This window comes from Bacteroides sp. 3_1_13, from assembly GCF_001185845.1.
In the GTDB taxonomy this organism is placed as follows: domain Bacteria; phylum Bacteroidota; class Bacteroidia; order Bacteroidales; family Bacteroidaceae; genus Bacteroides; species Bacteroides xylanisolvens.
Genome location: NZ_KQ236955.1, coordinates 1,606,077 through 1,663,747 on the forward strand (window position 1 = coordinate 1,606,077; position 57,671 = coordinate 1,663,747).

The 57,671-nt window shown below is 40.7% G+C and carries 36 protein-coding genes and 2 pseudogenes (2 of these 38 cut by a window edge); 30 read left to right on the top strand and 8 right to left on the bottom strand.

The genetic code is table 11. The annotated features are described in order from the left end of the window. The 14 genes and pseudogenes from HMPREF9009_RS05765 to HMPREF9009_RS05830 all read left to right on the top strand — a co-directional run. Positions 1 to 3,415, top strand: partial view of a TonB-dependent receptor gene (locus HMPREF9009_RS05765; protein ID WP_049702268.1) — the 3' portion only. Its footprint begins 17 nt before the window's first position; the window shows 3,415 of its 3,432 coding nt (coding positions 18-3,432); the start codon falls outside the window, past its left edge; its stop codon occupies positions 3,413 to 3,415. Between the two features lie 11 nt (positions 3,416 to 3,426). Continuing rightward, complete coding sequence (locus tag HMPREF9009_RS05770; protein WP_004322390.1) at positions 3,427 to 5,346, top strand: RagB/SusD family nutrient uptake outer membrane protein; 1,920 nt, start codon at positions 3,427 to 3,429, stop codon at positions 5,344 to 5,346. A 23-nt stretch (positions 5,347 to 5,369) separates the two neighbouring features. Beyond that, the gene (locus HMPREF9009_RS05775; protein WP_032811971.1) at positions 5,370 to 6,692 is read left to right on the top strand and encodes a glycoside hydrolase family 76 protein; all 1,323 of its coding nucleotides are present in this window, start codon (positions 5,370 to 5,372) and stop codon (positions 6,690 to 6,692) included. A 25-nt stretch (positions 6,693 to 6,717) separates the two neighbouring features. After that, on the top strand, positions 6,718 to 7,860 hold the full coding sequence (locus HMPREF9009_RS05780; RefSeq protein ID WP_004322386.1) for a DUF4972 domain-containing protein: 1,143 nt from the start codon (positions 6,718 to 6,720) through the stop codon (positions 7,858 to 7,860). A gap of 22 nt (positions 7,861 to 7,882) precedes the next feature. After that, on the top strand, positions 7,883 to 9,349 hold the full coding sequence (locus HMPREF9009_RS05785) for a DUF4972 domain-containing protein (protein ID WP_049702269.1): 1,467 nt from the start codon (positions 7,883 to 7,885) through the stop codon (positions 9,347 to 9,349). Between the two features lie 232 nt (positions 9,350 to 9,581). After that, the gene (locus HMPREF9009_RS05790) at positions 9,582 to 10,841 is read left to right on the top strand and encodes a glycoside hydrolase family 76 protein (RefSeq protein WP_049701687.1); all 1,260 of its coding nucleotides are present in this window, start codon (positions 9,582 to 9,584) and stop codon (positions 10,839 to 10,841) included. A 55-nt stretch (positions 10,842 to 10,896) separates the two neighbouring features. Further along, positions 10,897 to 13,374: a glutaminase domain-containing protein gene (locus tag HMPREF9009_RS05795; protein WP_008024234.1), complete on the top strand. Its 2,478-nt coding sequence runs from the start codon at positions 10,897 to 10,899 to the stop codon at positions 13,372 to 13,374. A gap of 12 nt (positions 13,375 to 13,386) precedes the next feature. Beyond that, positions 13,387 to 15,669 carry a GH92 family glycosyl hydrolase gene (locus tag HMPREF9009_RS05800; protein WP_008024238.1) on the top strand — a complete coding sequence of 761 codons (2,283 nt, stop codon included), beginning with the start codon at positions 13,387 to 13,389 and terminating at the stop codon, positions 15,667 to 15,669. A gap of 113 nt (positions 15,670 to 15,782) precedes the next feature. Next, positions 15,783 to 17,144, top strand: a pseudogene (locus tag HMPREF9009_RS05805) (glycoside hydrolase family 125 protein); the annotation flags it as partial. Positions 17,145 to 17,288: 144 nt separating this feature from the next. Then, positions 17,289 to 18,419, top strand: coding sequence for an aldose epimerase family protein (locus tag HMPREF9009_RS05810; protein WP_004299540.1), 1,131 nt, complete (start codon positions 17,289 to 17,291; stop codon positions 18,417 to 18,419). A gap of 214 nt (positions 18,420 to 18,633) precedes the next feature. After that, on the top strand, positions 18,634 to 20,028 hold the full coding sequence (locus HMPREF9009_RS05815; protein WP_049701688.1) for a retropepsin-like aspartic protease: 1,395 nt from the start codon (positions 18,634 to 18,636) through the stop codon (positions 20,026 to 20,028). A 302-nt stretch (positions 20,029 to 20,330) separates the two neighbouring features. Continuing rightward, the gene (locus HMPREF9009_RS05820) at positions 20,331 to 21,545 is read left to right on the top strand and encodes a retropepsin-like aspartic protease (protein WP_232305845.1); all 1,215 of its coding nucleotides are present in this window, start codon (positions 20,331 to 20,333) and stop codon (positions 21,543 to 21,545) included. Between the two features lie 37 nt (positions 21,546 to 21,582). Next, positions 21,583 to 23,637, top strand: a complete 2,055-nt coding sequence (locus tag HMPREF9009_RS05825) for a beta-L-arabinofuranosidase domain-containing protein (protein WP_049701689.1) — start codon at positions 21,583 to 21,585, stop codon at positions 23,635 to 23,637. A 26-nt stretch (positions 23,638 to 23,663) separates the two neighbouring features. Next, on the top strand, positions 23,664 to 24,752 hold the full coding sequence (locus HMPREF9009_RS05830; protein WP_008024250.1) for an acyltransferase: 1,089 nt from the start codon (positions 23,664 to 23,666) through the stop codon (positions 24,750 to 24,752). A 182-nt stretch (positions 24,753 to 24,934) separates the two neighbouring features. On the opposite strand, the gene HMPREF9009_RS05835 is transcribed toward HMPREF9009_RS05830, so the two are convergent. Both HMPREF9009_RS05835 and HMPREF9009_RS05840 read right to left on the bottom strand, forming a co-directional pair. Then, the gene (locus HMPREF9009_RS05835; protein WP_049701690.1) at positions 24,935 to 26,278 is read right to left on the bottom strand and encodes a VapE domain-containing protein; all 1,344 of its coding nucleotides are present in this window, start codon (positions 26,276 to 26,278) and stop codon (positions 24,935 to 24,937) included. 313 nt (positions 26,279 to 26,591) lie between these two features. Next, entirely contained in the window at positions 26,592 to 27,884 is a 1,293-nt protein-coding gene (locus tag HMPREF9009_RS05840) for an ISAs1 family transposase (RefSeq protein WP_049701351.1), read from the bottom strand. Between the two features lie 319 nt (positions 27,885 to 28,203). Here HMPREF9009_RS05840 and HMPREF9009_RS05845 point away from each other — a divergent pair, with 319 nt between their 5' ends. Beyond that, positions 28,204 to 28,839, top strand: a complete 636-nt coding sequence (locus tag HMPREF9009_RS05845) for an HU family DNA-binding protein (RefSeq protein ID WP_049701691.1) — start codon at positions 28,204 to 28,206, stop codon at positions 28,837 to 28,839. A 239-nt stretch (positions 28,840 to 29,078) separates the two neighbouring features. Here the strand turns inward: HMPREF9009_RS05845 and HMPREF9009_RS05850 are convergent, their stop codons facing one another. Next, positions 29,079 to 29,546 carry a hypothetical protein gene (locus HMPREF9009_RS05850; protein WP_004299546.1) on the bottom strand — a complete coding sequence of 156 codons (468 nt, stop codon included), beginning with the start codon at positions 29,544 to 29,546 and terminating at the stop codon, positions 29,079 to 29,081. Positions 29,547 to 29,883: 337 nt separating this feature from the next. On the opposite strand from HMPREF9009_RS05850, the gene HMPREF9009_RS05855 reads away from it, so the two are divergent. Next, positions 29,884 to 30,903 carry a DUF2059 domain-containing protein gene (locus HMPREF9009_RS05855; protein ID WP_049701692.1) on the top strand — a complete coding sequence of 340 codons (1,020 nt, stop codon included), beginning with the start codon at positions 29,884 to 29,886 and terminating at the stop codon, positions 30,901 to 30,903. Positions 30,904 to 30,986: 83 nt separating this feature from the next. Next, positions 30,987 to 32,180, top strand: coding sequence for a TlpA disulfide reductase family protein (locus tag HMPREF9009_RS05860; RefSeq protein WP_008024258.1), 1,194 nt, complete (start codon positions 30,987 to 30,989; stop codon positions 32,178 to 32,180). A gap of 125 nt (positions 32,181 to 32,305) precedes the next feature. Here HMPREF9009_RS05860 and HMPREF9009_RS05865 read toward each other — a convergent pair whose 3' ends face one another. Next, entirely contained in the window at positions 32,306 to 33,373 is a 1,068-nt protein-coding gene (locus tag HMPREF9009_RS05865) for a M20 family metallo-hydrolase (protein ID WP_008024260.1), read from the bottom strand. A gap of 109 nt (positions 33,374 to 33,482) precedes the next feature. On the opposite strand from HMPREF9009_RS05865, the gene HMPREF9009_RS05870 reads away from it, so the two are divergent. Further along, the gene (locus tag HMPREF9009_RS05870) at positions 33,483 to 35,297 is read left to right on the top strand and encodes an AMP-dependent synthetase/ligase (protein WP_008024263.1); all 1,815 of its coding nucleotides are present in this window, start codon (positions 33,483 to 33,485) and stop codon (positions 35,295 to 35,297) included. A gap of 245 nt (positions 35,298 to 35,542) precedes the next feature. On the opposite strand, the pseudogene HMPREF9009_RS05875 reads toward HMPREF9009_RS05870, so the two are convergent. After that, positions 35,543 to 35,869, bottom strand: a pseudogene (locus HMPREF9009_RS05875) (insulinase family protein); the annotation flags it as partial. Between the two features lie 271 nt (positions 35,870 to 36,140). On the opposite strand from HMPREF9009_RS05875, the gene prfB reads away from it, so the two are divergent. From prfB to HMPREF9009_RS05900, 5 genes are all read left to right on the top strand, one after another. Beyond that, positions 36,141 to 37,257, top strand: a protein-coding gene (gene prfB / locus HMPREF9009_RS05880) for a peptide chain release factor 2 (RefSeq protein WP_117683141.1) whose coding sequence is annotated in 2 segments (ribosomal slippage) — positions 36,141 to 36,203 and positions 36,205 to 37,257 — 1,116 coding nt in all. Because the reading frame shifts where the segments join, the coding sequence is not laid out codon by codon here. An 84-nt stretch (positions 37,258 to 37,341) separates the two neighbouring features. Beyond that, complete coding sequence (locus HMPREF9009_RS26305; protein WP_049701693.1) at positions 37,342 to 37,476, top strand: hypothetical protein; 135 nt, start codon at positions 37,342 to 37,344, stop codon at positions 37,474 to 37,476. Between the two features lie 235 nt (positions 37,477 to 37,711). Continuing rightward, positions 37,712 to 38,764 (top strand): porin, encoded by a 1,053-nt coding sequence (locus tag HMPREF9009_RS05890; protein ID WP_049701694.1) that lies wholly within the window; start codon positions 37,712 to 37,714, stop codon positions 38,762 to 38,764. A 118-nt stretch (positions 38,765 to 38,882) separates the two neighbouring features. Next, positions 38,883 to 39,350 carry a CYTH domain-containing protein gene (locus HMPREF9009_RS05895; RefSeq protein WP_004305204.1) on the top strand — a complete coding sequence of 156 codons (468 nt, stop codon included), beginning with the start codon at positions 38,883 to 38,885 and terminating at the stop codon, positions 39,348 to 39,350. A gap of 58 nt (positions 39,351 to 39,408) precedes the next feature. Beyond that, a complete protein-coding gene (locus tag HMPREF9009_RS05900) occupies positions 39,409 to 40,701 on the top strand; it encodes an MgtC/SapB family protein (RefSeq protein WP_049702270.1) in 1,293 nt (430 codons plus the stop codon). 219 nt (positions 40,702 to 40,920) lie between these two features. Here HMPREF9009_RS05900 and HMPREF9009_RS05905 read toward each other — a convergent pair whose 3' ends face one another. Together HMPREF9009_RS05905 and HMPREF9009_RS05910 are read right to left on the bottom strand one after the other, a co-directional pair. Further along, positions 40,921 to 42,078 carry a DNA/RNA non-specific endonuclease gene (locus tag HMPREF9009_RS05905; RefSeq protein WP_004313869.1) on the bottom strand — a complete coding sequence of 386 codons (1,158 nt, stop codon included), beginning with the start codon at positions 42,076 to 42,078 and terminating at the stop codon, positions 40,921 to 40,923. Beyond that, positions 42,075 to 43,100, bottom strand: coding sequence for an endonuclease/exonuclease/phosphatase family protein (locus HMPREF9009_RS05910; protein ID WP_049701695.1), 1,026 nt, complete (start codon positions 43,098 to 43,100; stop codon positions 42,075 to 42,077). The genes HMPREF9009_RS05905 and HMPREF9009_RS05910 overlap by 4 nt, the downstream gene beginning before the upstream one ends. A 200-nt stretch (positions 43,101 to 43,300) precedes the next feature. Between HMPREF9009_RS05910 and HMPREF9009_RS05915 the strand changes: the two genes are divergently transcribed. The 4 genes from HMPREF9009_RS05915 (at position 43,301) to HMPREF9009_RS05930 (ending at position 49,790) form a co-directional block, all read left to right on the top strand. Next, positions 43,301 to 45,829, top strand: coding sequence for a TonB-dependent receptor (locus HMPREF9009_RS05915; protein WP_049701696.1), 2,529 nt, complete (start codon positions 43,301 to 43,303; stop codon positions 45,827 to 45,829). Positions 45,830 to 45,876: 47 nt separating this feature from the next. Then, positions 45,877 to 46,719, top strand: a complete 843-nt coding sequence (locus HMPREF9009_RS05920; RefSeq protein WP_004313872.1) for a DUF5689 domain-containing protein — start codon at positions 45,877 to 45,879, stop codon at positions 46,717 to 46,719. A gap of 20 nt (positions 46,720 to 46,739) precedes the next feature. Further along, complete coding sequence (locus tag HMPREF9009_RS25895) at positions 46,740 to 48,854, top strand: choice-of-anchor J domain-containing protein (RefSeq protein WP_178286101.1); 2,115 nt, start codon at positions 46,740 to 46,742, stop codon at positions 48,852 to 48,854. A gap of 90 nt (positions 48,855 to 48,944) precedes the next feature. Then, positions 48,945 to 49,790 carry a DNA/RNA non-specific endonuclease gene (locus HMPREF9009_RS05930; RefSeq protein WP_049701697.1) on the top strand — a complete coding sequence of 282 codons (846 nt, stop codon included), beginning with the start codon at positions 48,945 to 48,947 and terminating at the stop codon, positions 49,788 to 49,790. A gap of 47 nt (positions 49,791 to 49,837) precedes the next feature. Here the strand turns inward: HMPREF9009_RS05930 and HMPREF9009_RS05935 are convergent, their stop codons facing one another. Beyond that, entirely contained in the window at positions 49,838 to 51,391 is a 1,554-nt protein-coding gene (locus HMPREF9009_RS05935; protein ID WP_049701698.1) for an ATP-binding protein, read from the bottom strand. Between the two features lie 190 nt (positions 51,392 to 51,581). Here HMPREF9009_RS05935 and HMPREF9009_RS05940 point away from each other — a divergent pair, with 190 nt between their 5' ends. From HMPREF9009_RS05940 to HMPREF9009_RS05950, 3 genes are all read left to right on the top strand, one after another. Continuing rightward, positions 51,582 to 53,156: an ATP-binding protein gene (locus HMPREF9009_RS05940; protein ID WP_004313876.1), complete on the top strand. Its 1,575-nt coding sequence runs from the start codon at positions 51,582 to 51,584 to the stop codon at positions 53,154 to 53,156. Positions 53,157 to 55,095: 1,939 nt separating this feature from the next. Next, positions 55,096 to 55,545, top strand: a complete 450-nt coding sequence (locus tag HMPREF9009_RS05945) for a hypothetical protein (protein WP_049701699.1) — start codon at positions 55,096 to 55,098, stop codon at positions 55,543 to 55,545. Between the two features lie 301 nt (positions 55,546 to 55,846). Further along, positions 55,847 to 57,671: the 5' portion of an outer membrane beta-barrel family protein gene (locus tag HMPREF9009_RS05950; protein WP_049701700.1), read on the top strand. It continues 737 nt past the right edge of the window; 1,825 of the gene's 2,562 nt are visible here — the first part of the coding sequence; the start codon lies at positions 55,847 to 55,849; its stop codon lies off the right edge, out of view.

Consider the following 57,671-nt stretch of genomic DNA (forward strand, 5'->3'; position numbering starts at 1 on the left):
AGAACGAAAGAGTAAGGTTCTCGGGCTATTCCTGTGCTTTTTACTTCTCGGAATAGACTACTCTTTCGCAAGTTACAACAATTATTCTCAATTTAAGACTCTTTCGGTCAGCATGAGTAACTCGACGTTGAGAGAAGTGCTTAAAACAATAGAGAAAAGTAGTCAATTTGTTTTCTTCTATTTAGATGACGCTGTCAACTTAGAACGTAAGGTATCTATCGACAGTAAGAATAAAAATATAGAAGAAATCCTTTCTGAACTTTTCGAAGGTACTTCGTGTACTTATCGGATCTCTGACAGGCAAATATTTATTTCCGGAAAAGCCCCTGCTTCAACCGAACAGCAACAGAATAAGCGGAAAATATCCGGACGTGTCACTGATATAAAAGGAGAGCCGCTTATTGGGGTGAACGTCACTGTGGATGGAGATGCAAACGGTTCGATTACAAATATGGATGGTTTGTATGAGATATTCGTAACCAAGAAGAGCGTAGTGCTTAAGTTTACCTATATCGGGTTTAAAACTTCTGAAATACGAACCAATGCCTCGACCAACATTTATGATGTCACCTTGGAAGAACAGGTCAACGAATTGGAAGAGACTGTTATTGTGGGTTATGGTACCCAGCGTAAAATAAGTAATATCGGTGCACAGTCTTCCATGAAGATGGAAGATATTAAGACGCCTTCTGCCAGTTTGACAACTACATTGGCGGGACGTCTGGCGGGTGTTGTGGCTGTACAACGTACAGGAGAACCGGGAAAAGATGCTGCTGATATCTGGATTCGTGGTATTTCCACTCCCAACACTTCTTCTCCGCTGGTATTGGTGGATGGAGTGGAACGTTCGTTCAATGACATCGATCCGGAAGATATTGAATCGTTGACAACGCTGAAAGATGCATCAGCAACAGCTGTGTATGGTGTACGTGGTGCCAATGGCGTAATTTTGATTAAAACCAAACCGGGAAAGGTAGGAAAACCGACAGTGAGCGCGGATTATTATGAATCGTTTACCCGTTTTACGAAGATGGTCGATTTGGCAGACGGTATCACTTATATGAATGCAGCCAACGAGGCAATGCGTAATGACGGTATTGCTACGAAATATACAGAAGATCAAATACGTAACACGATTGCCGGCAAGGATCCTTATCTATACCCGAATGTGGATTGGTTGAAAGAAATCTTTAATGATTGGGGACATAATCGTCGTGTGAATGTAAATGTACGCGGTGGTAGCGAGAAAGTCGCTTATTATGCATCAGTCAGCTATTTTAATGAGACAGGTATGACGGTGACTGATAAGAATATCAACACCTATGACTCCAAAATGAAATATAGCCGTTATAACTTTACTACCAATTTGAATATCGATGTAACTCCTACTACTAAGGTCGAGATCGGTGCGCAAGGTTATCTGGGAGAAGGAAATTATCCGGCCATCTCTTCTGCCGATTTGTATAATGCGGCAATGTCTATCTCACCGGTTGAATATCCGAAGATGTTCTTTGTTAACGGAGAAGCCTATGTACCGGGAACTTCAACCAATAACAACTTTAACAACCCTTATTCGCAGGCTACACGTCGTGGCTATGACAACCTGACGAAAAATCAGATTTACTCTAATTTGCGCGTCACACAGAATTTGGATATGCTCACGAAAGGACTGAAACTGACTGCTATGTATGCATTCGACGTATACAATGAGATACATGTACATCAGGACCGTGCGGAGTCTACCTACAACTTCCTGGACACTAGTGTTCCTTACGATATGAATGGGCAGCCTATTTTGCAACGTATTTATGAAGGAAGTAACGTGTTAAGCTATAAACAGGAAACGAGTGGTAACAAAAAGACCTATTTGGAGGCTTCCTTGAACTATGACCGGACATTCAACGACGATCATCGTGTCAGTGCGTTATTCCTGTTCAATCAGCAATCCAAACTATTATATCCGAAAGGAACACTGGAAGATGCGATTCCGTATCGTATGATGGGTATTGCCGGTCGTGCCACTTATTCATGGAAAGACCGTTACTTCGCAGAGTTCAACATCGGTTATAACGGTGCCGAGAATTTTTCGCCCAAACATCGTTTCGGAACTTTCCCTGCATTTGGTGTAGGATGGGTTGTTTCAAATGAGAAATTCTGGCAACCTCTGTCGAAGGCAGTTTCTTTCTTGAAGATACGTTATACGGATGGTAAAGTGGGTAATAGCGAAGTTTCCGACCGTCGTTTCATGTATCTGGATCAGATGAAAGAGAATGGAGACTATGGCTATAAATTCGGACCGAATGGAACTAAGTGGGCCGGTTATGAAACAGTGAATATGGCTGTTGACCTGATCTGGGAAGAATCTCGCAAACAAGACTTGGGTATTGACCTTAAGCTATTTAATGACGACCTGTCTATTGTGTTCGACTTGTTTAAGGAACGTCGTGAAAACATTCTGTTGAAGCGTGAACATTCTATGCCTTCATTCTTGGGGTACAACACATCTGCTCCTTACGGAAACATCGGTATCATAGAAAATAAGGGATTTGACGGAACAATCGAATATAACAAGCGTATCAATAAAGACTGGGTAATTGCGCTTCGGGGTAATGTCACCTTTAATAAGGATAAATGGATTCAGGGAGAATTGCCGGAACAGAAATACGAATGGATGAACCAATATGGACGTAACATCAATGGAGCGAAAGGGTATGTTGCCGAGGGACTGTTCACTCAGGCTGAAATAGATGATATGGCACGTTGGGAATCTTTGTCGGCTGCCAATAAAGCCATTACTCCCAAACCGTTTGCTTCACAGTTTGGAACAGTGAAAGCCGGAGATATCAAATACAAGGACTTGAACAATGACGGTCAGATTGATGCGTACGACCAGACTTACATTTCTCGTGGAGATGTGCCGACAACTGTCTATGGTTTCGGATTTACAGTAGGCTGGAAAGACTTGTCTGTGGGCATGATGTTTCAGGGCGTAGCGGGAGCCGAACGTGTATTGAACGGTAGCAGTATTAATCCGTTTAATGGCGGTGGTGGTAGCGGTAACCTCTACTCTAACATTGACGACCGTTGGACAGAGGAAAATCCGGATCAGAATGCCTTTTATCCGCGTTTGTCTTATGGAAGCGAAACAACCAGTAGCATTAATAACTTCCAGAAAAGTACCTGGTGGGTGCGTAACATGAACTTCCTGCGTCTGAAGACATTGCAGCTCTCTTATAATCTGCCGAAACCCTGGGTGAATAAAGTTCATCTGAAGAATGCGGCTGTATATGTAATGGGAACTAACCTGTTCACTTTGAGTCGCTTCAAATTGTGGGATCCGGAGTTGAATACCGATAATGGTGCTTCTTATCCGAATACGACTTCTTATTCAGTTGGTATTAATTTCACATTCTAAACAAAAAGATAATGAAAAAATATAATTATATAATCGTAAGTTTGCTGGCGTGTCTCTTGACGACATCTTGTAATGACTATTTTGACCAGGTGCCTGATGACCGTTTATCACTCAAGGAGATTTTCACAACCAGAGATGGAGCCTTGCGGTATCTTTCGAATGTATACACATTCTTACCGGATGAATTTAACCAACGTCAGGTGCATGAAACAAGTCTGTACCGTACTCCCGGTCCTTGGACGGGCGCTAGCGATGAGGCGGAGTGGACAAATGACAAAAAGGAAAAACTGATAAATAACAACTCTATCGATGCGACTGAAGGAACAATGGTATTATATCGCTGGAAGAGTTGGTTTTCAGGTATTCATGAAGCGGCAGTATTTACAGAAAATGTAGATCAGGCACCGCTGACTGTTACAGAAAGAAATCAATGGAAAGCGGAGGCAAGAGCTTTGCGGGCGATCTATTATTTTTATTTAGTACGTACTTATGGTCCGGTTCCTTTGCTTGAAAAGGATTTTCCGATGGATACTCCGAGTGATGAGTTGCAACTCTCGCGCAATACGGTAGATGAGTGTTTTGATTTTATCGTATCAGAACTGAAAGGTGCACAAAACGATGGTTTATTGGACGATGCTTCTACCGACAAAGTGTCCGGATATGGCCGTATTGACAAGGCGATTGCACAGGCGTTTATCATTGAAGCATTGACTTATCGTGCCAGCTGGTTGTTTAACGGAGAGTGCACTTACTATTCAGGCTTGGCTAATACGGACGGAACAAAGCTGTTCCCTAACAAACCGGATGAAGCTACCAAACGTGCCAATTGGCAGAAAGTGATTGATGAATGTAACACTTTCTTCTCTAATTACGGAAGTCGTTATCATTTGATGTATACCAATAAGGACGGTGTTGCTGTTTCCGGTCCGGACTCGGAAGGATTCAGTCCGACGGAATCTTATCGCCGTGCAGTAAGAACCTTGTTTTCTGAAATGGGTAACAATAAAGAAATGATTTTCTACCGTTTGGATAATGCTGCCGGAACCATGCAGTACGACCGTATGCCGAATAGATCCGGTAATACGACCAACTATAGGGGTGGTAGCTTGTTGGGAGCAACCCAAGAAATGGTAGATGCCTATTTCATGTCAAACGGAGAATCCCCTATTTCCGGTTATAGTGCTGACGGTGTCACTCCGATTATCAACGAAAAATCCGATTATGTAGAAGAAGGAGTCTCTACAGCAGAATACAAAGGAATAGACGGTACTTTATATGCACCGGTAGGAACCAGAATGATGTATGTTAATCGTGAACCTCGTTTCTATGCAGACATAACCTTTAGTAATTCAAAATGGTTTGAAGGAACAGAAGGCGGTTATATAGTAGATTTCACTTATAGCGGAAGCTGTGGTAAGGAACAAGGTAGCAATGACTATACGAGTACAGGTTATTTAGTACGTAAATGTATGGATTCCGGTGACCGTAACCAGAATCTGGTTTGTGTGCTCTTGCGTCTGACTAATATTTATTTTGACTATATCGAAGCGCTTGCTCATGTCAGCCCGACTCATGAAGACATCTGGACGTATATGAACATGATCCGTAAGCGTGCGGGCATTCCGGGCTACGGTGAAACAGTCAATCTGCCTAAACCGACTACAACGGAAGAAGTCATGGAGCTGATTCGTAAGGAGAAACGCATTGAGTTGAGTTTTGAAAACTGCCGTTATTTTGATGTACGTCGCTGGGGATTGGTAAATGAGTATTTCAACAAGGCAATTCACGGTATGAATGTCAATTATGACGGAAATGAATTCTTCAAGCGTACGGAGATTGTGAAGCGTATTTTTGACCGTCAGTACTTCTTCCCCATACCACAGGGCGAAATTGATATTGATAAAAACTTGGTTCAGAATACAGGATTCTAAATACTGATTATAAAATAGAAATGATGATGAAACAATATATTTTCTCTGCAGTTTGTCTCATGTCCGGTGTCCTTTGTATGTCCTCTTGCAATGAGGATAAACAGGCAAAGCCATATACTCCGGATTACGAGATTGTACCGGAGTATACCAATGCGGATACCTGGACTGCCTATGAAGCATTTAATGATAACTTACTGGACCCCGATAAGAATATTTATAAAACAAGTACCGCTTATACTGCTGCTACCGACCGTAATAACGGAGCTGCCGCTATCTGGTGCCAACCGATCTATTGGGATATGGCTATGAACGCATATAAACGTGCAAAAGCGGAAGGAGATACGGAAAGAGAAAACAAATACAAGCAGTTGTGTGATGATTTGTTTGCCGGAAATAAAGCACATTATGTAAACTTTGATTTCGACGATAATAATGAGAATACCGGCTGGTTTATCTATGATGATATACAGTGGTGGACCATTACTTTGGCACGTGCTTACGAATTATTTAAAGTGGAAGAGTATCGCAGTCTGGCAGAAGCAAGTTTTGCACGTGTATGGTACGGTTCTCCCCGCGTAGGTGATACGGGTTCTTATGCAGATCCTGAAAAGAATTTGGGTGGAGGTATGTTCTGGCAATGGCAGCCTATCGGCAATCCGAATGAAAATGCTGCCGGTGATGGTAAGATGGCTTGTATTAATTTCCCGACTGTGGTAGCTGCATTGACCCTTTATAACAATGTTCCTGCCGATCGTGTGGCTGATCCGAATCCGGAAAGCTGGAGTAATAAGTACGGTGATTTTACCCGTCCGCATTATGAAACGAAGGAAGCTTATCTGGCAAAAGGAAAAGAAATCTATGAATGGGCTGTGAAGAATTTGGTAGACAGCAATACCGGAGAAGTTGCCGACAGCAAGCATGGTGAAGGCAATCCGGCATGGTCGGACCATGTATACAATCAGGCCACTTTTATCGGAGCTTCGTTATTGCTTTATAAAGCTACCGGTGAGAAAACATATTTGGACAATGCAATTTTGGGAGCTGACTATACAATGAATACCATGTCCGGAACGTATGATTTACTGCCGTTCGAGAGTGGCGTGGAACAGGGTATTTATACCGCTATCTTTGCGGAATACATGGCCATGCTGGTAAATGATTGTGGCCAGACCCAGTACGTACCGTTCTTGAAACGTAACATTAATTACGGCTGGGCTAATCGCGACCGGACACGTAATTTGTGTGGTGGCGAATATCATAAGGCACAGATAGAAGGCGCTACTATTGACAGCTATAGTGCATCCGGAATACCGGCATTGATGTTGTTGTTTCCGGCAGATAAATAATTGTAACCCATAAAAAAGAAGAATAATGAATACGAAATATTCAAATTGGAAAATGTGGTATTATGTGTTATGCATGGTACTGACACTTCAATTGGCGGCTTGTTCTGAAGAAACGCATGACGAGTATACTGCGGCTCCTGAAATAGAAGATACCTATATCGACCAACTGGATGCATTGATTGCTGAAATGACCGATTTGCAGCAAAATTCAGACTACGGAGATAAGAAAGGACAGTACCCCACCGAAAGCCGGGCAATTCTGACAGATGCGATAGATGATGCCAATCGTGCGGTACTTTTAATCAAATATCAGCAACCCTCTCCGTCGGAAAGTGAGAAACAACGCTATGTGGCAGAAGCCAAGGCGTCTATAGAACAGTTCAAGAGTACGATCCGTACAGAAGATGCTGAAACAACACCGGCTGAACTGTTTGTGGACGGACGTGGTGATGGTGGTTCTTATATCGATTTCGGACGTAGCGAAGAATATGTCAATTTCGGAACCGAAGGAAATCAAGCCTTTACTGTTGAGTTTTGGGTGAAAGTAACCAAAGGTGGTGGAAAAGACCAGAATGTGTTCCTGTCAACTTACATGGGCGGTGACGGATGGCGTAACGGCTGGATGATGTACTGGCGTAATGCGGACGGTGGTATTTATCGTGCAACTTGGGGCGAAACAGGAGGAAATATCTGTGAACCGTCACTAAAGGCACCGGAAGATGGAGAATGGCAACATTTCTTGTTTGTGTACAGTGATAAAGGCTTGCCGGGCAGTCCGGAGCTTCGTGCGAAATTATATGTGAACGGAGAAGTGAAAACAACCGAAGGAAGCGTGGGTAGCAGATTCTATAATTCAAGCAACTATGCCAACTATAATGCCCCGATGACTGCTTTCGGACGTTATATGCGTACCAGTGATAATCTGTTTGAAGAAGGCTTTGCCGGTTATATGAAAAAAATCCGTATCTGGAAGAGCGCAAAGGATAACGAATATGTTCAGAATTCTTATAACGGAACGGCTGAAGTGACGGGTAAAGAAGCAGATTTGGCGGCAGCATGGGATTTCATGACCAAACCTTCCGGTTCAGGTAATGAAGTAATAGACCTGACAGGCCGTCATACTGCTAAGATTATCGGTACTTACGAGTGGCAACGTATTGTTGAATAATAATGTAAAAACGATGAAAAACATGAAATGTTTAACTAATAAATGGAGAGAGGGAGCAATGCTCCTCTCTTTCCTCCTGATTTCTTGTCTGGCAGGGATATTTACCGCTTGTGACGATATTGAAGACGAGTATATAACAGATACACAGTTGAGTATCTTGCAGGAAAATCGTGCGTCATTGAACTATTTATTGAAGAATTCAACCTACGGAACTGCTCCCGGGACATATCCTGAAACCGGAAAGGATATATTAAATGCCGCTATTACCGAGTTGGATGCACTGATAACACGAGTAGAAGCTGGTGAGGAACTGGATGAAACAACTTTGGAAACTGCTGTAGCAAAGGTAAATCAAGCGATTGACGAGTTTAAAAATTCAAAATATTACAATCTGTCTCCGGAAGCACAGCAATATATCAATAATTTACTGGCAAAGGCGGATGAAATACTTGCAATCGTTAATGATGAAACGAAGTGGGGAAATCATCAGGGACAATATCCGGTAGAAAATAAGTCGGTTTTGGAGAGTGCAGCTAAAGACTTGGAAAGTCTGGCTGAAAGAATCAAATCCGGTTCCATCACAGATATGACGCAGGAGATTTATGATGAGGCTATTGCTGCTGCCGATAAGAAAGTAGAAGAGGTAGAAGATTCTGCATGGCCGGATAACAGTCAGATTACCTGGAATCTGTTTGTAGACGGAAATGCCGGTTCCTATATAGACTTTGGTTATAGCGAGGATTATGTGAAGTTTGGAGAGGATGACAATCAGGCATTTACGATTGAACTTTGGGTGAATATTAAAGAATATTGCAATAGACAGGGAGAAGACAACTGTACTTTCCTTTCTACCATGACCAACGATCCTTATTGGAGCGGATGGCGCGCACAGGATCGTACGAAGGGATTGTTGAGAACAATGGTTGCTCACTGGCAAGATAATAATCATACAAATCCACAAGAATGGGAACCGGGATGGAAAAAGTCGGACAACTGGACCAAAGATCGTTGGACGCATTATGCATTCCTCTTCAGGGATAAGGGACTGCCGGGATTTGATACTCCGACAGATGTGAAGTGTTATTCCATGATTGACGGTACGAGGCAAGGAGATCCTATTCGTGTGGGTGAGTCTTGGAGAACGTATATCAATGAACAATCCATAGCCAATCAGATTCGCATGACGGGATTCTGTATGATGGACAAAAATGGAAATCGTAACGAATGGTTCTCCGGTTACATAAAGAAGATACGTATCTGGAAAACAAACCGGACAGAAAATCAGGTATATGCTTCTTATATGGGTAATGAAGAAGGTGTAAGTGCCGATAATCCGAATTTGGTAGAAGCCTGGGATTTTGAAGTGAAAGGTGATCAGCCTACTCAAAGTGCTACCAGCACAATAACAGGTTTGAAAGGCCATACGGCAACATTGGTTGGTGATAACTGGCAATGGATTGAATCCACAGATATTACAGATAACAAATAATTGTTTACCGGAATGAGTTTTCAATAGGTAGATTAAATATTCCCCTTATCTCTGTCATAAGGACAGAGTGAGGGGGAATTATTCTCCAATAACCCTTTATTAATCCTTTATTTTTATTGTAGAAAAGTGTTTTGGTCTGTATTTGTTCTTTATTGAATAAATATTATCGTTTTTTTTCAGCTATTTCTGCAATCTTTGTAACAGGAAAAATACTATAAACTTATAAACTATCATGAAAGGCAAAATTCTTTTAGCTCTGACACTACTATTGGGAGCATCAACTACTATATGGGCAGTCGGCAATTCAGGAAAAGCAAACCAGAAGAAGCACGCATATACGAACGAAGATGTATGGGCAGCTTATGAAGGATTTAACAATACACTACTAGACTCCAATAAATATATTTACAAGACAAATTCGTCCTATCCGAGTGCTGTTGACCGTGGCAATGGAGCAGCGGCTATCTGGTGTCAGCCTATTTATTGGGATATGGCAATGAATGCCTATAAACTGGCAAAGGCACAGAAAGACAGAAAGAAGACAAGTTATTATAAAACACTCTGCGAGAAAATATTTGCAGGGAACAAAGCGCAATATTGTCAGTTTGATTTTGATGATAACAACGAAAATACCGGCTGGTTCATCTACGATGACATCATGTGGTGGACTATCAGCCTGGCACGCGGCTACGAGCTTTTTGGAGTGGATGAATATCTGAAACTTTCGGAAGCCAGTTTCAAACGGGTATGGTATGGCTCGGAAAAGGTAGGTGATACAGGCTCGTATGACAAAGAAAACGGAGGTATGTTCTGGCAATGGCAACCCATTCAAAATCCGAAACCGAATAAATTCAGTGATGGAAAGATGGCCTGTATCAACTTTCCGACAGTTGTTGCAGCATTAACCCTCTACAATAACGTGCCTGAAAATAGAAAAGAATCGACCGACAAACGGCCGGATTATCAGACGAAAGCTCAATATCTTGCCAAAGGTAAAGAAATCTATGAATGGGGAGTGGAAAATCTCTTGGATAAAGCAACAGGAAAGATTGCCGATAGCCGTCATGGAAATGGCAATCCTGCCTGGAAAGCACATGTCTATAATCAGGCAACCTTTATCGGAGCTTCCATACTGCTTTATAAGGCGACCGGAGAGAAACGTTATCTGGACAATGCTATTCTGGCAGCAGACTATACAGTGAAAGATATGTCTGCAGAACATAAAGTGCTACCTTTCGAAGGTGGTATTGAACAGGGTATCTATACTGCCATCTTTGCGGAATATATGGCATGGTTGGTGTATGATTGCGGACAAACCCAATATCTCCCATTCCTGAAACGTACCATCAAAACAGGTTGGGCAAACAGAGATAAGACACGGAACGTATGTGGAGGCGAATACTATAAAAAGTTGCCGGAAGGTGCGGAAATCGACAGTTATTCTGCTTCCGGTATACCGGCATTGATGCTTTTGTTTCCGGCTAAGAAATAAATAGAAAACGACGGAATTTGCGTAAAATAGATTAAATAAACAGGTGATTTAAATTATGAAACAACAACTGATGATGCTGTTACTGGGAACAGCTTCTGTATTTTGTAGCTGTGAGACCCAGGTAGAACAGCACGAGAAGAATGAATTACGTGCTCCGGCATATCCGCTGGTGACAATTGATCCTTATACTAGTGCATGGTCTACTACGGACAATCTATACGACAGTCCTGTAAAACATTGGACAGGCAAGGATTTTTCTTTACTTGGTGTTGCAAAAGTAGACGGACAAACCTACCGTTTCATGGGAACGGAAGAACTGGAACTACGTCCTTTGGTAAAGACATCCGAACAAGGTAGCTGGACAGGAAAGTATACCACTCAACAACCTGCTGACGGATGGCAGAATGCCGGATTCAATGATAAAGCCTGGAAAGAAGGCGAAGCTGCCTTCGGAACCATGGAGAATGAACATACAGCTAAAACCCAATGGGGTGAAGAATTTATCTGGGTACGCCGGGTAGCTGATATTCAGGAAGATTTGACAGGAAAAAATGTATATCTTGAATTCTCTCACGACGATGATGCTATTATTTATATCAACGGCATCAAAGTGGTAGATACAGGTAATGCTTGTAAAAAGAACGAACGGGTGAAACTGTCGGAAGAAGTAGTAGCTTCTTTGAAACCGGGTGAAAATCTGATTGCAGGTTATTGTCATAACCGGGTAGGAAACGGACTGTTGGATTTCGGATTGCTGGTAGAACTGGACGGTTACCGTTCTTTCCATCAAACAGCGCAACAAACTTCTGCAGATGTACAACCCATGCAGACTTATTATACATTTACTTGTGGTCCGGTAGATCTGAAACTGACATTTACCGCTCCTATGTTCATGGATAATCTGGACTTGTTGTCACGTCCTGTCAACTATATCTCTTATGAAGTAGCCTCCAATGACGGAAAGAAACATCAGGTTGAATTGTATTTCGAAGCATCTCCGCAATGGGCAATCGACCAACCTCACCAGGAATCTGTTGCCGACAGCTTTACTGACGGCGATTTGTTATTCCTTCGTACCGGAAGCCGCAATCAGGAGATTCTGAAGAAAAAGGGTGATGATGTTCGTATCGACTGGGGACATTTCTATCTGGCAGCTGAAAAGGAAAACAGCACATCTGCAATCGGTGACGGCAGAGAGCTGCGCAAGAACTTCGTAGCCAATAAACTGGAAGCTCCTACCACAAACGGTTATGATAAACTGGCTTTGGTACGTTCATTGGGCGAAACACAAAAAGCTGATGGCCACCTGTTGATCGGGTATGATGATATTTATTCTATCCAATACTTTGGTGATAACCTGCGTCCTTACTGGAATCGTGAGGGCAATGAAACGATTGTTTCCCAATTCCAGAAAGCAGAGAAAGAATACAAGACACAAATGAAGAACAGCGCTGCTTTCGACAAGAAGCTGATGGAAGAAGCTACTGCTGCCGGTGGACGTAAATATGCCGAACTTTGTGCATTGGCTTATCGTCAGGCCTTGGCTGCACATAAACTGGTACAGGCTCCGAACGGTGACTTGGTATTCCTTTCTAAGGAGAACTTCAGTAATGGTTCCATCGGAACAGTCGACCTGACTTATCCGGGAGCTCCGTTGCTTTTATACTACAATCCGGAATTGGTGAAAGCTACCATGAACCATATCTTCTATTATAGTGAAAGCGGAAAATGGACGAAACCATTTGCTGCACATGATGTCGGTACTTATCCATTGGCTAACGGCCAGACTTATGGCGGTGATATGCCGGTAGAAGAATCGGGTAATATGGTAGTGTTGGCTGCTGCCATTGCCAAGGTAGAAGGTAATGCAGATTACGCACAGAAACATTGGGAAACCCTGACTACGTGGACAGACTATCTGGTAGAGAACGGACTTGATCCGGCCAACCAACTTTGTACCGATGACTTTGCAGGTCACTTTGCACACAATGCCAACCTTTCTATCAAAGCAATCATGGGTGTTGCTTCATACGGTTATCTGGCAGATATGCTGGGCAAAAAAGATGTGGCTGAAAAGTACACACAGAAAGCGAAAGAAATGGCTGCCGAATGGGTGAAAATGGCTGATGATGGTGACCACTATCGTCTTACATTTGACAAACCGGGAACATGGAGCCAGAAGTATAACCTGGTGTGGGATAAACTGTTGAATCTGCAAATCTTCCCTAAAAATGTTGCAGAAACGGAAATAGCTTACTATCTTTCGAAGCAAAATAAATATGGTCTTCCGTTGGATAACCGTGAAACATACACAAAGACCGACTGGATCATGTGGACAGCTACATTGGCAAATGACAAAGCTACCTTTGAGAAATTTATCGAACCCGTATATCTGTTTATGAACGTTACACCTAACCGTGTTCCGATGTCCGACTGGGTATTTACAGACGAACCGAATCAAAGAGGCTTCCAGGCACGTTCCGTTGTAGGTGGATATTATATCAAAATGCTTGAAGGAAAACTGATTAAATAAAACAAAAATACCATGAAGAAACTAGCTCTATTCGCTTTTACGTTACTTAGTGCATGGGCTATGACTGCAAAAACAATTACCGGACCGGTGGACTATGTTAGTCCGCTGGTTGGTACGCAGTCAAAGCACGCATTATCTACCGGAAATACTTACCCTGCCATTGCGCTGCCCTGGGGAATGAACTTTTGGGTTCCGCAGACTGGTAAAATGGGCGATGGATGGGCCTATACGTATGACGCTGACAAGATCAGAGGATTCAAACAAACCCATCAGCCAAGTCCCTGGATCAATGATTACGGTCAATTTGCCATCATGCCGATAACCGGTAAGGCAGTATTTAATCAGGATGAGCGTGCCAGTTGGTTCTCTCATAAAGCTGAAACGGCTACTCCTTATTATTATAAAGTATATCTTGCCGATCATGATGTAGTGACCGAAATTGCTCCGACAGAGAGAGCGGCTGCTTTTCGTTTCACTTTCCCCGAAAACGACCACTCTTATGTAGTGGTAGACGCCTTTGATAAAGGCTCGTTTGTGAAAGTAATCCCTTCGGAGAACAAGATTATCGGTTATACCACTAAAAACAGCGGTGGTGTTCCTGCCAACTTTAAAAACTACTTTGTACTAGTATTCGACAAACCGTTTACTTATACGGCTGCCGTAGCCAGTGGTGTGATTGACACCAACAAACTGGAAGCGACAGACAACCATGCCGGTGCACTGATCGGTTTCAAAACCCGCAAGGGCGAACAGGTAAATGTGCGTGTGGCTTCCTCTTTTATCAGCCCTGAACAGGCGGAACTGAACTTGAAAGAGCTGAGTACGGACAACATTGAACAGATTGCAGCGAAAGGCCGCAAGATATGGAATGATGTTTTAGGACGTATTGAAGTGAAAGACGATGATATTGATCATTTGCGTACCTTCTACTCTTGTTTGTATCGTTCAGTATTATTTCCCAGAAGTTTCTACGAGATAGATGCTAAAGGAGACGTGATGCACTACAGCCCTTATAATGGTGAAGTACTTCCGGGATATATGTTTACCGATACCGGTTTCTGGGATACGTTCCGTTGTCTTTTCCCATTCCTTAACCTGATGTATCCATCCATGAATACAAAGATGCAGGAAGGATTGGTGAACACTTATAAAGAAAGCGGATTCCTGCCGGAATGGGCAAGTCCGGGACACAGAGGTTGCATGGTTGGAAACAACTCCGCTTCCGTAGTTGCCGATGCCTACCTGAAAGGATTGAAAGGATACGATATCGAGACATTGTGGGAAGCCGTGAAACATGGAGCGAATGCAGTGCATCCGAATGTTCGTTCTACCGGACGATTAGGACATGAGTATTACAATAAATTGGGATATGTACCTTATAATGTAGGTATTAACGAGAATGCAGCCCGTACACTGGAATATGCATACGATGACTGGTGTATCTATCAATTGGGTAAAGCCTTGAAGAAACCGAAAAAAGAGATTGAAATCTTTGCAAAGCGTGCAATGAATTATAAGAATCTCTACGATCCCGAACACAAACTGATGCGTGGTAAGAATGAAGACGGTACGTTCCAGTCTCCGTTCAATCCGTTGAAGTGGGGGGATGCCTTTACGGAAGGTAATAGCTGGCATTATACCTGGTCGGTATTCCACGATCCTCAAGGTCTGATCGATTTGATGGGTGGTAAAGACGGATTCAACCAGATGATGGATTCTGTATTTATCCTGCCTCCGATTTTCGATGAAAGTTATTATAGAGCCGTTATTCATGAAATCCGTGAAATGCAGATTATGAACATGGGCAACTATGCACATGGCAACCAGCCGATTCAGCACATGCTCTATATGTACAACTATTCCGGCCAACCCTGGAAAGCGCAACATTGGATTCGTGAAGTGATGGACAAACTTTATACCCCTGCTCCCGATGGTTATTGCGGTGATGAGGACAACGGCCAGACTTCTGCCTGGTATGTATTCTCGGCAATGGGATTCTATCCGGTATGTCCGGGTACGGATGAATATGTTTTGGGTACTCCCTACTTCAAGGAGATGAAGCTGCATCTGGAAAACGGAAAGACGGTGACTATCTCTGCTCCGAATAACGGAGACGATAAGCGTTACATTTCATCAATGACATTGAACGGTAAAGAATATACCAAAAACTATCTGACTCATCAGGATTTGTTGAATGGCGCTAGCATTTCTTTCAAGATGGACGCGAAACCCAATCAGCAACGTGGTACAAAAGAGTCCGATTTCCCTTATTCTTTCTCTAACGAATTTAAATAGAAGAAGTAATCATGAAGAAACAGATCAAATATATCAGTGCAGGTATGCTGGCAGGTATGCTTCTCTGTGGCGGGCAGTTACAAGCCTCCAACCGTATGACGGAAATGCATGTATGTCTGGCGGATGCTATTCAGAAAGATAACCGCCCGGAAATATCCAATCGTTTGTTCCGTTCCAATGCGGTAGAGAAGGAGATTCTCCGTGTACAGAAACTTTTGAAGAATGCGAAGTTGGCATGGATGTTTACCAACTGTTTCCCGAATACACTGGATACAACCGTACATTTCCGTAAAGGAAGCGATGGCAAACCGGATACGTTCGTATATACGGGTGATATTCATGCTATGTGGCTACGCGACTCCGGTGCACAGGTATGGCCTTATGTGCAATTAGCTAATGCGGACCCTGAACTGAAAGAAATGCTGGCAGGTGTTATTCTCCGCCAGTTCAAATGTATCAATATCGATCCGTACGCGAATGCTTTTAATGACGGCGCTATTCCTGACGGTCATTGGATGAGTGACCTTACAGACATGAAACCGGAGTTGCACGAACGTAAATGGGAAATTGATTCCTTGTGTTATCCGTTGCGCTTGGCCTATCATTACTGGAAGACTACCGGAGATGCGAGCATATTCAACGAAGAATGGATTCAGGCAATCACTAATGTACTGAAAACATTCAAAGAGCAACAACGCAAAGACGGAGTAGGTCCTTATAAATTCCAACGTAAGACGGAACGTGCACTGGATACTGTGAGCAATGACGGTCTGGGAGCACCGGTGAAACCAGTCGGTTTGATTGTTTCCAGTTTCCGTCCTTCGGACGATGCTACTACGCTTCAGTTCCTGATACCTTCCAATTTCTTCGCTGTATCTTCGTTGCGCAAGGCTGCCGAGATTCTGGAGACGGTAAATAAGAAGACAGCTTTGTCTAAAGAATGTAAGGACTTGGCGCAGGAGGTGGAAACAGCTTTAAAGAAATATGCGGTGTATAACCATCCTAAATATGGTAAAATCTATGCATTCGAGGTAGATGGTTTTGGAAATCATCATCTGATGGACGATGCCAATGTGCCGAGTTTGCTTGCGATGCCTTATTTGGGTGATGTGAATGTAAACGATCCGATTTATCAGAATACCCGCCGTTTTGTGTGGAGTGAGGACAATCCTTACTTCTTTAAAGGCAAGGCAGGCGAAGGAATCGGCGGACCGCATATCGGTTACGATATGGTGTGGCCGATGAGTATTATGATGAAAGCCTTCACAAGTCAGAATGATGCTGAAATCAAGACTTGCATTAAGATGTTGATGGACACGGATGCTGACACCGGCTTTATGCACGAATCTTTCCATAAGGACAATCCGAAGAAATTTACCCGTGCATGGTTCGCCTGGCAGAATACTCTTTTCGGTGAGTTGATTTTGAAGCTGGTTAATGAAGGAAAGGTAGATTTATTGAATAGTATACAGTAATATGCTGACATAGTAAATTGAACGCGGATAACGCGGATGATGCGGCTCTTTTTCTGATGCAAAATTAGAAAAAACGCGTTATCCGCGTCGTCTGCATCTAAATATGAATAGCTGAAAACTAATATTAAAAAAAACAATTGTATCATGAAAAAGTTATGTGTATGGGCAGTTGCCGCCCTTTTAATGGCAGCTTGTACTCCGAAAGCTGAAAAGGCTACAGATTCCGGTTTATTGCAGAGTAAATTCCAGACAGAAGTAGATGGAAAGAAGACTGATTTGTTCACTCTGCGTAACAAGAACAACATGGAAGTTTGTATAACGAACTTCGGTGGACGTATTGTTTCAGTGATGGTTCCCGATAAAGACGGACAGATGCGTGATGTTGTTCTCGGTTTCGATTCTATTCAGGACTATATCAGCAAGCCTTCGGATTTCGGTGCGACTATCGGACGTTATGCCAATCGTATCAATCAGGGACAGTTCACCTTGGATGGGGTAGAATATCAGCTTCCCCGCAATAACTACGGTCATTGTCTGCACGGCGGACCGCAAGGATTCCAATACCGGGTGTTTGATGCAGAATTGTTGAATCCGCAGGAATTGCAGTTGACTTACCGTGCAGAAGACGGTGAAGAAGGTTTTCCGGGAAACATCACTTGTAAAGTGGTGATGAAACTGACGGACGATAATGCCATCGATATTCAATACGAAGCGGAAACAGACAAACCGACGATTGTAAATATGACTAACCACTCTTATTTTAACCTTGAAGGTGATGCCGGCAACAACTCCGGTCATTTGTTGATGGTGGATGCGGACTATTATACTCCGGTGGACAGCACCTTCATGACAACTGGCGAGATCGTTCCGGTAGAAGGAACCCCGATGGATTTCCGCACCCCGACTCCGGTAGGCGAACGTATCAACGACTATGATTTCGTACAGCTGAAAAACGGCAATGGTTACGATCACAACTGGGTATTGAACACGAAAGGCGACGTAACCCGTAAATGCGCTTCTTTGAAATCACCGAAGACTGGTATCGTACTCGACGTTTATACTAATGAACCGGGTATTCAGGTATATGCAGGTAATTTCCTCGATGGTTCGCTGACAGGAAAGAAAGGCATTACTTACAACCAACGTGCTTCCGTATGTCTCGAAACACAGAAATATCCGGATACTCCGAACAAACCGGAATGGCCGTCGGCTGTACTTCGCCCGGGCGAAAAGTATACAAGCCAATGTATCTTCAAATTCTCTGTAGACAAATAATGGATTTATGAATCAGCTCCCTGCTCTCGGTTGCCAATTATTTATTTCGGAATATATTCATAGGCAGCTATTTGTGAGGCTTTATTACGGCCTTCCGTCTCTTATTGGGACTGTTCTCTACAATATATTTCTATGGTTTACGGGAGTAGGGGGATTGATAAGTCTGTTATCGGGCAGCTCTTTTTCAAAAGATGGAAATGGAAATCAATAATTTATGAGATACTGGAAAACATATTATATCATCTGTCTTATATTTATGCTTACTCCGCTTACATTATGCGGACAGGTAGATGCAGAACGGTTACAGGAGCTGGACAAGCTAATGTTTAATGGGAGATATTTTGAATCAAAAGAGCTGTATAAGAATCTGTCTGATACGACAACTATCCCTTCTGATTTAGATTTGTTCTATAAATTTAGGATGGCACAGTTTTTGAACAAGACGGATAGTGCTGTTTACTATTTGGAGAAGTATATACCTTATTATTATGAGGATTGTGGAAATCAAGTGTTAATTCTTTATTCTATGTTGTTTGATGCATACATTGAACTTGGGTATAAAGATAAGGCACTATGTACTTATCAACAAATGAAACAGCTTTGGGATGAAAGTCTTTCAAATATAAATGGTAAAGCGTATGAGGGGTGGCAAACTGATATTAAAAATTTTTTATCCTATGCTGAAAGTGCCGTGAATTCGCCTCCTATAACAATGAAACGGAGCAATACATCTTCTTTTGTGGATATAAAAGGACATGACAAACCTGTTTTTCAAGCAAAGTATAATGGGATATCACAGACTACTATCTTTGATACAGGGATGCAACCTTACTGTTTTTTGAGTAAAAAGTTAGCCGAGGGGATGGGGATTCGATATGACAGCATTGAAAGGAATAAAGTAGTGGTGAATGAGACTTTGGTTTGTGTCCGAAGTATTATCGATTCTATTGAAGTCGGAAATATCACCTTTTATAATATTCCTACCCTTATCTATAAGGAATCTGAAAGTATTCCGTATGTATCCAGTTCATTAAGGAAGAAGAGGCGGATGAAGAAGGCTTTAGATTCGGTGCGTACATGGGTGGCGGAGCGTGTATGTCTTGGGCTACCGATCATGAAGTTGATAGGGAAAATACAGACTGATTATGATCATAATAGAATGTGTTTCCCTGTTTCAGATGTCACTCTTTCCAAGGAAGCAAATATTTATGCATACGAAAAAGGGCTTTATATGCGTATAAAACTTAATGACATTGATTTTACGGCTAATCTGGATACTGGATCTGGTGAATATATTGAAGTTGATTCTGCATTTTATGAAAAACATCAGAAAGAGATGCCAATTGGTTTTGTAATGAAAAAGAATAGGTTTGGAGTAGCTATGGTACATCAGGCGCGGATGTCCTCATATAAATCATTAAAAAATCCTGTAATTATATTTGATAACAAATTAATGCAGCCTCCGACTATAGATGATGAGGTAAGGGTATATTCTGTTAAATCTATAGCACCACTCTTTGATGGATTTGTAGGATATCGTTTTTATCGAAGCATAGGAAAGAAAGTGCTGCTGGACCTTGATAATATGCGTCTTGAAGCAGTGCAATGAGAGTTGGGTGTTTTTATGTATAAGTTGATGCCAAATAAAGCTCACTGGATAATGAGATAGCCTATAAAAGAAAGAAAATGTAAATCAATAGTAGTATGAGATATCGTAGGTCATATTATATCATCTGTCTTATTTTTATGCTTACTCCACTTACATTACATGGACAGGTCGCTGTTGAACGATTACAAGAGTTGGACAAGCTAATGTATAATGGAAGATATTTTGAATCAAAGGAATTGTACGAGAATCTATCAGAGACAACGACAGTCCCTCCTGATTTAGAGTTATACTATAAATTTCGAATGGCGCAATTTTTAAACAAGACAGACAGTGTCGCTTACTATTTAGAGCAGTTTATACCTCACCATTATGCAACTTTTGGGGAGAAAACACTTGTTTTTTATTCTAATTTGTTTGATGCGTATATAGAACTAGGGGATACGGATAAGGCATTGGATACTTATCTGCAGATGAAACGAATTTGGAATGAAAGTCTTACAAAGACAAATACAGGCGGAAAAGAATATGAGGAATGGCGAACTGCTACAGAGAATTTTTTATCCTATGCTGAAAATGCAGTGAATCTGCCTCCTATAAAAATGAAACGGAACGAAACGTCTTCTTTTGTTGATATAGAAGAAGGTGATAAGTCTGTTTTCCAGGCAAAATATAATGGAATATCACAGAACACTATCTTTGATACAGGGGTGGGACCCTACTGTATCCTAAGTAGAAAGTTGGCGGATGGGATGGGCTTTAGATATGACAGCATTGACGAGAATAAAGTAACGATCAATGAGAACTTGATTTCTGTCCGGAGTATCATTGATTCTATTGAAGTTGGAAATATAACTTTTTACAATATTCCAGCCTTCATTTACTCGGACACCGCGAGTGTTCCATTTGTATCCGGTTTATCAATTAAGAGAAGAAAGAAGAGGAAGAAGGCTCATACTGTTGTAGATTCGGTGCGTACATTGTTTACGGATTGTGTGTTTCTTGGACTGCCGGTAATGAAATTGATAGGGAAGATACAGACTGATTACGAACATAACAGAATGTGTTTCCCCGTCTCTGTGCCCAATGCTCACCTTTCTAAAGCCCCCAATGTTTATGCATACAAATACGATTTGTATATGCGTATAAAACTTAATGGAACTGATTTTACGGCTCATCTGGATACGGGTTCTGATGAATATATTACAGTAGATTCTGCATTTTACGAGAAACATCAGAAAGAACTGCCGATTGGTTCTACCAGTAAAAAGAATACATTCGGGGTAGCTATGCTGCATCAGGCACGGGCGATCACATATAAAACGTTAAAAGATCCTGCAATAATATTTGATGATAAATTAATGCAGCCTCCTGGTCCGGAAGCTGTAAAAACATATCCTCTTGGCCAAATAGTTCCCGGTATATTCTTTGATGGAGTTATAGGCAATGGCTTTTATCGGAGAATAGGAAAGAAAGTGCTGCTGGACCTTGACAATATGCGTCTTGAAGCAGTGCAATGAGAGTTGAAATAATCTAAATGAGAATAGAATAGACGAAATGAAGAAAAATAAAACGAAAGGACTTTTTGCATCGATAGTGCTTGGAGTGGCGGTTACAGCTTGTGCGTCTGCTTCTTCTAGTGGTACGGTGACGGTAGTGGACCGACCGGACATACAGTCCGTCAATACCAATTATATCGGGTATCGCGCTCCGCTTCGACCGTTGAATTTTATAAAGTTGCCGGTAGGTAGTATTCAGCCTGAAGGCTGGGTGAAGAAGTATCTGGAGTTGCAACGCGACGGTCTGACCGGACACTTGGGAGAAATCAGCGCTTGGCTGGAAAAGGATAATAATGCCTGGTTGACAACCGGTGGCGATCACGGCTGGGAGGAAGTCCCTTACTGGCTCAAAGGGTATGGCAATCTAGCATATATCCTGAATGACCCGAAGATGATTGAAGAAACCAAATATTGGATTGAAGGTGTATTTGCCAGTCGCCAGCCGGATGGCTATTTCGGTCCGGTCAATGAACGTAACGGCAAACGCGAACTTTGGGCACAGATGATTATGCTCTGGTGTCTGCAATCTTATTATGAGTATTCTCAAGATCAGCGTGTCATTGACCTGATGACGAATTACTTCAAGTGGCAGATGACTGTTCCCGATGACCAACTTCTGGAAGATTATTGGGAGAAAAGCCGTGGCGGTGACAATATCATCAGTATCTACTGGCTTTACAACCATACTGGGGATGCTTTCCTGCTCGAATTAGCCGAGAAGATCCACCGTAACACAGCCGACTGGACAAAATCCACCTCCTTACCTAACTGGCACAATGTAAATATCGCCCAATGTTTCCGTGAACCTGCCACTTATTATATGCAGACCGGAGATTCAGCGATGCTGAAAGCTTCTTATAATGTCCATCATCTGATACGGCGTACTTTTGGACAGGTTCCCGGAGGTATGTTCGGTGCGGATGAAAATGCTCGTCTGGGATATATCGATCCCCGACAGGGAGTGGAAACCTGCGGCTTGGTAGAACAAATGGCTTCCGATGAAATCATGCTTTGCATGACAGGAGATCCCATGTGGGCGGAGCACTGTGAAGAAGTGGCGTTCAACTCTTATCCGGCTGCCGTGATGCCGGACTTCAAGGCATTGCGTTATATCACTTGTCCGAACCATGCTGTCAGTGATTCGAAGAATCATCATCCGGGCATTGACAATCGTGGCCCGTTCCTTTCGATGAATCCTTTTAGCAGTCGTTGCTGCCAACACAATCATGCACAGGGCTGGCCTTACTTCACCGAACATCTGGTACTGGCAACTCCCGACAACGGAGTGGCAACAGCTATTTATGCAGCTTGCAAAGCTACAGTGAAAGTGGGTGACGGCAAGGAAATCACTCTTCACGAAGAGACAAATTATCCTTTTGAAGAAGGCATTGCCTTCACTGTTTCTACCGATGAAAAGGTTGCTTTTCCATTTTATCTTCGTATTCCTTCATGGACTCAAAAGGCGGAAGTGCGGGTGAATGGCAAGAAGGTAAGTGCAGCTCCTGTAGCGGGAAAATATCTTTGCATCAATCGCGAGTGGGCGAATGGTGACCGTGTGGAATTGACTCTTCCGATGTCTTTGTCTATGCGTACCTGGCAGGTCAATAAAAACAGCGTAAGCGTAGATTACGGACCTTTGACTTTGTCTCTCAAGATTGCAGAGAAATATGTAGAGAAAGACAGTCGCGAGACTGCTATCGGTGATTCAAAATGGCAGAAAGGTGCTGATCCCCAGAAATGGCCTACTACTGAAATCTATCCGGATAGCCCCTGGAATTATTCATTGGTATTGGATAAGAAAGAACCTTTGAAGAATTTCAAGGTCATCCGTAAATCCTGGCCGGCTGACAACTATCCTTTCACAGTAGCCAGTGTACCTTTAGAAGTAAAAGCTATCGGTCGTCCGGTTCCTGAATGGAAGATAGATGAAACAGGACTGTGTGGCGTATTGCCGGAAGAAGATGCGGTGAAAGGTGATAAAGAAGAAATAACATTGATCCCTATGGGTGCGGCACGGTTGAGAATCTCTGCGTTCCCGAACACAAAAGAATAAATTAATAACTAGAAAACTTAGAATAAATGAAACGTATTGTTTTTTTAGATTACATCCGTGTGTTTGCATGCTTTCTCGTCATCCTTGTTCATGCCAGTGAGAATTTCTATGGTGCTCCCGGATCTACTGATATGGCAGGTCCGCAGTCTTTTCTAGCGAATGAAGCAGACCGGCTATGGGTATCAGTATACGATGGCTTTTCACGTATGGCAGTACCTCTGTTCATGATAGTCTCCGCCTTCCTGCTTGCACCGATGAAGGAAGGGCAGTCTATGTGGCAATTCTATCGCCAGCGCTGTCTTCGCATTCTTCCACCGTTCTTCATATTCATGCTACTGTACAGCACTCTACCTATGTTGTGGGGACAGATAGACGGAGAAACATCTATGAAGGACTTGTCGCGGATATTCCTGAATTTCCCGACGCTAGCCGGACACTTGTGGTTTATGTATCCTCTGATAAGCCTTTATTTGTTTATCCCAATTATATCCCCATGGTTGAGAAAAGCCACGGCTAAAGAAGAACGTTTCTTTATAGGGCTGTTCGTGTTGTCAACCTGTATGCCTTATCTCAATCGTTGGTGCGGTGAAGTGTGGGGACAATGTTTCTGGAATGAATACCACATGTTGTGGTACTTCTCCGGTTATCTGGGCTATCTTGTTCTAGCGCATTACATTCGTGTACACCTTACCTGGAACCGTTCCAAACGTTTCATTATAGGAACTATTTTAATGGTGATCGGTGCTGTATGGACTATTTATTCATTCTATGTGCAGGCTATACCCGGCGAACTCCATTCCACACCTGTAATAGAAATAGGATGGGCTTTCTGTACCATTAACTGTGTGCTTCTCACAACGGGTACATTCCTTATGTTTACATGTATCAAACGTCCGCAAGCTCCCAAGTTGGTGACGGAAACATCGAAACTTAGCTATGGCATGTATCTTATGCACATATTCTGGCTCGGACTGTGGGTGACTGTGTTCAAAGATACATTGGCGCTTCCCACTGTTGCCGCTATACCATGTATCGCAGTGGTTACGTTTATCTGTTGTTTTGTAACAACTAAGATCATTTCGTTTATACCGGGCAGTAAATGGATAGTAGGATAAATATCCGGAAACAATAAGATTTTGAATAGATAATCAAGTTTTTCCTGATTTTCTATTCAAAATCTTACTGTTTATAGCTTATTTCCCTCTTAATGTCCTCTTTTTCTTTTCACCTCTTTCACCCCTTTGTAAACAGTTCTTTCCCAGCTTCTTACGGGTGAACCCTCCCTCTGTTTGGAGCTTTATGCCGCTTTCATCGGTTTCACCAAATATACATTCCCATATTTGGTATGTTTGCGGGTGACCCCTGCCGCAAGCAAAACTTGCGCGAACGTAGCCGGATTACTTCCTCGCATGGCAGCGGGGTTATACATCTTCAGTTTCCTGAATATGTCCGAAGCCGAGAGCCGTTCGCTTCCCTCTTCATCATCTTTAGCTATCCGGAAGCAGGCATGAAAGACTTCCTCTGCCGGACACGGATGATAAAAAGCAGCATTGTGGCGTTGCAGTTCCCGTTCCTCTTCTTTGGTGAACCAATAGCGGATGCCGGAGAGCAGTTCAGCTTTCAGTTGGGCATAGATCTGATCGTGCATGATCCCTTCGCAATCGATCAGATGTTCTGCTTCAATGCAGATGAATCGCCGGCTACCGGTGGGATCGGTGAGCAAGTCAAAACGGTTGCTTGTACCGATGAAAGAAGCGATGCGCGGCAAGTTGCGGAAATTCTTTTGATAAGCTTTGCAGATATTCAGGTTTGCCATTTGCATCAGATTTTTCAATAATGGCATTTGCTGCGTTCCGTACTTGTCAAATTCATCCATGTTCAGAAGTCCCATTTCGGCAAGTAATCTTTCCGGTTTTCCTTGTGCAGACAGTTTCAGGTTGTCCATGTAATAACGTGACAGTGCCGGCGGCATCAGTGCCTTGCAAAATGTGGATTTTTGTCGTCCCTGCTCGCTGCTGACAAGTATGGGGGCTACGCTGTTGGCATGTATTCCCGTCATGCCTAACCATTGGGCGGTGAGTCCCAGCATCCAGGTATGGAAGCTTTTTATCCAGAGCTGATTGTCAGAGACACGCTGCGCCAAAGCCTCCAGTCTGTCTGTCCCATCCCAGCCGGGCAGTTCTTCCATGTAAAGCCGGAAAGGATGGTATTCAGGAATACAAGTGGAATAGATGTAACGGCTCAAGTCTTTATCCCAGCAGGATATGCCCTGGTCGTGTGCTTCCATGCAGAAAGTGTTCAGTTCCCGCTTACTTACAGGTTCGAAAGGAACGGCACGTTTGTTGGCAGGACGATATTCCGTTTCTTCCGTCAATAGGTTGTAACGAAAATCATACTGTTTTTGCAGGAATGTACGTACCTCTTGGGTTAATCGGACCGGTTGTTTTCGTTCTGTCTCTTTCTCCCTTTCAGTAGGCGGTGCAGCGTCCGGTAGGGGAGCAGTATATATATCTTCATGACATTTTAGCGTTTTCTGTGGCTCTTTGTCTGTTTTCTCAACTGCATCTTCTTTGTTCTCCTTCATTTGAAACAATTTTAGTTCCTTCAAGACCTGTCTCCATATCAATGTTATTGCATTCATTATTTTTTCTATTTTTAAGTGATTAAAATCGGTTTATTGTTCAGCGCTGATACTGCGAATGTACTATAGGATGATATCGGTTTGCAAGTATTTCTCCGGAAAAAATATAAATTTCTACGTACCTGAAGAAGTCGGCTTCTTATCGTCCTTTTCTCTATTTTTTATCGTATCTTTGACGAAGAGTTATTGTTGATTCACTTTCGTGGTCCAATCAAATGACAAGAGTGATTTAATTGGATAACGAGTGTGATTTAAATGAACCACGGTAGTGGTTTGATAATAAACTTAAAGTTTTTCAGGGAAAACGCACGAGTTAAAACGCTTTAATAAAGTTGTTTATCAAATTAGTTAGATACTCATCACTCCATCCAGCCTTCTTCCTTTTCCTATTGACAGAAGTCTTCTTGTCTTCATCCTGATAATTCTTCAAAATGGTCAATGCCATTTTAGTTAAAGTGGAAAAGTTTTGTGCCGAATTCATCATTTTTCTTCCATCATCTTCATTAAATGTAACATCCAACTGCCAATGCAATCCATTTTCTACCGCCCAATGCTTTCTCTTATATTTAAGAATAAGCTCTGGATTGTTCACTAATGAAGAGATGAAACAATGTTTCTCATTCTGTATTTCCCCTGTGGCTATATTTATTTTCTCGGTCTTTATTATTCCATAAGTCCTAAGATTCTTCCAATCGCGATAACAGAACCCTAATCTACTGGGTTCAGAGCAGGATATGCAGGTCCTTGTCACCATAAATCCATGACCTTCTGTGGTTTCTTCAGCTCTTTTGATAAAATCATTTTCTCTTCCGGAAATTAGCAAGTACTCCGCATCGTTTTCGATATTTTCCCTTAGTTTTAAATGATTATCTTTCACCTCTAAAAGATAATCGGCTTGTTTCTCTGTTATTTTTTCTACAATCTTCTTTTGGGTGCCAAGTGCATCGATGGTAACTACATCTCCTTGTCGTATATCAATGTCGTCCAGTAATTTGGGTATTGCTACTATTTCATTCTCTTTTATTGAGACCCGTTCCTGCCCTAATGACAGACTCATATCAGAAAGAAAGGCACTGACAATATGAAGTTTGGCTGATGCTGCCTGCTCCTTTGTTATTTTACCCGCCGACTCTTGTACCAGTTTATCAGCATTGATGGCACCACAGATCGTTTTCCCGTCAATAGCTATATGTCTATTCGTATAAAGATCATTACCCTCACCTATTTGAACTTTCGACCAGTCGCAATCTTCTATGGACGGTGAATCACCTCTCATATTACAGGCCCATTCTCTGTAACAACTCTCTAATCTTTCTGTTTTTATGATACAAAAAAATCGGCGTAATGTATCATGTGAGGGGGTAGTTTCTAAATCCGGTATGAATCTCCTAAGAAAATCTTTCTTATAACGGGCGAAGTCTGCTATATCATTCCAACTCTGACAATCACAAAAAACACCCGATAAAGTGACAAGCATTATCAATTTGCCCGAATAAGTGACTTTATTCTTTTCACGTGGGTCTATTGTATCAATAGCTTCAGACATACTAGCCATATGACGTGCCAATTCGTCATTTATTAAAAAATCCTTTGCAATCTTATCCATTACTGTTTATTATTTAGACGTGAAGATAATGAAATACCAGAATGAATACAATATAAATAATCAATATATCAATTGAAGAAGCCCGAAGATTAAAAAGGATGAAAGCAATAGGTGGCATGACCATGTAAAGTTGTGACACGTCTATATGAGGAAAAGTAACTAGGAAGACTTTATTTATTATTAGATATACAAGAGTATTGCCATTAAATAAGTTTTGAGAAGAGAAGGGAACTATTGATTATTAAACAATTAGCACTCGTGCGTTTTCCCTGTAAAGTTTTTACATGAAATATATTCACTATCAAAACGTTAACTACTAATGGCTATACTTTACGATTGGTATGAGAATCCCGGTGAGTCCGACGATTCGGAAGAGAAAGGTTTGCATCCCCGCATTTTTTTGAATGGTAAGGTGGGAACGGATAAACTGTGCCGGATGATTCACGGACGCAGTTCGCTTTCCGTAGGTGATGTAAAAAATGCGTTCGAGATGCTTGCCCAAATTTGTGGTGAAGAACTACGTGAAGGACGCGAGGTACATATCGAGGGGCTAGGCTATTTTGCCCCTATTTTGAGGAGCACGCAAAAGGTGACCCGCAGTACTAAAAACAAATGGTCGAAGATGGAACTGAAAACAATCGGTTTCCGTCCGGATGCTCGCCTGCGGGGTGAATTGGTAGGTGTCAAAGCTAGCCGGAGTAAGTATGCGCGCCATTCGGAGTCTTTGTCGGAGGTGGAGATAGATATGCGGCTGAAGGAATATTTCGCCGATCATGACGTAATGCTTCGTTATGATTTTCAGGAAGTATGCTGCATGACACGGACTACGGCGAATCGTCATCTCCGGCGATTGCTGGAAGAAGGTAAATTGCGAAATATCGGCAAACGTATGCAGCCGATTTATGTGGCTGCAGCGGGTTATTACGGGGTATCTCGTGATGTGCTCCGGCGGTAAATGGAAACGATTTGAGTAAGCGTCGATTTGAAGTGTGTCGGTGAAAATGGTGAAAGCGTGATAGAAGGGCTTTTGCATGGTCGCTTTCACCCGCTTTCCTGCTCTGGATGGAGGTTTCGGGAAGAAGGTGAAAGTGGTGAAAGATGTAGTCTTATAGATGATTTACTTTCATTATTTGATTGAATAGTAAGGCTTTTTTAGTTATCTGTTAAATTGATAATATATCTGCTTAGAGGGGATTATTTAATAGCATCGAACTTCAGTGTCCCGTTTACGTCGATAATTTTCAAAGTACGGTTACCCTTTATTCCCATATCAATGAAATTGACCTTGTATAAACCATTTCCCAATGCAGTTACTGATGTTACTTTAGATATGTCGCTTGGTCCGTCTTGCATACCTGTTCGGAAGTTCCATATCGCATATCCTTCGCCGTCATACTCGTAGTTATCTTTCAGCTGCTTTTGCAATTTGGCTGTACAATGCTTTTTTACTGCCGGAACATAATTCTTTGCTCCAAAAACGTAGTTTGCGTAGAAATCTTTGATGAACTGAATGGTTTTGGTATTGTCCACTTTAGGTGATTGTAGAATAATGGCAGTCCCATTGGCGAGAACAGCCTCATTGTCGAGACAACAAGCTTGAATTTGTATGGGTTGTAGGGCAAATCCTAGATGAATGATATATAAAAATAAAATCTTTTTCATATTCGTATATTATGTATTTTGAAAGTCTTATTTAGATTTAGCGACCTATTGCAAAGATAGCGTTAATTACGAAAAATGAACGAAGTATGTGAGAAAAAGATAATAATATCATATCAAAAGATGAAATGAATTGTTCAAAGTCATTTTGATAAGAGAGGGGGATGAATGTTATAATTAGGGATGAATAGGGGATATTTCGTTTATCTATACATTGCAGGGCAGCCGGATAGTAGCCTCATTGATTGTACTATTCTATTAAATGATATAGATTTAATGTGTATCTTTGTAAAAAATGCAAAATAAAATATGGAATCAAAATAAATAAAATCAGATAATTATGAAAAACATTTTCCTTCCCAAAGTAATGATGTGTATGATTGCACTGTTTACTTTAACTTTACCAGCTTCTGCACAAAATACAAATGCGACAGATGAGTACAAAGAAACGTTGAAGAAAATCATGGATTTTTCTGGTACTTCGACTACTACGGATGACTTTTTCCAGAGATTATCATCTATAATGAAATTAAATGCGCCGAAAAAGGATGAGGCTTATTGGAATGAGTTCTCTAAAAACTGGAAAGAGAAAGTAGAAAATAAGGTGTTTGAAATGTATATGCCTGTTTATGAGAAGCATTTAACATTGGAAGAATTAAAAGCTGTTGCTGCATTTTATGAATCTCCCGTAGGTAAAAAATATAAAGAGGCTTCATTGATTGTTATGCGTGAGACAACGCCGTTGTTAGTGCAGCAACTCCAGACAGAGATGTTCAAAGAGATAATGCCGGAGAAAAGTGAACGAGTAAAAAGAGGTGAACAGCGGTTGAAAGAATATGAGCAAAAGAAGAAGCGTGATAAAGAATTATATGCACAAGCCTATATGCTTCCAAGCGATAGTATAGTTATAGTTCCTGAAGAAGTGTATGAGAAAGCGTATGAGAATGGGATGTCTACAAGTCCTTCTTTATATTCGATTGAAAGGAGAAAGAATGATACTAAAGTGACATTCATTCAACCTATTTATTGGGATTGGCAATGGTTGTATTATAGTCCGGGATTTAAGATTATCGATAAGAAAAGTGGCGATGAGTATAATGTGCGGGGATATGATGGTGGAGCTCCGATGGGGAGGCTATTGGCTGTCAAAGGATTTAATCATAAATATATTTATATCAGTCTTCTATTCCCGAAACTGAAGAAAAGTGTGAAAGAAATAGATATTCTTGAGTTGCCACACAAAAAAGATAAAGAACAGTTGCCTTCTAATGACGATGGAAAGTCTAAATCATATTTTAATATAAAGGTGAAGGATTATCAGGTCGTTTCCGATAAGAAAAATAAGAAGATCTATTATTAGTTCAAATGATTATTAGAATTTGAAATGATAATAGCAGGTATTGAACATGAGTGTTTACTGTTTTTGATATAAATTTATTCTATATGAGAAATCGAATTATGATTTTATGCACGTTTTGTGCTATTGCTATATTTTCTTCTGCACAAGGAAAGTTTTCGATTAAAGGCAATGCTGGTGAGAAATGGAATAATCAGTTGTTGTATTTGTGTCTGATGGATGATGGAGAGAAAGCCAAAGAAGTCGTTCTCGACAGTGCAAAAGTGAAAAAGGGAAAGTTCTCTTTTTCTGGTGTACGTCAGACACCGAATATTGCACTTATTAAGGATAGGGATGGAGAAACCTATCCGTTGATTCTCGAAAAAGGAAAGATTGTGATCAATCTTACCACGAGGACCGTAGGAGGTACGCCGCTGAATGATACTTTGGATGTGGCTTGGAAAGGAATGCAGTCGGTGATAAATAATAACAAACAAATAGTGAAAAGTAATATTTCACTTGTTATGAGCCAGAAATCCGGAGGGAGTTTTAGAGAAGCACTGAAACGGGATACTACATTTGCTGCAATATGGCGGAGAAATGTGGAGATAGATTTGGCACAGAGGGATTCGATTCGCGCTTTTGTAGAAGAACACCAAAACAGTTTGGTGGGAGTATTTCTGTTATCTTTAGAAGAGGTGTCTATGTATTACAGTCTATTAGAAGATATGATGAGCGAGGCTTCTCCTGTGTTTTCGCAGCATGTATTGGTGAAAGATAAATTAGAAAAAATGAGGCAAATGGCCCGGCGTTTTGAGGCCGAGCGTGAAAAGAAAATGACTCCGGAGGAGCGTGAAGAACAAAAGAAACGGCAGGCAATGGACGCTAAGATAAAGATTGGCGAACGTTTTCCGAACGCTAAGGTGAAAGACAATGCTGGAGAGATAAAACAGTTGTCCGACTATGTAGGTAAGGGGAAGTATGTGTTAATAGACTTTTGGGCTTCATGGTGCGGTCCGTGCCGGAATGAAATGCCCAATGTGAAAGCTGCTTATGAGAAATATGCTTCTAAGGGATTTGAGGTGATTAGCATCTCTATAGATAAGAAACAGAAACCTTGGAGGACTGCTATTGAAGAACTCGGAATGAACTGGATACAAGTATTGAATGTGGATGCTGCTGATGTATATGGTATTTATGCAATACCCAAAACTTTTCTTGTAGATCCTAAGGGCATTGTTGTTGCAAAAGATTTAAGAAGTAAGAAGCTGGAAAAGACATTGTTTAATCTGTTGGAATGATTGTTGTATTATAGTATCGTGATTTGCTAATCTGGATGAATTTGTTCGTATTGGTGGACAATTCATACTTGCTGTGACAGTTAAGTTATATCGGATTTCTTACAGCAAGTATGAATAGCTATGGCTTAAATCAGAAGCCCGTCCAATAGCTCTAAATAAAGTCCGATAGCTTCTTCTATCTCTTTCAGCATAATATATTCCTCTGCCGTGTGTGAACGTGACGAGCGTCCCGGACCAATTTTTACCGATGGGAAGGACATTAAGGCTTGGTCGGACAATGTTGGAGAACCAAAAGGAACGCGTCCTAACTTCATAGCTTTCTGTACAAATGGGTGTTTCTCGTCAATTCGTGAAGAATTGAGACGGAATGAACGAGCTTGGGCTTCACAGGAAATATGCTTTTTGATTTCAGCAAACAGTTCTTCATTTGAGTAAAGCTCGTTACTCCGGACATCGACGATGAAAGTACATTTGTCGGGAATCACATTGTGTTGTGTACCGGCATTGATAACAGTAACACTCATCTTCACGGGACCCAACAAGGGCGATTCTTTCTCAAAACGATAGTCACGGAACCAGGCAATATCATCCAATACTTTGTAAATTGCATTGTCTCCTTCGTTACGTGCTGCGTGGCCTGCTTTACCTGTTGCGGTAACATCTAGTACCATTAATCCCTTCTCGGCAATGGCGGGTTGCATCTCTGTAGGTTCACCTACTATGGCGAACGAAACAGGAGGGAGCCCTTGTAATACACTCTCAATGCCATTCTTGCCTGAAATTTCTTCTTCACAAGAGGCCAGATAAATCAGATTATATTTCTGCGAAGTACGACATAGTTGCAGGAACACCTGTAATAACGAAACAACGCTGGCACCGGCATCGTTACTTCCTAATCCATATAACTTACCGTTTTCTTCACGTGGAGTGAACGGATCTTTCCGCCAACCGTTAACAGGTTTCACTGTGTCTATGTGGGAGTTAAGTAAAATAGTCGGCTTCTTCAGATCAAACATAGGACTAAAGCACCACACATTATTTCCTTTACGTCCCGTCTGCATACCTGCCATTTCAATATAGTTTTGCAGGAAATCCGCAGCTTGGGTTTCTTCCCGGCTGATTGAAGGAATACTAATCAGTGATTTAAGCAGGCTTACAGCCTCTGTTGTCATATACGGAATATCATATTTCATAGTGCAAATCTTTTATCTATACCTTAATATTTGCACAAAGATAGTCGTTTTGAGCAATAGTTTCAAATAAAACTAATACCTTTGTACCATATTTACTAATACAAAGAGTATGACTTATCATCATTTATCTGTCCTGGTCCATCGTCAGGCCGAAAAATATGGCGACAAGGTAGCCTTAAAATACCGTGACTATGAGACAGCTCAATGGATTCCTATTTCATGGAAGCAGTTCTCCGGATCAGTACGGCAAGCAGCTAATGCTTTCGTGGCATTGGGAGTAGAAGAACAAGAGAATATCGGTATATTTTCACAAAATAAACCCGAATGGTTCTATGTCGACTTTGGCGCGTTTGCCAATCGGGCTGTTACTATTCCGTTTTATGCAACGAGTTCACCTGCGCAGGCGCAATATATCATTAATGATGCGCAGATTCGTTTCCTTTTTGTAGGCGAGCAATACCAGTATGATGCTGCTTTCAGCATCTTTGGTTTCTGCACCTCTCTGCAACAACTGATTATTTTTGACCGTTCGGTAGTGAAAGATCCCCGCGACGTATCGTCTATCTATTTTGATGAGTTTATGGCGATGGGAGAGGGATTACCTCACAATGATACGGTAGAAGAGCGTACCGAACGGGCTTCATACGATGACTTGGCAAACATTCTCTATACATCCGGCACAACGGGTGAACCGAAGGGCGTCATGCTTCATCATTCCTGTTATCTGGAACAGTTTCATACACACGATGACCGTTTGACGACCATGTCGGATAAGGATGTATCTATGAACTTCCTCCCCTTGACACACGTGTTTGAGAAAGCATGGTGTTATCTCTGTATTCATAAAGGAGTGCAGATTTGTATCAATCTTCGTCCGGCGGATATTCAGACAACGATTAAGGAAATTCGTCCGACACTGATGTGTAGTGTTCCCCGTTTCTGGGAGAAAGTATATGCAGGTGTACAGGAGAAAATTAACGAAACAACAGGGTTGAAGAAAGCACTGATGCTGGATGCTATCCGGGTAGGTAGAATCCATAATCTGGATTATCTGCGTTTGGGTAAGACTCCTCCGGTGATGAATCAACTGAAATATAAATTCTACGAAAAGACAATCTACTCTCTACTGAAAAAAACAATCGGTATTGAGAACGGTAACTTTTTCCCGACTGCCGGTGCTGCCGTCCCCGATGAAATCAATGAATTTGTCCATTCGGTAGGAATCAATATGGTGGTAGGATATGGTTTGACGGAATCGACGGCCACTGTATCTTGTACATTGCCGGTTGGCTATGATATCGGTTCAGTAGGTGTTGTACTTCCGGGAATTGAAGTGAAAATCGGTGAAGACAATGAAATTCTTCTTCGGGGCAAGACGATTACCAAAGGTTATTATAAGAAAGCAGAAGCTACGGCTGCTGCCATTGAACCGGATGGCTGGTTTCATACAGGTGATGCCGGTTACTTTAAAAATGGCCAGCTTTTCCTGACGGAACGCATTAAAGACCTATTCAAAACATCGAACGGCAAATATGTTGCTCCGCAAGCTTTGGAAACGAAATTGGTTATTGACCGTTATATTGACCAGATTGCCATTATTGCCGATCAGCGTAAGTTTGTTTCCGCTCTGATTGTTCCTGTATATGGGTTTGTGAAAGAGTATGCGGAAGAAAAAGGCATTAAATACAAAGATATGGAGGAACTGTTGAAACATCCGAAGATTGTAGGATTGTTTCGTGCACGGATTGATACACTCCAACAGCAGTTTGCACACTATGAGCAAATCAAACGTTTCACTCTGCTTCCCGAACCGTTCAGTATGGAACGTGGAGAACTGACTAATACGTTGAAATTGAAACGGTCGGTAGTTGCCAAGAATTATAGTGAGCAGATTGAAAAGATGTACGAAGAAAATGAGAAATAAGAGATGGACGGTGACGGTGAACGTTAAATATGAAACGATAAACCGTAAACGATAAGTCGCAAACAATAAAACGGTGAACAAAATCTGTGCAATTGGCAGAGTTGTTCACCGTTTATTATTTATAAGTACATCTCCCTAATTAGTTTGTATTGTTTTCATTTTTACAAATTCCTTATAAAGAAAAACTTCTTGATTTTGATAGTATAAACTTATTTAGAGGACATACTTAGTTTATTCGTTCCTTTTTAGTATCCGAAAATCTGCTCCTGCGTCGATTCTTCAATAGGACCTACAGCTTTCAGCTTATCCAGTTCCAAATCCTTCTTATCTCCCAGAATGCAATAAACATACGCGCGTCCTTTTACCCATTGCTTTTGGAAATCGGCAATGTTTTTCAGCGTCATGTTCTGTATATCATTGTAGAGCTTGATACGTGGGTCTACGTTTTGGCCTAGGTCCTGTGCATTGATATAACTCCAGATGATGTCACCTTTGATGATACGTTCGGTACGCAGGCGGTTCGTTAATCCGTCTTTAGCCAGTTTGAATGCAGCCTCCGATTCCGGCATATTCTCATTCAGTCCGGAGAGTACGACATACGTACGTTCGTTGCCTGGAGATACGTAGAAAGTACAAGCCAAGCGATAGAATTCACTTTTCAGTTCCTCCGGTGTCATGTCCGAAGTACCCAGAGATTATGTCAGGAAGAGTGACAAGCAAGAAAGTTTCAATAGTTTGTTCATAATATGACAACATTTTAATAACAAAAACAAAGGTAGCAGATTTTTGCTTATCTTTGTCCCCCGATATCTGAATTTTGTAAATAATAAAATTGTAAATCAAATGATTACTATTGAACAACTTAAAGACGTGAAAGAGCGCACTGATGCGCTGAGGAGGTATCTTTGACATCGACGGGAAGAAAATTCAAGTCGAAGAAGAGCAATTAAGAACACAAGCTCCGGGATTTTGGGATGACCAGAAGAAGGCCGAAGCTCAAATGAAATTGGTGAAAGACCTGCAAAAGTGGATTGAAGGCTACAACGAACTCAAGACATTGGCAGATGAACTTGAACTGGCATTTGATTTCTATAAAGAAGAACTGGTGACCGAGGAAGATGTGGACGCTGCTTACGCCAAAGCTAGTGAAGCGGTAGAGGCACTCGAACTCAAAAATATGCTTCGTGACGAAGCCGACCAGATGGATTGTGTGTTGAAAATCAATTCAGGTGCCGGTGGTACGGAAAGTCAGGACTGGGCTTCTATGCTGATGCGTATGTATCTGCGTTATGCCGAGACCAACGGTTATAAAGCTACCATTGCCAACCTTCAGGAAGGTGACGAAGCCGGAATCAAAACCTGTACTATCAATATTGAAGGTGATTTTGCATACGGTTATTTGAAGGGAGAGAACGGTGTGCACCGCCTGGTTCGTGTTTCTCCGTACAATGCGCAGGGTAAACGTATGACCTCTTTTGCTTCTGTGTTTGTTACTCCGTTGGTAGATGACAGTATTGAAGTTAATATTTTGCCTGCCAATATCTCTTGGGATACGTTCCGAAGCGGTGGTGCCGGTGGACAGAATGTGAATAAGGTGGAGTCCGGTGTCCGTTTGCGTTATCAGTATAAAGACCCTTATACCGGTGAGGAAGAAGAAATCCTGATCGAGAATACCGAAACCCGTGACCAACCGAAGAATCGTGAGAATGCAATGCGTCAGTTACGTTCTATCTTATATGATAAGGAATTGCAGCACCGTATGGCAGAACAGGCGAAAGTGGAAGCCGGTAAGAAGAAGATCGAGTGGGGGTCCCAGATCCGTAGCTACGTATTTGATGACCGTCGCGTGAAAGATCATCGTACCAACTATCAGACTTCGGATGTGAACGGTGTGATGGATGGCAAAATAGATGGCTTTATCAAAGCTTATCTGATGGAGTTTTCTTCACAAGAATCATAAAAAATAAAATTAGCAAGTGTTATTTTTGGAAAGTTAAAAGATTTGTACTTACTTTGTTAGCGTTGAACTTAAAAGCTAACTATTATGAGTAAGGGGAAGAAAAAAGTAGCGATTACCAAAAAAGAAGAAGAACAAGCTCAAAAGGTTGTCAAAATAGTGTTCGTCTCATTAATTATTTTGGCATTGATTATGCTGATTGCATTTTCCTTTTTCGGCTGATAAGTTCACCACAAATTACACGGTCAACCCAGACTGTTTGGCTATTAATAGAATGAATATCAAATCCAATCTGTGTTAATCTGCGTAATCTGTGGTGAACTCTTTGTTTTGTAATGCATTTGTATTCTATGTAATATGAATGTAACTTTTCTGTCATTTTCCTGTATTCGATTTGTCATCTTCGTGTATCCTCACAGTTGTACTTTTGCCGTGAATTTAGTAGCATACAACTGAAATGAGTAGAATCACAACAACCGTCGTCATGCTTTTGCTGGCGACAATGGCCTTTGGACAGGTAAAAGAAGATGCCGGGGATGGTAAGATGCTGGATAAACAGACCATGGAGTTTAAGGATTATCTGCCGGAGATTCACGGAACAATCCGGGGAAAGTACGAATACCAGACAGAAACAAGTGAAAGCCGTTTTGAAGTACGTAATGCACGCTTCAGTGTTTCGGGAAATGTGCATCCGATAGTTGCTTATAAAGCGGAAATCGACCTTTCCGATGAAGGCTCTATCAAGATGCTTGATGCGTATGCACGTGTTTTTCCGGTGAAAGACCTGAATTTTACGATTGGTCAGATGCGCGTTCCTTTCACAATAGACGCTCACCGTTCACCACATCAACAGTATTTTGCAAATCGCTCATTCATAGCTAAACAAGTAGGAAATGTGCGTGATGTCGGTTTGACGGCTGGTTATACGAATAAAGGTGGCTTCCCTTTCATCCTTGAAGGAGGATTATTCAACGGCTCCGGTTTGACCAATCAAAAGGAATGGCACAAAACGCTGAATTATTCCATAAAAGCACAGCTATTACCTAATAAGAACTGGAATCTGACACTCAGCACCCAAATGATAAAACCGGAAAATGTGCGGATTAATATGTACGATGCCGGTATCTATTATCAGAATGACCGTTTTCATATTGAGGCGGAATATTTATATAAAATGTACGGTCACGAAGTATTTAAAGATGTTCATGCAGTGAATAGTTTTATTAATTACGATTTACCATTAAAGAAAGTATTCAATAAAATCTCCTTTCTGGCTCGCTATGATATGATGACCGATCATAGTGATGGCAAGATGGATGAAACGACAAAAGCTCTGATTATAAATGATTATGCCCGACATCGTGTGACAGGCGGAATCACACTAAGTCTTTCCAAAGCTTTCATTGCTGACCTCCGACTGAACTTCGAGAAATATTTCTATAAGAACTCCGGTGTTCCAAAAGAATCGGAACGGGACAAAATCGTGATTGAGTTTATGACGAGATTCTGAAATAAATTGAGACTTGAAAATTGAGAATTAAGAATTGTAGTTTTCTGATACATGATGTGAGGTATCAAACTATCATTTTTTAATTCTCAATTTTCAATTTTTAATTTATCTTTGTGCCATGGCACAGGAAATAGAACGTAAATTTTTAGTTATCGGTGAATTCAAGTCTTCGGCTTTTGCGCAGAGTCATATTGTGCAGGGGTATATCAGTAGTGCTCGCGGGCGTACTGTCCGGGTTCGTATTCGGGATGAAAAAGGTTATCTGACAATAAAGGGAGCTTCTAATGCTTCCGGTACCAGTCGTTATGAATGGGAAAAGGAGCTGGCCTTATCAGAAGCAGAAGAATTGATGAGGCTTTGCGAACCGGGGATTATTGACAAGACCCGTTATTTGGTACGTAGTGGCAAACATGTATTTGAAGTCGACGAGTTTTATGGTGAGAATGAAGGACTTATTGTGGCAGAAGTAGAGTTGGAATCGGAAGATGAGGCTTTTGTAAAACCCGACTTTATTGGTGAGGAGGTAACGGGCGACATACGCTACTATAATTCACAGCTAATGAAAAAACCGTATAAAACGTGGTGAGCGTTAACAAATAAACCGTATATTTGTTCTTATATAAAAAAGAGAGCAGTGTATGGATATGGAACAGTTGTACAGCTATGTGCCGCGTGAATTGGTTACTTTTGTTTTAGTAACCTTGTTTTCTTTATTAATTGGACTTTCGCAACGTCGAATCAGTCTGAAGCGTGAGGGGGAGACTACTCTTTTCGGAACTGACCGCACCTTTACCTTTATTGGTATACTGGGTTACTTGCTTTATATCTTAGACCCTACGGATATGCGTCTGTTTATGGGAGGTGGAGCGGTATTGGGATTGCTGTTGGGATTAAACTATTATGTAAAGCAATCACAATTTCATGTTTTTGGTGTAACTACCATCATTATTGCCCTGATTACTTATTGTATGGCTCCTATCGTAGCTACCCAACCTTCTTGGTTTTATGTCATGGTAGTTGTGACTGTGCTCCTGCTGACTGAACTCAAACATACTTTTACGGAGTTTGCGCAACGGATGAAGAATGATGAAATGATTACGTTAGCCAAGTTCTTGGCTATCAGTGGTATTATATTACCGATGCTTCCGCATAAGAATCTGATTCCGGATATTAATCTTACTCCTTATTCTATTTGGTTGGCAACGGTAGTAGTATCCGGCATTTCCTATCTCTCTTATCTATTAAAAAGGTATGTATTCCATGAATCCGGAACGTTAGTTTCCGGTATTATTGGTGGATTATACAGCAGTACGGCTACGATCTCGGTACTTGCCCGTAAAAGCCGAAAGGCCTCTGAACAGGAAGCTACTGATTATGTTGCTGCCATGCTGTTGGCTGTCAGCATGATGTTTCTACGATTTATGATACTGATACTTATTTTCAGTAGAGAAATCTTTCTGTCTATTTATCCATATCTATTGATTATGGCTGTAGTCGCAGCTATTGTTGCCTGGTTTATCCATTCCCGGCAAAAACGGCCGGAAGACCAGCCTGCTGAAACAGAAGAGGATGATAGTAGCAACCCGTTGGAATTTAAAGTTGCTTTGATTTTTGCCGTACTCTTTGTGATATTTACTTTCTTAACTCACTATACGTTAGTGTATGCGGGCACAGGCGGATTAAATCTCTTGTCTTTTGTTTCCGGTTTTAGTGATATAACTCCTTTTATATTAAACTTGTTGCAAAATACAGGCAGTGTGGCTGCATTGATAATTACTGCTTGTAGTATGCAGGCTATTATTAGTAATATAATGGTAAATATGTTCTATGCTCTATTCTTTGCAGGGAAGGGGAGTAAACTTCGTCCTTGGATTTTGGGAGGATTCGGTGTGGTAATTGCTTGTAATCTTGTTTTGTTGCTGTTCTTTTATATTTAAGAAAAGGGAGCAATTGATCGTTTTTCATTGGTCTTAGTTCTAGTAATCTTCTATTTTGTCGAATATAATCGATAAAATAGAGGTGTTTTTATCGACTATACTCGATAAAGTGAAATGGATAAAAAATGAAGAGTAAATTTCATTAAAAAGGAACTTACTCTTCATTTAAATTCAAGGTTGAGATATTTGTTGAATACCTTTAAGTAGTGGTATGACTTGTTACCATTTCCAGTTGTCTTTACTCTTTTCTACGTCTTTTTCTATATCGGAAGGAAGATTAGGGAAAAAATCAATATCCGTATTAGCTTCTAACTCGTCTATAGTAACCTCATATTTAGAAAAGGGTTCTTTACTATTATAAGATTTATGCTCAAACCAATACCCTATGGCAGAATATTTTCCATCTTTAAGGGATAACAGTGCCATAAAATAGTATTTGGGAACGGCTATATTATGAGAGCCATCAGATATATATTTTAGTATCTGGTCATCCCTAATTGTTCCCCCTTTTACTACATATAATGTATCTTTTGAATTAGTAATGCTATAGCCTTTACTTTGAACTTGTCTTTCTAAATTTAGCCAAATACCTCCGTTGAATCCATCTTGAATTTGTGGACTCATATTTGACATGTAGAATGTTTTTTTGTTGGCTGCTACTGAATATTGTCTGTCTTCGGAAGCTATTAAATGTCCTCTACTGTAGTTAGAACCAGAAAAAGCTTTTTCTCCAAGTCTGTATGCTGGAGGTAATGAAAGATCTTCTGTAAAGTTCTCATTTCTTCCTGCATCTTGGTCAGAAGTGGCGGTGCTAAAAGTGCATGCGACCCAACGAGAATGCATTTTGTTACAATCATACTCATAGCTATAAGTAATAATCTCTTTGTTATTCTCTTTAGTAGTGTGTGTGATGAACTTATACATATCTCCAGAACGCAAAGCTGGAATTTCAATCCTCCCTGCATATCCTGAAGGCTTTTCCGGGTCTGGATCAGGATCTGGATTTGAGCCATTGCCTGCTAATTGTTTGAGTGTAAACTCTGCTTTTTCTTTCCCTGCTATGATTGTAATAATGACACTTCGTTCAGCTCCGGTATTTGCTTTCATATATCCACTGATAGAGCCATTTCCATTGCCAGATGCTCTACTCAATGTACACCAAGTCTCACTGCTTGAAGCCTGCCATGTGCCATCAGCTTTTACACGGATGATAAATCCGCCTCCATTTGCATTGATTTGCGTTTGGTCAATAGAGGCAATTCCTTGATTGGTATTGCCCGGATTGTCCGGAAGTTCAGGCGAATCCTGCTCACTACATGAGATTGCAGTGCTACAGGCTATGAACAGGATGAATAGTTTAAATAATGCTTTTGTCATTTCACTTCTTTAATTAGATAAATAATAGTAGGCAAGTGATCGCTATACCCATTTAGCCATACACCACCTGCTTGCGTCCGTTTAGGATAACCTTTGTATTTCCCTTCTTTTTGGAACATAAAATCACGGCGGAAGATTTCATGTTTATAGAATTTCAGTGTACTGCGATCAGTGCCCAATAAATTCCCGGTGAATACGATTTGATCGAACAAATTCCATTTGCCTTTGTACATCAGAGTTCCGTATCCTTTTTTCAAAGTATCCCACCAAGGATTGTACAAATCTGTAGGTCCTACATCAGCAGGCTTACGTTTAGCTCCAAGTGCTACGGCCATACTTTTATCCATCGGGTCGTCATTCATATCCCCCATGATAACAATTTTGGCTGCGGAGTCTTCCCTTAACAGTGAGTCTTTGATCGCTCTAACCTGCTCCCCTGCGCGTTCACGCGCCGGAGAAGTAGCTGCTCTCGAAGGCCAGTGATTGACGATAAAGTGCATTTTCTCACCTGCGATATTACCGCTGGCAATCAGGAAACCACGTGTCTTATGCACCGTATCATTGATATATACATAAGGTACGAGTTTACTATTTGTCAGTTCAAACAATTTGGGATTATAGAAGAAAGCACAGTCCACACCACGTTGGTCTGCTCCTTCGTAGTGAACATATTGGTACCCTCTGTCCGCTAAAGCAGGTTGTTTCAGTATGTCCTCCAATACTCTGTAATTTTCGATTTCAGAAACGCCGATAATGGCGGGACCCATTGGTAACTTGTCGGTACTTAACATACTTAATATTTCCGACATGTTTTTCAGCTTAGCCTTATACTTCATCGTATTCCACTGATTAGTACCGTTAGGAAGATACTCGTAGTCATTCTTACCTTCATCATGAATGGTGTCAAACAAATTCTCCATATTGTAGAACGCTACACTGTAGAGGGCAAATTTCTTTTCTTGTCCGTAGGCCATGAGGACAAAAAGAGCGAGTACACCTAAAGTCATTAAGCTTTTTTTCATCTTTAAAATTGATTTTAAAAGTGGGTAATTTGTCATTTGTATGACAAATATCTAAAAAGAAAACGGAAAAACCACCCTTGCTAGTTACTTTTTTTGCAAAAAACATTGTTATATATAAAATTCTTTGTTATTTTGCGTAACAACATATTTCTTTTATGTTGCAAAATGAAAGACCAATTAACATTAATATAAATTAAATTATGAAACAACGACTAGGGTTAGCGATCGTGCTATTTTGCTTAATGCCAGCACTTTTTGCGCAGCAAAAGGCAAAGCAAAACGCCCGTGAGGACAATGCTTCTTTCATGTTTACAGAATCACAATTGAATGAGGATGATGATGCAGCACAGAGCACATCTGCATTGGTCACTTCTAACAATGATGTTTATCTGTCAAATGTAGGTTATCTGTTTAGCCCAATGAGATTTCGTGTAAGGGGATATGATTCCCAGTACAGTGACATGTATATCAATGGGGTACAGTTTAATGATGCAGAAACAGGACGTTTCAGCTACGGATTAATAGGAGGATTGAACGATGCTACCCGTAATAAGGAAGGGATCGGTCCTTTTGAATTTAACAACTTTACTTTTGGTGCGATAGGAGGTGCCACCAATATCAATTTACGTGCCAGCCAATATGCGGCTGGCTCAAAACTAACACTGTCAGGTAGTAACCGCAACTACATTTTGCGTGGAATGTATACTTATTCTACAGGTCTGATGAACAATGGTTGGGCATTTACCGGATCATTAGGTTATCGCTGGGGTAATGAGGGAAATATTGAAGGAATCAAATATAATTCTTTTTCTTACTTCCTCGGTGCGGAGAAAGTATTCAACGAACGCCATAGTCTCTCTTTGGCAACTTGGGGAACACCGACAGAGAGAGGACAGCAAATGGCGGCAACCGAAGAAGCTTATTATTTAGCGAACAGTCATTATTATAATCCGAACTGGGGATATCAGAATGGAGAAAAACGAAATGCACGTATTGTACGTCAGTTCGAACCATCGGCTATTGCTTCATGGAATTTCACCATTGATGATAATAAGAAATTAGTGACAAGTGCCGGATTCAAATATTCTAACTATGGGAAAAGTGCTCTAGGCTGGAATGGTAATGCGGCCGATCCACGCCCGGATTATTATAAAAAGTTGCCTAGCTCAATCTTTGATGTATGGGAATCTGTTCCTACTGCCGATGAATTGCAGCAGTTTAATGAAGTTACAGATAATTGGAAAAATAATAAAGCTTATCGTCAGTTAGATTGGGATGCTCTTTATTTTGCCAATAAACAGGCGAATGCATTAGGTAAAGAGACACTTTATTATGTAGAAGAACGTCATGATGATCAGTTGGCTTTCAACTTTAGTTCGGTATTCAATCATCAATGGAATGAACACAACAGCTACATTGCGGGAGTTGCCGTGAATACAACCAAAGGTATGCATTATAAAAAAATGAAGGATTTGCTGGGCGGACAGCTTTATACTGACGTCGACAAATTTGCAGTGCGCGATCATGGAGCTAGTTCCAGTATGGTGCAAAATGATCTTAATAATCCTAACCGCCGTATTGGTGAAGGTGATAAATTTGGTTATGATTATAACATCTATGTGAATAAGCAGAGTGCATGGGTGCGTTATCAGGGTAACAATGGCGGGTCATTAAACTATTTTGCTTCCGGTAAGATAGGATCTACACAGATGTTCCGCGATGGATTGATGAGAAACGGACGTGCTCCGTTGAAATCACTTGGTAGCAGCGGTACGGCTAAATTCCTTGAAGGAGGTATAAAAGCCGGTTTGAATTGGGCTATCAATGGTAACCATTCTTTCACGTTGAATGCCGGATATGAAGAACGTGCACCGTTGGCCTATAACTCTTTTATTGCTCCACGTATTAAGAATGACTTTGTGAGAGACTTGAAAACAGAGCGCATCATTGGTGGTGATTTGACTTATAACTTCAACACTCCATGGGTGATGGGACGTTTGACTGGTTATTACACTCGCTTCCAGAATCAGGTAGAAATGGATGCTTTTTATAATGATAGCGAAGCACGTTTCACTTATCTTTCTATGAATGGCATTGAAAAGGAACATTGGGGAATAGAAGCAGCGGCTACCTTTAAGTTGACAAGTGAACTTTCATTGACGGCTATCGGTACTTGGAGTGAAGCTAAATACACCAATAATCCGGATGCTGTATTGACATATGAAAGTGAGAATGAGTCAAACCTCGATCGTGTTTATGCTAAAGGTATGCGTGCTAATGGTACTCCGCTTTCTGCTTATAGCCTTGCTTTGGATTATAACGTAAAAGGTTGGTTCTTCAATTTGACCGGAAACTATTATGATCGTGTATATATCGATTTCTCAAGCTATCGTCGTCTTGGCAGCGTATTGGATAAAAATGGTGCCGGCGTAGATGCTAATGGAAATCCGGTTCTCCATGTACCGGGTCAGGAGAAACTGGATGGTGGATTTATGTTGGATGCTTCCATCGGAAAATACATTCGTTTACGCAATGGAAAGAGCATTAGCCTTAATTTGAGTTTGACTAATATCTTGAACAATACAGATTTGCGTACAGGTGGTTTCGAACAGAACCGTGATGATAATTACAAAGACGGTGACGCACGTGTTTACAAGTTTTCTAAGAACTCTAAGTATTTCTACGCATTCCCGTTCAACGCTTTCTTGAACATTGGTTATAGATTTTAAGAATGTGTAGTTATCAATCCAAAACAATAAGAAAGGAAGAAACAATTATGAAGAAATTACTATCTATATTATGTACCGGATTGCTGCTATGTGGCGCAGGTCTCACTTCCTGTGAGAACTATGATGATCCGGTGACGGGAAATGCTTATGGCAATAATTCAATCCCGGAAGGACGCACCATTTCAATAGCTGCGCTGAAAGAGAAATACAATGATTTCATTGATACAAGTAAAGATACCTATACCACTATCGAAGGTGAAACGCGCATTGAAGGAGTGATTACCTGCGATGACGAAAGTGGGAACTTATATAAGAAGCTGGTGGTAGCAGATGAGACAGGTGCTATCGTTATTGGTGTTAATGCAACCGGATTGTATGCATTCTGCCCGGTAGGACAGAAAGTGGTAATCGACTGTAAGGGTTTGCAGATAGGTAGCTATCGTAAACAGGCACAGATCGGAACAGTATATAATAATTCTGTAGGCCGTATGCCGGAATATGTATGGAAACAACATGTACGTCTGATTAATGAACCTAAATTATACTATCCAGAACTGACACCGATTGAAATTACTACTCCAGCTGATCTTGCTGCTATAGACTTGAAAGAAGCTCCGGTACTGGTTACTTTCAAAGATATAAAACTTTCCGAAGCAGATGGAACAGCGACTTATGCTCCAGGAGATGAAGGTTCAGTAAAACGTTATTTCACTTATGCTGACGGTACGCAGAGTGGAAGTAATCTATTCCTTTATACCAGTGCTTATGCAAACTTCTCAATGGAAGTAATGCCGCAAGGTAGTGTAAATATTACAGGTATTTTGTTGCGTTACAATAACCAGTGGGAGGTTGTTGTTCGTACTTTAAGCGATATCAAACGAAATAATTAATTCAATTAACACATATAATTATGAAAAAGATTCTAAATGCTTTATTCTTGACACTGCTTGCGGTGTTCACATTTAGTTCATGTAGTGATGTACCGGCTCCTTATGATATATTGGGAGAAGGTGATGTTCCGGGATTGACGGGTGATGGTACGAAAGAGAATCCATATAATATAGAGGCTGCACAACAGAAACAAGATGGTTCTATAGCTTGGGTGCAGGGATACATTGTGGGTGCTATAGAAAATGTATATGATGATAAAGGAGAATTTGCAGGCAATAAGGCTAGTTTTACAGCTCCTTTTACTATAACATCTAATGTGCTGATAGCTGAAAGTCCTGATGAAACTAATGAAAGCAAATGCTTGCCGGTAAAAATAAAGAATGGAAGTGAACTGTCTACTGCTTTAAACTTGAAAGACCATCCTGAAAATAAAGGAGGAGTCTTATTGATTCAAGGTGAGTTAAGTGCTGGTTTTGGAAAAGCAGCATTAATAAATACAACAGCTGCAGTATTTAATAATAAAGAGATTGGCGAAGAACAAGGTGGAGAAGACCTAGATCCTGATAATCCTCTGGGATTAGACACATCAGTAGCTCCATTAGTAGATTTATCTAATAATTTTGATGATGTTCAACATCAGGCAGATTATTCAAAAGCTGGTTGGATTAATAAGGCTGTTAAAGGAAATAGAATTTGGCAAGGTGCTATTTATGATCCTCAAAAATATTTGGCAGCTTCAACTTATGGAGTAAATAGTGGTGAGACAGCAGAATATTGGTTTGTGACTCCTTATTTTACAGTTAATGCAGATAAGCAATTTACTTTTAAAGCTACTGTAAATAAGTATTCTGAAACAATGTCTCTGAAGGTATTCTTCTTGCAGATGAAAGATGGTAAAATGGAACGCCATGAAATATCTGTTACTGGTATCCCTACTTCTGGTACATATCAATGGACAAGTGATTTAAAGGTAGATTTAAGTACTTATGCGGGGCAGAATGGTTTTGTTGGCTTCCAATATGTTGCATTGCGTGGGGCAGAAGTACAAACTTATGGGATTGATGATATTGTATATGGTGAAGGCGGTGGAACAGAAACTCCGGGTGGTGATGACCCATTCGGATTGGATGATTCTAACCCTAAAACAACTTTTGAAGCAGACTTTGAAGATATCACAGAACAGAATAAAAACTACACTTTAGAAGGATGGACAAATAAAGCTATTCAAGCAGCTAATCTTTGGCAAACTGCAACTTACAGTAGTGATAAATATATTAAAGCAACTCCTTATAATATAGCTGCTGATGCAACAATGGAGGCATGGTTTATTACTCCCGCCTTTATTGTTAATTCGGCTAATAAATTCACATTTGACTGTGCGGGAGCAAATTGGAAAGATGATATGGTATTGAAGGTCTTCTTCTTACAAAAAAGTGCTGATGGAACAGTTGTTAAGAATGAAGTTGTAGCTAACCAAATTCCTACTTCTGGAACTAATTTTGAATGGGTGAGAGGTATCAATATCGATTTGAGTGATTATAATGATAAAATAGGATTTGTTGGATTCCAATATACTGTTGTAAGTACAGGCGTGAATAAGAGTTTACCTACATATCAGATTGATAACGTGAAATATGTAACAGGTGAAAGTGGCGGAACTGATCCGGAACAGCCAGGTGATAAGGTCTATACCAGCAGTATAACATTGCCGGAAGGTACAGATCCTGATGCTAATAAAGCATCTGGAGGAAAAGTTGTAATTGGAGGCCAGAAATATTCAATTTTGAAATTAGGAACAAGCAAAGCTTTTGGTTCTTGGAACTCTCCAATGTTGCAAGCAGGTGCAAGTAAATTGTCTTTCTTTGCAGTTGGTTGGACTGGTAAAACTGGTCAATTGACAGTCGTAATAGAAAATGGTGGTACATTTGAAGGAGGTGCAACAAGCAAAGTGATTGCTTTAGATGGAAAAACGGCTGGTGCTGCAGATAATCCTCCATTTACAATTGCTCCGGCAGATACAGACTTCTATCAGTATGCAATGAGCGGAGTTACAGCTGCGACTACAATTAAGTTCACTACTGAAGGGGCAACTAGTGATAAAAGAGCTATAATTTTTGGTATTAATATCAAGTGATATAAACTATCTATATGACTGCAAGAGAGGTTGTCATAAACAGCAACCTCTCTTGTTCTTTTTATGTGAAATGAAGAAATGGCTGATCGAATGAAGTGTAATATTATAGTATTAAGTTTATTATGTATAAATTTCTGTGCTTGTGATAAAGACGAGAACAACAACTCTAATAATTTTGCCACTGGCATCGTAGAACTACCTGCACTTCGCAATGGTGCAAACGATGTGTTTGTAACACACTGCACCACTTTCAATGGGCAGAAAGTAACCTCTTTCAGTATGGAATACGATAAGAGTAAGAAGCATTCCCGTTGGGTTGCTTTTCGATTCGATAATCAAACTAGACTGCAAGGGGCAACTCGTGGCGATAATTTTATTCCGGACCCTTCTCTTGATATGGAATATCAGCGTACTCAAACAGATTTTGGGAGAAAAGGTTATGATAGAGGGCACCTCTGTGCTTCCGCTGATCGACTTTATAAACAAGATGCTAACGACCAGACCTTTTATTATACAAATATGAGCCCACAACGGAACAATTTTAATACAGGTGTTTGGTTAGCATTGGAGGGACAGGTGCAATCATGGGGGCGTAGCTGTACAGCTTCAGATACCTTGTATGTAGTAAAAGGCGGAACGATTGATAAGGAAGAACAAGTCAAAGAATATATAGGTGGCGACCGTAGCAAGCCTGTTCCTAAATATTATTATATGGCTTTGTTGTTTAAAAAGGGAGATTCTTTCAAAGCTATTGCCTTCTGGATGGAACATACAGACAATAAACCTGCAAAAACAATAAAACTTGTTGACTATGCATTATCAATAGACGAACTGGAAGAAAAGACAGGAATCGATTTCTTCCCGAGTCTGAATGATAATTTAGAAAATGCGCTTGAGGCTACGTATTCAACAAAAGCGTGGCCGGGATTGGAATAAGATCACCACGTTAATAATAACAGTCTCTTTTCAAGGCGGGGTATACTTCAGAATTCTACCACCCATTTTTCGATATTACGGGTCTTCTCACTGAAGTTAATCCCTATCTTGAATAGTTTCCGTCCATCCGCTTCGAAAGGCAGCGCATAGCGTTTGTCATTAATTTGCTGTAAAGCCTCTTCTGCTGTTCCGTTTAGCTTGAATTCCATAATATAAATGAATTTGTCTGTTTGCAGAATGAGATCTACGCGTCCGTTATTGGTGTGGTATTCCACTTTGGTATAGAAACCAACCAATTTGAAAACAATGAAAAGCACGTTCTCATAATGTAGTTCCTGCTCCCGGATTACTTCGTAAGTCGTATCGGCAAAGAAACTCTGCAGGCGGTGGAAGAAAGAATCATAATCTCCCGTTTCTACTTCACGGACGAATTTTTGAACTTCAAATGGGGATTCCACCTTATTCACATTCGCGTAAAAAGGAAGCAGAAAGCGAATGAATCCTTCTTCTACTTCACGGTTGGGGAAACCTAAACGGTATATGCCAAAACGTTCGTCATATCCTTTAATGGTGAGGTATCCGCTTTGGTAAATCACTGGAATCGGGTTGGTTGATTCGGAGTCGATGCTATTCAGTACTTGTGCATCAGTTTCTTCGTGTGCCATCCGTTCCAGATCATAATGATGCTTTTTTAGTAACTTAACCAGATAGGTAGGTGTCCCCGTCTCAAACCAATAACTGCCGAATTCTTTATATTTGAAAGCGTTGAGCAGACTAAACGGATTATATATACCGATAGAATTATGTGTAAAATGATAGCCATCATAATATTCTTTTAGTTTTGTACAGAGTTTGTCATACGACAAACTTTGCGTCTCTGCAAACTCATGAAGTTCGATATCTAAGTTTTCATGAAGCTCCTGATCGCTGACACCGCAGATTTCAATATAATCTTTTCGCATTGAGATGTCATCCAAATTATTCAAGTCGCTAAACACACTGACTTTGCCGAACTTTGTAACGCCGGTCAAGAACGCGAACTTTATATAGCCATCCATTGTTTTGAGTGCCCCATAGAATGGTTTTAAGGTATTCCGGAATTGTTTTTGCAACTCTTCATTGCCGATAGCTTGTAACATGGGTTTGTCGTATTCATCTACCAAAATAACTACGCGTTGTCCTGCCTGCTTGCAGGCGCGTTCTATGATACCGGCAAAACGCAAAGAAAATGAGCGTTCGGATGGCTCGGCACCATAGAGCTTTTCCCATGCAGTCAACGATTTTTCGAGTATATTATCCAGACTTTCCGGCGTATCATATTTTTCGATATTAAGGTCCAGATGTAGTATCGGATATTTAATCCAATCCTTTTCCAACCTTTCTACAGCCAGTCCTGTAAACAGTTCTTTTTTTCCTTGAAAATAGGCTTCAAGAGTAGAGATGAGCAGACTCTTTCCGAAGCGGCGCGGGCGGCTTAAGAAATAGTAACTACCGGTTTTTACCATTTGATACATCAATGCCGTTTTATCAATATATAAATAGCCGTCATTACGAATCTTTTCGAAATTCTGTATGCCGATGGGATAAATTTTAGTGCTCATATACTCCGGTTTTATAAATCAATTACACAAAGGTAATAAATTTCCGGGTACTTCATTGCTTTTAAAAAGAGGAAAGTATAAGTATAGTTGCTTTTAACTGAATGGAGTGTAGAAAACAGTACGTACTGTTTGAAGTCTATATTTTAATGCCTATATTTGTCTACATTTCAATTTTATAAGAATAGGCATTATGGATACTACTGATACTACTTTCAGAATATACCCGATAGGGATACAGAATTTTGAAGACTTACGCAATAATAACAACGTTTATGTAGATAAGACGGAGTTGATTTATCGTTTGGCTAATACCAATAAGGTTTATTTTTTGAGTCGTCCCCGTCGTTTTGGAAAAAGTTTGCTGGTGTCCACTCTTGATGCTTATTTTCGGGGGAAGAAGGACTTGTTTCAAGGTTTGGCAATGGAGCGTTTGGAGAAAGAGTGGAATGTCTATCCGGTGTTGCACCTTGATTTCAGTATGACAAAGTACACAGCACTTTCCGACCTTTTGGGACAGTTGAATCTGAACCTATACGATTGGGAAAAACTCTATGGAAAGGAAGAAGTAGAAGGTACGCCTGCGGAACGTTTCCGGGGAGTGATTCGTCGTGCTTATGAACAGACGGGCAAACCGGTAGTAGTACTTATCGACGAATACGATGCTCCTTTATTAGACAGTAACCATTTGCCGGAACTGCAAAATGAACTTCGAGAAGAAATGCGGAAATTCTTTAGTCCCTTGAAAGCGCAAGGAGAATATCTTCGTTTCCTTTTCCTGACAGGTATTAGCAAATTCAGTCAAATGAGTATTTTCAGTGAACTGAATAATTTGCAGAATATCAGCATGAGAGATGATTATAGTGCTATCTGTGGCATAACCGAACGGGAATTGCGTACACAATTGAAAACTGATATTGAAATGATGGCACAGGCTAATAATGAAACCTACGAGGAGGCTTGTACGCATTTGAAGCAGCAGTATGACGGGTATCATTTTAGTGAGAACTGCGAAGACATTTACAATCCATTCAGTTTGTTCAATGCTTTTGCACAGAAGAAATATGCCAATTTCTGGTTTTCTACCGGGACACCTACTTTTTTAATTAATATATTGCAGCAGAGTAATTTTGATATTCGCGAATTGGATGGTGCAACGGCTACTGCAGAACAGTTTGATGCGCCAACGAGTGTTATTACCGATCCTCTTCCTGTACTTTATCAAAGCGGCTATCTTACCATCAAGGGATATGATCCGGAGTTCCAACTCTACACATTGGCTTATCCTAACAAAGAAGTGCGGAAAGGATTCATAGAATCTCTTATGCCCGCGTATGTGCATTTACCTGCCCGTGAGAATACCTTTTATGTAGTCTCTTTTATCAAGGATTTGCGTGCCGGAAAACTGACCGAATGTCTGGAGAGAATAAGGTCTTTCTTTGCTTCAATTCCCAATGATTTGGAAAATAAGCAGGAAAAACATTATCAGACAATTTTCTATTTGTTGTTCCGTTTGATGGGGCAGTATGTAGATACAGAGGTGAAAAGTGCAATCGGACGGGCAGACGTGGTAGTAAAGATGCAAGATGCCATTTATGTCTTTGAATTTAAGGTAGATGGAACTCCGGAGGAAGCACTGGAGCAAATAAATAGTAAGGGGTATATTATTCCTTATCAGCCTGATCATCGGAAAGTTGTAAAAGTAGGAGTTAACTTCGATAGTGCGACAAGAAGTATTGGTGATTGGAAAATTGTAGAGGAAGTATAATTCTTTCTCTCCCTATTGATTTTGTCAATACCTCTTTCAACCTATCACCATCGTTCTGAAACTCTTTATTCATCGTATTTACAGAGTGGTGATAGATTGAAAGAGGATTTTTATTTTTATGTATGAGAGAGCTTGCTGGCGCAGTCTGAAAATTGGGGGATTTGATTCAGGATAATCACTCCTTAAAAATAGATTTATTTGGTGCAGAAATGAGCTAAATGATAATTTTGCGGAGTGCCCTGAAAGAGCTTAATTATATAGCGTAGGGCAACGCCCTACGTAAAAACGACAATCTGAATTTGCGCCCTGAAAGGGCATAATTGTATACAGTTCCGCCCTTTCAGGGCTTGTGGCTGGTGTGTTTTTTTCGTAGGGCGTTGCCCTACGCTATATAATTAAGCCCTTTCAGGGCACCCCAATAAATATATAATTGTAAGGCTTTCAGCCTAGCCGATAAATTCTCATTTAACCGATAAATTCCCATTTAATAAAGAACTGTACTGAAATGAGTTAAACGGTGCGCTAATGAATGGGTCAAAGGTGAGGGTTGGTGAGGGTAGATTTATAACTTTCGTATTTTTTTTTATAGATAAAAAAGGAGATAGTATAGAAAATAATAAAATAAAAGGTTATAAATCTACCCTCACCAACCCTCACCTTTGACCCATATCTTATAATAAAAAGATAACGGGGAATCTTAAAAACTCAATCATCTTTTTCAGATTTACCACAACGTTTCCAGAATACTCCATTATTTTATTCAAAACGGTACGGAAATGAGTAAAATCGTGTGGAAATGAGCTGAAATATAATCTCACAACACTTTACTAGAGATTTAAAAAGTGAAAATTTGCTGTCATCTGTCACCTGTTTGTGTTTAAATGTCTAATTACAAATATATTATGATGTGACAGCAGTGTGTGACAACACGGTGATAGCACTTTTGCTGTCACCGTTTCTTTTCCTTCTCTCTTTCTTAAGAATCACAACTTACATCGTTCATATTTCTTAGCCGTAAGGAAGTATTTGCTTTCCCGCCTTAGAAACTCCAGTTTCAAGCCTTGAAACCCTAGTGTCGCACGTTTGAAACTAAAGTTTCACTATCCTTGAAACTATTGTTTCTCACCTATGAAACTCTAGTTTCTCCTTGCTGAAACTAAAGTTTCAAGTTAGAGAAACTAACTTAGAACTTTCTTCGGTGATAACAAAGATGCTGTCACCGTGTTGTCACAGGTTGCCGTCACATTATAGTGCGTTTATAATCAGATGTTTAAATGCAAACAGGTGACAGATGACAGCAAATTTTCACTTTTTAAATCTCTAGTGAAATATTGTGAGATCATATTTCGGCTCAAATCAGTGCAGGAATGAATCAAATTTTAGGGATATGGCTGTCCTGAACCAAATCCTCCAAGAATTACAATTGAGTCGGCTTGTTGAATATACATAACTTCCAGCATTTATTTCCATATTTCCACCACATTTAAAAAAATATGTATATCTTTGTCATACGCTTTCTGCTCATCAGCGTGATGAAATTAGCGGGAGGCGCTATATATTACTTAAATTAGGAATATGTAAGTGTTATCTCTCGGAATCAGAATCTAGCGATTTAAACCAAGGAGAGATGATGCGACAGATATTCCACGTTAACGGCTTATATCAACATATCCGTAAAAGATGTGTTATATATAAACGATTGACGTGGGTGTCTGTTGTCATTATTATCTTTTGGGAGGGTTTCGCTAGGCCTTGATTCCGGATAATGGTGCAACAGCATTCACGTCTTTTTTGTGTCCGGTCGGTTATGATTACCCCAAAAGTCTAACCTAAACAATTCCCCGTCCGCCCGAAATACAGAAAACGTGAATGCCCGTTGCTCCACATAAACAAAATAATACTCCATTTTTATTGTGGAACACATTAAAACAAAAGCATTATGCCAAAATGGATTAGCGTAGAAGAAGCGGCGGCCAAGTATGGAATCAACAAAGAAGTAATTTGGCTTTGGGCGGATATGAAAAGATTCCCGATGTCGTATGAGAAAGGTATCACCACTGTTGATGAAGAAAGCCTTATCGGATTCCTGCATCAGAATAAGGATCGAGTTACAGCCGAGTATATCGACACATTGGAAGACCTATGTATTGAAAAAGCAAATATCTGTAACTTATATGCTGAAATTATTGGCTATCAAGACAAAGAACTCTTGTATCAAAGAGAGCAAATAGCTCGAATGAAAGAGATACAAACAGCTATGAAAAGGCAAAACAGCCGGCTTCGGGATTGTGAGAAAGTGTTCACGAAATATGAAGAGAACTTTAGTACTTGCTGGGTTGGAAGAATCTGCGCTCACTTAAGGCGGCTGATATGGTTGATACGACGGTAAATACCATTCTATCTTCTTTTAAATAAGGAATAACCGATACCGTTGAGCGGAAATGTCTAAAAGTACTCTTGAATAGAAAATTTAAAGATGCCCATGAATAGATATATTTAAAGATATCCCTAAACAGAAATGTTTAAAAATACTAGAAATATACTGTAGTAAGATTTTTTATCCATTCGTTTTATATTCTTAACTCCGAAAAATTCGTAAGTGTAGATAAACCAACTACTTTTGGCTCTCGAATTTGCAGCATTTTTGAATGTCTTGCGTCTAATAAACATAAACTAATATATTTCTAGTCATGAAACACAGACTGTTACTACTAATTCTATTCGTATTTGCTATCTCCGTGGCGGGGTGGGCACAAAAATCCACAGCTCCTTCTTATACAGTCAAAGGAGTACTTATTGATTCTTTAACACAAGAGGGAGAACCGTATGCTACCATCAAAATAGCAAAGAAAACTGCTCCGGATAAAGCAGTCAAGATGGCGGTGACTGGGGCGAATGGTAAATTTCAGGAGAAACTGAATGTCGCTGCGGGCAATTACATCATCACCATTTCTTCGATTGGTAAAGCACCGATAGTAAAGGAATTTACTCTAAAACCGTCCGTGAAGGAGGTTGACTTGGGCACAATGATTTCTTCAGAAGCCAATAACGTATTGAAAGGAGTGGAGGTAGTTGCACAAAAACCTTTGGTAAAGGTAGATGTGGATAAGATTGAATATAATATTGAAGATGATCCGGACTCAAAATCAAACAGTATATTGGAGATGCTTCGGAAAGTGCCTTTGGTAACGGTGGATGGAGAAGACAATGTACAGGTGAACGGCAGTAGCAGTTTCAAGATACATGTAAATGGAAAGCCCAATAATATGATGAGTAATAATCCGAAGGAAGTACTGAAAAGTATGCCGGCAAACACGATCAAATATATTGAGGTGATAACTTCACCGGGAGCTAAATATGATGCGGAAGGTATCGGAGGTATTCTGAATATCGTCACAGTAGGTTCCGGATTTGAAGGCTACACGGCTACTTTCAGAGGAAATGCTAATAATAACGGAGTAGGTGCCGGCACTTACGCAATGGTGAAACAAGGTAAACTGACTGTTTCTGCCAACTATAACTACAATTATAATAATAGCCCGCGCAGCTATTCCGACAGTTACCGCGAAAACTACGAACCGGATAAGGAGAATGAAAAATATCTGGAATCGGAAAGTAGCTCCAAGTCGAAAGGGAATTTCCAATATGGCAATTTGGAAGCCAGTTACGAGATTGATACGTTGAGGTTGCTGACCGTGGCTTTCGGAATGTACGGCAGCAGTGACAAAAGTAACAGTGACGGAAATACGATTATGCACGGAGCTGACCGACAGGATTTTGCGTACCGTTATAGAACCGACAATCATGGAAAAGGGTCATGGTATTCTATCAACGGAAATATAGACTATCAACGTACTTCCCGAAAAAATAAAGAACGAATGATTACGCTTTCTTATAAAATCAATTCCCAACCCCAAACGAATGATTCATATAATACTTATCTGGATATCGAGCCTGATGAGAATAAACTGGATATCATCAAAGAATTGTCATTAAAGAATTTCCATTCGGACGGAAAGACAAATACGATGGAGCAGACTTTCCAAGTGGACTATACTACTCCGATTGGAAAGCTGCATACAATTGAAACCGGTGCCAAATATATTTTCCGACGTAACTCCAGTGATAATCGGTTTTATGAAGCCGAGGGAGCAAGTGAAAACTATGCATATAATGAGAATCGTAGTAGCGAGTACCGTCATTTGAATCATATTCTCTCTGCTTATGCCGGATATACGCTGAAATACAAGGGATTTACTTTCAAACCGGGATTGCGTTATGAGCAAACCATACAAGAGGTGAAGTATCTGGTGGGTCCGGGTGAGAACTTTGATTCGAATTTTAGTGATCTGGTTCCTTCCGTTTCCTTGGGAATAAAACTAGGAAAGACGCAGAATTTGCGTGGTGGATATAATATGCGTATCTGGCGTCCGGGTATCTGGAATTTGAATCCTTATTTCGATAATCAGAATCCGATGTTTATCAGTCAGGGAAATCCGAACCTGAAGAGTGAGA

Excerpts from the sequence above, each read along its gene's own strand:
- HMPREF9009_RS05920 (WP_004313872.1), top strand. The coding sequence starts at position 45,877 with ATGAAGAAATTACTATCTATATTATGTACCGGATTGCTGCTATGTGGC.
- HMPREF9009_RS05840 (WP_049701351.1), bottom strand. The coding sequence starts at position 27,884 with ATGGATAAGATTGCAAAGGATTTTTTAATAAATGACGAATTGGCACGT.
- HMPREF9009_RS05790 (WP_049701687.1), top strand. The coding sequence starts at position 9,582 with ATGAAAGGCAAAATTCTTTTAGCTCTGACACTACTATTGGGAGCATCA.
- HMPREF9009_RS05890 (WP_049701694.1), top strand. The coding sequence starts at position 37,712 with ATGAGTAGAATCACAACAACCGTCGTCATGCTTTTGCTGGCGACAATG.
- HMPREF9009_RS26305 (WP_049701693.1), top strand. The coding sequence starts at position 37,342 with ATGAGTAAGGGGAAGAAAAAAGTAGCGATTACCAAAAAAGAAGAAGAA.
- HMPREF9009_RS05825 (WP_049701689.1), top strand. The coding sequence starts at position 21,583 with ATGAAGAAAAATAAAACGAAAGGACTTTTTGCATCGATAGTGCTTGGA.
- HMPREF9009_RS05820 (WP_232305845.1), top strand. The coding sequence starts at position 20,331 with ATGGCGCAATTTTTAAACAAGACAGACAGTGTCGCTTACTATTTAGAG.
- HMPREF9009_RS05905 (WP_004313869.1), bottom strand. The coding sequence starts at position 42,078 with ATGACAAAAGCATTATTTAAACTATTCATCCTGTTCATAGCCTGTAGC.
- HMPREF9009_RS05795 (WP_008024234.1), top strand. The coding sequence starts at position 10,897 with ATGAAACAACAACTGATGATGCTGTTACTGGGAACAGCTTCTGTATTT.
- HMPREF9009_RS05860 (WP_008024258.1), top strand. The coding sequence starts at position 30,987 with ATGAGAAATCGAATTATGATTTTATGCACGTTTTGTGCTATTGCTATA.
- HMPREF9009_RS05945 (WP_049701699.1), top strand. The coding sequence starts at position 55,096 with ATGCCAAAATGGATTAGCGTAGAAGAAGCGGCGGCCAAGTATGGAATC.
- HMPREF9009_RS05835 (WP_049701690.1), bottom strand. The coding sequence starts at position 26,278 with ATGAATGCAATAACATTGATATGGAGACAGGTCTTGAAGGAACTAAAA.
- HMPREF9009_RS05780 (WP_004322386.1), top strand. The coding sequence starts at position 6,718 with ATGAATACGAAATATTCAAATTGGAAAATGTGGTATTATGTGTTATGC.
- HMPREF9009_RS05845 (WP_049701691.1), top strand. The coding sequence starts at position 28,204 with ATGGCTATACTTTACGATTGGTATGAGAATCCCGGTGAGTCCGACGAT.
- HMPREF9009_RS05870 (WP_008024263.1), top strand. The coding sequence starts at position 33,483 with ATGACTTATCATCATTTATCTGTCCTGGTCCATCGTCAGGCCGAAAAA.
- HMPREF9009_RS05915 (WP_049701696.1), top strand. The coding sequence starts at position 43,301 with ATGAAACAACGACTAGGGTTAGCGATCGTGCTATTTTGCTTAATGCCA.
- HMPREF9009_RS05775 (WP_032811971.1), top strand. The coding sequence starts at position 5,370 with ATGATGAAACAATATATTTTCTCTGCAGTTTGTCTCATGTCCGGTGTC.
- HMPREF9009_RS05800 (WP_008024238.1), top strand. The coding sequence starts at position 13,387 with ATGAAGAAACTAGCTCTATTCGCTTTTACGTTACTTAGTGCATGGGCT.
- HMPREF9009_RS05830 (WP_008024250.1), top strand. The coding sequence starts at position 23,664 with ATGAAACGTATTGTTTTTTTAGATTACATCCGTGTGTTTGCATGCTTT.
- HMPREF9009_RS05910 (WP_049701695.1), bottom strand. The coding sequence starts at position 43,100 with ATGAAAAAAAGCTTAATGACTTTAGGTGTACTCGCTCTTTTTGTCCTC.
- HMPREF9009_RS05815 (WP_049701688.1), top strand. The coding sequence starts at position 18,634 with ATGAGATACTGGAAAACATATTATATCATCTGTCTTATATTTATGCTT.
- HMPREF9009_RS05900 (WP_049702270.1), top strand. The coding sequence starts at position 39,409 with ATGGAACAGTTGTACAGCTATGTGCCGCGTGAATTGGTTACTTTTGTT.
- HMPREF9009_RS05930 (WP_049701697.1), top strand. The coding sequence starts at position 48,945 with ATGAAGTGTAATATTATAGTATTAAGTTTATTATGTATAAATTTCTGT.
- HMPREF9009_RS05940 (WP_004313876.1), top strand. The coding sequence starts at position 51,582 with ATGGATACTACTGATACTACTTTCAGAATATACCCGATAGGGATACAG.
- HMPREF9009_RS05810 (WP_004299540.1), top strand. The coding sequence starts at position 17,289 with ATGAAAAAGTTATGTGTATGGGCAGTTGCCGCCCTTTTAATGGCAGCT.
- HMPREF9009_RS05785 (WP_049702269.1), top strand. The coding sequence starts at position 7,883 with ATGAAATGTTTAACTAATAAATGGAGAGAGGGAGCAATGCTCCTCTCT.
- HMPREF9009_RS05770 (WP_004322390.1), top strand. The coding sequence starts at position 3,427 with ATGAAAAAATATAATTATATAATCGTAAGTTTGCTGGCGTGTCTCTTG.
- HMPREF9009_RS05855 (WP_049701692.1), top strand. The coding sequence starts at position 29,884 with ATGAAAAACATTTTCCTTCCCAAAGTAATGATGTGTATGATTGCACTG.
- HMPREF9009_RS05865 (WP_008024260.1), bottom strand. The coding sequence starts at position 33,373 with ATGAAATATGATATTCCGTATATGACAACAGAGGCTGTAAGCCTGCTT.
- HMPREF9009_RS05895 (WP_004305204.1), top strand. The coding sequence starts at position 38,883 with ATGGCACAGGAAATAGAACGTAAATTTTTAGTTATCGGTGAATTCAAG.
- HMPREF9009_RS05850 (WP_004299546.1), bottom strand. The coding sequence starts at position 29,546 with ATGAAAAAGATTTTATTTTTATATATCATTCATCTAGGATTTGCCCTA.
- HMPREF9009_RS25895 (WP_178286101.1), top strand. The coding sequence starts at position 46,740 with ATGAAAAAGATTCTAAATGCTTTATTCTTGACACTGCTTGCGGTGTTC.
- HMPREF9009_RS05935 (WP_049701698.1), bottom strand. The coding sequence starts at position 51,391 with ATGAGCACTAAAATTTATCCCATCGGCATACAGAATTTCGAAAAGATT.